The sequence below is a fragment of the Gilliamella bombicola genome, from assembly GCF_900094945.1.
GTDB lineage: Bacteria > Pseudomonadota > Gammaproteobacteria > Enterobacterales > Orbaceae > Gilliamella > Gilliamella bombicola.
In genome coordinates, this window is sequence record NZ_FMAQ01000006.1 from 57,672 (window position 1) to 115,342 (window position 57,671).

Consider the following 57,671-nt stretch of genomic DNA (forward strand, 5'->3'; position numbering starts at 1 on the left):
CGTTTGGTTTTGTGCCTAAAGAGTTGGAAATTTATCCAATTGTGAGTAAAATTGTACCAGATTCTGCTGCTGAGCGGGCAGGTTTACGTGTTGGCGATAAAATTATTGGTTATAATGAGCAATCGTATGTAGATTGGCGTGATTTTTCCAATACAATTAAAAAAGCTCAAGCTATCACTTTAAAGGTTAATCGAAAAAATAAAGATATTTATCTTAAACTCGTACCAACCGTTCAAAAGAACGGAGAAGGTGTTGCAGGTTTATATCCTACATCTGATGCGATAGTTGTTCAGTATGGTTTTTTCGATGGGTTGAATAAAGGTATTGCGCAAACATTGTTAACCACAAAGTTAACAATTCGTTCGCTTTATCAATTAGTAACAGGTGTTATTGGATTAAAACATTTATCAGGACCAATAACAATAGCAAAAAGCGCAGGGCAAACAGCAAGTTATGGTTTTACTCCTTATTTATATTTTCTAGCCTTTATCAGTATAAGTTTAGGGGTTATCAATCTTGTTCCATTACCTATGTTAGATGGCGGCCACCTTATTTTTTTATTATTTGAAAAAATAAACGGAAAAGCCTTATCAAATAAAGCCCAAGAGCGTTTTTTTCGTATTGGCTTTTTTTTATTAATGGTAATAATGGGAATTGCACTATTCAATGATATTTTACGATTGTGATGGAATGAGGTTATAAACATTTACGATGAAAATAAATAAATTACTTATAGCATCTTTGCTGTTCAGTACGACAGCCGTATATAGTTCCAATGCATTTTGTGTTGATGATTTTGTGGTGAAAGATATCAAATTTGAAGGTTTGCAGCGTGTGACAGTTGGTGCTGCATTACTTGAAATGCCAATTCAAATTGGTGATTATGTTAATGAAGCTGATTTAGGCCGTATCATCAAATCACTTTATGCCAGTGGTAACTTTGATAATATTACTGTTTCTCGTGATGGTGATCAGCTAATTATTCATGTTGAAGAACGTCCTACTATTGCAAGCATCACTTTTTCCGGTAATAAATCAGTAAAAGATGACATGCTTAAGAAAAATCTAGATAGTTCGGGTATCCGTGAAGGCGAAGCGTTAGATCGTACTATGCTTTCAGGTATAGAAAAGGGCTTAGAAGATTTTTATTACAGTGTTGGTAAGTACAATGCTCAAGTTAAAGCTGTTGTAACTCCTTTATCTCGTAATCGTGTTGATTTAAAGTTAGTTGTTGCTGAAGGTAAATCGGCGTTAATCGATCAGATCAATATTGTTGGAGCTAAGGCTTTTTCATCAGAAGAACTTATTGCGCGCTTTACTTTGCGTGATGAGGTGCCTTGGTGGAATATGCTTGGCAATCGTAAATATCAAAAACAAAAATTATCTTCAGATTTAGATGAGTTGCAGAGCTTTTATTTAAATCGAGGTTACGCTCGTTTTAATATAGAGTCAACGCAAGTTAGTTTAACGCCAGATAAAAAAGGCATTTACGTTACAATTAATATTCATGAAGGTGAACAATATAAAGTATCTCAACTTGAATTTATGGGTAATTTTGCAAATCATAAAGATGCGATTGCTAAAATTGCTAATGAAAAAGTAGAGATTGGTGAACTTTATAATGGCAAAAAAATAACCGAAATTGAAGATAATGTTAAACGTCTACTTGCTAATTTTGGTTATGCATACCCTAGGGTTTCGATTCAACCAGAAATGGACGATGCCGCACATACAGTTAAATTAGTTGTTCTTGTCGATGTAGGTCAACGTTTTTATGTTCGCAATATTAAAATAGTCGGTAATACCATCACAAGTGAAAGTGTAATTCGCCGCGAACTTCGACAAATGGAGGGCGCGTGGTTAAGTAATGGATTAGTTGAATTAGGTAAAGAACGTTTAAGTCGACTTGGTTTTTTTGATACTGTTGAAGCAAATACTGAACGAGTACCAGGCGTAGATGATCAGGTTGATATCATTTATAAAGTTGCTGAACGTAATACAGGTAGTATTAAATTTGGTGTCGGTATCGGTTCTGATAGCGGTCTCAGTTTCAACGCTGGTATTTCTCAAGATAACTGGTTAGGTACAGGGAATAGTGTTTCATTTGATGTTAATACTACTGATACAGATAAAACAGCATCTATTTCTCTTGTTGATCCTTATTTTACAGTTGATGGAGTAAGTTTAGGCGGTAGTATTTACTATAATACCTATAAAAATGACGATAAAGATGATGAGTCAGAATACTCAAGTAAAACATGGGGTGCATCGGCAAATTTAGGATTCCCTATTAGTGAAAATAATTTTGTTCGATTTGGTACAGAATTTGCTAATCATAAATTATCGGATATGCAACCACAGTATAGTATGTGGCGTTATTTTGATTCTATGGGTAAAAAAGCAAAAGATGAGCATTCATTTACGTATGATACAAATGATCTATTGTTGAATGCTTATTGGACATACAACTCTTTAGATCGTGGATTCTTTCCTACTGATGGTTTAAAAATGACTGCTAATGCTAAAATCACCGCACCTGTATTTGATAATCGATTCTATAAACTGATATCGGATGCATCTTACTATTATCCAATTGACAATGACCATAATTGGATATTCTTAACTCGTGCTCGATTTGGTTATGGTGGTGGTTTAGGTGGTAAAGAGTTGCCATTTTATGAAAACTTCTATGCTGGTGGGGCATCAGTATTGAGAGGGTTTAAATCAAATACTGTTGGTCCTAAAGCAGTATATCTTAATAAAGCTGGCGTTTGTGATAGTTTAGAACGTACATCTGGATGCACAAAATCAAAAGATGCCGTAGGTGGTAATGCTATCGCTTTTGTTAGTACAGAGCTAATTGTTCCAACTCCATTTGCTGGAGAAAAATACGCTGATAATCTTAGAACATCTCTATTTTTTGATGCAGGTACAGTATGGGATACTGAATGGAACTTAAAGGGGAAAGATATTCCCGATTATAGCTCTCCATCTGATATTAGAATGTCAGCTGGTCTTGCTGTTCAGTGGATGTCACCATTAGGTCCTTTGGTATTTTCTTATGCTCAACCATTTAAGAAATATGATGGTGACTCATCACAACAATTCCAGTTTAATATAGGTTCTACATGGTAATTCATGTTATAAATAAAAATACATAGGTGATTAAAGTGAAAAAAATTATAGCTGTTTTAGGCATTAGTGCCGCATTACTTTTTGCTGGATTTGCAAATGCTGAAGTTAAATTGGGTGTGATTAATGTTGAATCAGTATTAGAACGGATGCCTCAACGTGAATCAGTAAGAAAAATGTTGAAAAATGAATTTGAAGCAAGAGCCAACTCATTGCAAGAAGAAGAAAAAAAATCTAAAGAAGCTATCGCTCGTCTAAAGAAAGATGGTTTAACATTATCTTCTTCTGAAAAAGCTAAATTAAATAAGGTAATTTCCGATTTTGAAAGTAAGGCTGATGCGTTTTCAGTAGATTATCAAAAACGTCAAAAAGAAGAGGCTGAAAAATTATTTACTAAAATCCAAGAGGCAGTTAAAGATATTGTTGCAACAGAAGGATACGATGTTATTTTAAGCGCTGGAGCTACATTGTTCGCATCAGATGCAGTTGATATTTCAGATAAAGTGTTGGAAAAGGTTAAGAACTAATGTTTTCCATTCGTTTAGAGCAATTAGCTAAGCAACTTGATGCCGAGTTACATGGTGATGGTAATGTAATCATCACCGGTATAGCATCAATGAAAAGTGCGGTATCTGGGCAAATTACTTTTTTGTCTGATAAAAAATTACAAAGTAATTTATCAACATGTAAAGCTTCTGCTGTCGTAATGACTAGAGAGAGTGTTGAACATTGGGGTGGGGCTGCTCTTATTGTTAAAAATCCTTATCTTGCATATGCAAAATTAGCGCAAATCCTTGATACTACGCCAACACCAGCAAAAGATATCGCACCGACAGCAGTAATTGATTCAACTGCTCAGCTAGGTTGCAATATTTCGATTGGCGCTAATGCTGTCATCGAAAGCGGTGTTGTATTAGGTGATAATTGTGTTATTGGTGCAGGTTGTTTTATTGGTAAGAATACAACAATCGGTGCTGGTACAAAATTATGGGCTAATATTTCTATTTATCATAATTGTATTATTGGTGAAAATTGCTTAATTCAGTCTGGAACTGTAATTGGCGCAGATGGATTTGGTTATGCTAATGATAAAGGTAAATGGATTAAAATTCCCCAACTAGGTCGTGTTGTTATTGGTAATAATGTTGAAATTGGCGCCTCAACAACAATCGATCGTGGTGCGTTAGATGATACTGTTATAGGTAATGGTGTGATTATTGATAATCAATGCCAAATAGCTCATAACGATATTATCGGTGATCATACAGCGGTTGCTGGTGGTGTTATTATGGCTGGTAGTTTGACTATTGGTCGCCATTGCTTAATTGGTGGAGCTAGCGTGATTAATGGACATATGGAAATATGTGATCAAGTTACCGTAACTGGTATGGGGATGGTAATGCGCCCAATTACACAGCCAGGTGTTTACTCATCAGGTATTCCATTGCAAGAAAATAAAGTATGGCGTAAAACCGCGTCGTTAGTTTTACATATTGACGAAATGAATAAACGCTTGAAAGCACTTGAGAAGAAACAATTAAATGTCTCGACGTAGACGATTACGGTCGGTATAATGCATGCCTATTTTTAATATTTTTTTAGCTCAGTTATCGTTTTTATATAATTATGGACGGATAACATTCAATAATTTCGAGGTATAAAGATGCAAGTTTCGGTAGAAACAACAAAAGGTTTAGGTCGACGTTTATCAATTACAATTAAATCAGAAGACATCAAAAAAGCGGTTGATAAAGAACTAATTAATACTGCAAAAAAAGTACGTATTGACGGTTTTCGTAAAGGAAAAGTACCTTTAAAGATTGTTGAACAACGTTATGGGGCTTCTATTTTACAGGACGCATTAGGTGATTTGATGCAACGAAATTTTGTTGAAGCAATTATTCAAGAAAAATTAAATCCAGCAGGCGCTCCAACTTATACTCCACAAGAATATAAAAATGGTGAAGATTATACCTTTACTGTTGAATTTGAAGTATATCCAGAAATTAAAGTTGAAAATTTAGATAAAATTGAAGTTGAAAAACCGATAGCAGAAGTTGTAGATGCTGATATAGAGACGATGATCGAAACTTTACGCAAACAACAAGGTGCTTGGAAAGAGGTTAAAAAAGCAGCTCAAGATCAATATCGTGTTACTTTGGATTTTGTTGGTCAGGTTGACGGTGCGGAGTTCGAAGGTGGTAAAGCAAATGATTTTGCATTGGTTTTAGGTCAAGGTCGCATGATTCCTGGGTTTGAAGATGCAATTATTGGTCATAAAGAAGGTGACCAGTTTGATATTAATGTGACTTTCCCAGAAGATTATCATGCCGAAAACCTAAAAGGTAAACCCGCTATATTTGCGGCAACACTTAAAAAGGTTGAAGAGCTTGAGTTACCAGAGCTTACAAAAGATGTTATTAAACGCTTTGGTATCGCTGATGGTACTGTTGAAAGCTTACGAGCTGAAGTTTGTAAGAACATGACTAGAGAGCTCAATGCAACAATTCGTAATAAAGTCAAAACGCAAGCTATTGATGGTTTAGTTAAAAATAATGAAATTGATATACCTGTGGCATTAATCGACCGCGAAGTTGATGTGTTACGTAAGCAGGCTTTATCTCGTTTCGGTGGTAATGTAAAACCAGGTATGGAGTTACCTAAAGAACTATTTGAAGCTGAGGCAAGAAAACGAGTGGCTACTGGTTTATTATTTAGTGAAATCATTGAAAGTAATAAACTAACTGCGGATGAAGCGCGTGTTCAAGCGTTAATTGATGAAATCGCAACTGCATATGAAGATCCAAAAGAAGTTTTAGAATATTATCGTAAAGATAAAAAAGCGATGGAGAATATTCGAGCTGTTGCATTAGAAGATCAAGTCGTTGATCTATTATTAGCTAGCGCAAAAGTAACGGAAAAGAATTACTCGTTTTCTGAATTAATGAATCAGCAAATAGCTTAATCTATTTGCTTTTTCATTTAGTCCAAAAAGAGCACTTTAAAGCCCAAATAAGGAATATCTGTTTGGGCTATTTTGTTTAATTAGGAGATAAAAATGCCTTTAGAATCATATATGGGTGTTATTCCAATGGTTGTTGAGCAAAGTTCTCGAGGCGAAAGAGCTTACGATATTTACTCACGATTATTAAAAGAACGAATTATATTTTTGACAGGTCAAGTTGAAGATAATATGGCAAATCTTATTATCGCTCAAATGTTATTTCTAGAAGCGGAAAATCCTGATAAAGATATTCATTTGTATATTAATTCACCGGGTGGCGTGGTTACAGCTGGTATGGCAATCTATGATACTATGCAGTTTATAAAACCAGATGTTAGTACAATCTGTTTGGGGCAAGCATGCTCAATGGGTTCATTGCTTTTAACGGCAGGAACTAAAGGTAAACGTTATTGCTTACCTAATGCTCGTGTAATGATTCATCAGCCATTAGGTGGTTTTCAAGGGCAAGCTTCTGATATTCAAATACATGCACAAGAGATTTTACAAGTAAAGAGTCGTTTAAATAACATTTTAGCAATGCACACAGGTCAAGATATAAGTGTAATTGAAAAAGATACCGATCGTGATAATTTTATGTCTGCCGAAAAAGCAGTTGAATATGGTTTAGTTGATGCCATATACAATAAACGATCTTAATATTAGATAGGTGATAGAAGTGAATAACGAAAATTCAGAAAAATTACTCTATTGTACTTTTTGTGGTAAAAGTGAGCATGAAGTCCGTAAACTTATTGCAGGGCCATCATCTATTTATATCTGTAACGAATGTATAGGATTGTGTAATGATATCTTAAAAGAAGAAACAAAAAGTTTTCTTTCTCATGAAGAGTTTATAAGTAAGCCATTACCAACACCACATGAAATTAGAGAGCATCTTGATGAGTATGTAATTGGTCAAGAACGTGCAAAAAAAGTTTTATCCGTTGCTGTTTATAATCATTATAAACGATTACGTAATTATGCAAGTCGAAGTGATGTTGAATTGGGCAAAAGTAATATTTTGCTTATAGGACCTACAGGAAGTGGTAAAACGTTATTAGCTGAAACATTAGCTCGTTTTTTAGATGTGCCTTTTGCAATGGCAGATGCAACAACATTAACGGAAGCTGGTTATGTAGGTGAAGATGTAGAAAACATTATTCAAAAGCTATTACAAAATTGTGATTATGATGTTGAAAAAGCTCAACGTGGTATTATTTACGTTGATGAAATTGATAAGATTTCACGAAAATCGGATAATCCATCTATTACGAGAGATGTTTCTGGTGAAGGTGTTCAACAAGCTTTACTGAAAATTATTGAGGGAACAATTGCTTCAGTTCCACCAAAAGGAGGGCGTAAGCATCCTCAGCAGGAGTTTTTACAAGTTGATACTTCAAAAATTTTATTTATTTGTGGTGGTGCATTTAGTGGTTTAGATAAAGTTATCGAAAACCGCGTATCAACTAATACAGGAATAGGTTTTGGTGCTGATGTAAAAAGTACTAAGAATAAAATTTCTGAGTCAGAATTATTAGCACAAATCGAAGCTGAAGATTTAGTTAAGTTTGGCTTAATTCCAGAATTTATTGGAAGATTGCCTGTTATTGGTACTTTATCGGAGTTAGATAAAAATGCTTTAATTAATATTCTAACTGAACCTAAAAATGCTTTAACTAAACAATTTCAGACTTTGATTGAATTAGATGGCGTTGAACTTGAGTTTACAAAAGAAGCTCTGGACGCTATTGCTGTAAAAGCAATGCAACGTAAAACAGGGGCAAGGGGATTGCGTTCAATTGTTGAAAATATATTGTTAGATACAATGTATGATTTACCGTCAATGAACTCTATTAAAAAAGTGATTGTAGAAAAAGAAACGGTCGAAAAATATCAAGCACCGAAGTTAGTATACCGAGAAAATGCTGAACTATCTGCTTGAAATATAAACTTGCCATCATAAAAATATGATGGCAAGAACTATAGCCTCAAATTAATACTAAAATAAAGTGCCTTTGAAAACTGTCAATATGTCCCAAAAATAGGCTTGAATGTCTAAAAACGACCCCCATATTTATCTAATGGGTTTGTACTACTAGAGAGAAGAAAATGAAAATAAAACGAACTAAACACATGATTATGCCTATTTTACCATTGCGTGATGTTGTTGTATTTCCACATATGGTAATTCCTCTCTTTGTCGGTCGAAGTAAATCAATACGTTGCCTAGAAAGTGCAATGGAAATGGATAAGCAAGTTTTTCTTGTAACCCAAAAAAATCCTTCCCAAGATGATCCTGATGTAGATGATTTATATGAAGTCGGAACTGTTGCTAATGTCGTACAATTACTTCAATTGCCTGATGGAACTGTAAAAGTTCTTGTTGAAGGTGTTGAACGTGCCAAAATGATGGATATTGCTGTGCATGAAAATAATGAATTTTTTATTGCAAAAGTTAAGCCATTAAGCGAAGTCAAAAAGGCAGAAGATATAAGTGAAGCAATGATCCGCTTAACTTTATCTAACTTTGATGAATATTCAAAGCTTAATAAAAAAATAACTCAGGAAGTTGTTGATTCTATCCGTTTGGTAAAAGAACCATCGCGTTTAGCTGATTCTATTGCTGCTACGCTCTTTTTAAGAGTAGAACAGAAACAAGAGATTCTAGTTGCTGCTAATCTTGTAAAGCGTTTTGAGTTGCTTATTTCATTAATGGAATCAGAAATTGATTTATTACAAGTCGAAAAAAATATTCGACAACGTGTTAAACAGCAAATGGAAAAGGCTCAAAAAGAGTATTATCTGAATGAGCAAATTAAAGCTATTCATAAAGAGTTAGGTGATATAGACAATAAACCTGATGAATATGAAGAGTTAAAAGAAAAAATTACTAAAGCTAAGATGCCGAAAGAGGCTACAGATAAAGCATTAGCTGAACTTAATAAATTAAAAATGATGCCGGCAATGTCTGCTGAAGCGACGGTGGTTCGAAGTTATATCGATTGGATGATTCAAGTTCCTTGGTATAAACGTAGCAAAGTTAAAAAAGATATTGAAGGTGCACAAAAAGTTTTAGATAAAGATCATTATGGACTTGAACGTGTAAAAGATAGAATTTTAGAATATTTAGCGGTTCAAGGCCGTGTTAATAAAGTTAAAGGTCCTATTTTGTGTTTGGTCGGGCCTCCTGGTGTGGGTAAAACCTCGCTAGGTCAATCGATAGCTAAAGCAACAGGTCGTCAGTATATTCGCATGGCGTTAGGTGGCGTGCGCGATGAGGCGGAGATTCGTGGACATAGACGTACTTACATTGGTTCAATGCCGGGCAAATTAATTCAGCGTATGGCAAAAGTAGGTGTTAAGAACCCATTATTTTTATTAGATGAAATTGATAAGATGGCATCGGATATGCGTGGTGATCCTGCCTCAGCATTATTAGAAGTACTTGATCCAGAGCAAAATAATGCTTTTAGCGACCATTATTTAGAAGTTGATTACGATTTATCTGATGTAATGTTTGTTGCAACGGCTAACTCTATGAATATTCCTGCCCCCTTGTTGGATAGAATGGAGGTTATTCGTCTTTCTGGTTATACAGAAGATGAAAAGTTGAATATAGCTAAGCAACATTTAATTACCAAGCAGATAGAAGATAATGGCTTAAAGTCAAAAGAAATTAGCATTGATGATTCAGCCATCATCGGCATTATCCGCTATTATACTCGTGAAGCGGGTGTTCGAAGTTTGGAAAGAGAGATTGCAAAAATTTGCCGTAAAGTTATTAAACAGTTAGCATTAGACAGTAAATTGAAAAAGGTAACTGTGACACAAGATAACTTAAAAGATTTCTTGGGAATACAACGTTTTGATTACGGTAAAACGGATAATGAAAACCGCATCGGCCAAGTTGTTGGTCTTGCATGGACCGAAGTCGGAGGCGATTTGCTTACTATTGAATCGGTAAGTGTACCTGGGAAAGGGAAATTAACTTATACAGGTTCATTAGGTGATGTTATGCAAGAGTCAATACAAACGGCATTGACAGTTGTTCGGTCTCGTGCAGAAAAATTGGGTATTAATAATGATTTTTATGAAAAACGCGATATCCATGTGCATGTACCTGATGGCGCAACGCCAAAAGATGGGCCAAGTGCCGGTATTGCTATGTGCACTTCATTAATTTCAACATTAACTGGTAATCCAGTTCGCTCAGATGTTGCTATGACGGGAGAAATAACATTACGTGGTGAAGTTTTACCCATCGGTGGACTAAAAGAGAAGCTATTAGCTGCGCATCGAGGTGGAATTAAAACTGTATTAATCCCAATCGATAATGTTAAAGACTTAGAAGAAATCCCTGAGAATGTGAAAGCGGAAATTGATATACATCCTGTAAAATGGATTGATGAAGTATTAACAATTGCATTACAAAATAATCCATTAGGTATAGAGTTCGTAGCTAAAAAAACGACATTAAAGCAACCTGTAAAAAAAACTATTAAAAAAATAAAAAGTAGTGTTGGCCGTTCAGCTAGCTTAAATTAATTATTTTTTAATTTGAAAAAGATCAACTTGGTGTTGATCTTTTTTTTTGGACTTAATATTCGGACAATAGCCAATTTAGTTAAATATGCTATACTTTCAAAAATAAACATTAGGTATACGGAGAATCGCAAGAAATGATGGAAACAATCCGAACAGCAGCAAATAATCTTGTTGTTAAGATTATTTTTGCAATAATTATTTTATGTTTCATTTTCACTGGCGTCGGATTTTTAGGTTTTGGCGGTGGTAATAATAGTGCACGTGATCAGCAACAATACATCGCCAAAGTTGATGGTGACGGTATCAGCCGCACTGAATTTGAAGCCCAAGCTAGACGAGCAACAGCGAATACTGGAGGGGATAGTTCTTTTATCAAACAGATACGTCGGGGTGTATTATCAGATCAAATTGATAATTATTTAGCTTATAAATTTTCAGCAAAGATAGGTGTAACTATTAGTAATGAACAGATTAAAAATTACATTAAGAAACAAAGAGATTTTTTTAAAAATGGTAAATTTGATACTCAAAAATATTTAAACCTTCTAGCTGAAAATAATATTACTCCAGATGCTTATGCCGAAATTATAAGAACTGTATTGCAGCAACAACAGGTGATTAATGCTTTGACAAATAGCAGTTTTGTTTTGCCAATCGATTCTGAAATATCTTCACTCAAAAATCAAACTAGAAGTGTATATGCTACTTCAGTTAATACTTCAATAAGTGATATTGATGAAACACATATTACGATAGATGATGAACAAAAATACTATAACGAAAATTTAAAAGAGTTTTTTAGGAAAGAGAGAGTAAAAGTTAAATATATTTTTGTATCAGAAGATGCTATAAGAAAAACAATTGATGTTACTGAAGACGAGATTAAGAATGAGTATAATAAAAATATTAAAACTTATTCTTATCCAGCTAAGAAAGCCTATAGTGTAATTTTTGTTATTGATGAACAGCAAGCTAATCAAATTGCGAAGGATCTTTCTTCTGGAGCTGATTTTGATAATATTGCTAAAACTTTCAATCAAAATCATGATATTTCTCCATATGGTAAAAATGGGTCATTAGGGTGGTTTGCTGATGATGACTCTTTACCTCAAGTTTTTAAAAATGCTCAGTTGAAAAAAGTAGGGAAAATTTCATCACCAATTAAAGTTGACGGCGGTTATGCAATCGTGAAATTAGATGATATACAGCCCTCTAAGGTTATGGATTTTGATTTTGCGAAGTATGAAATTGATTCAAAACTGACTCAACAAAAAATACAGCAGACTTTGGAAAATGACGAAAATAAAATTAAAATTGCATTACATGACTCTCCTAAAAGTATTGAAGAACTTGCTAAGAAAGTTGGACTAGAAGTAAAGACCTCTGATTGGATATTTTTCAACGATAAATTTGGAATAACAACTCATCCTGAAGTTAGTGACGTAGTTTTTAGTGAAGAAATGATAGCCGATGGTAAAGCAACAGGGAAAATTTCTGATTTAATAATTGCTGAAAGGAATTATGGTAGATATGATTTTGTTGTACAAACAATTGATTATCGTCCTGAAGGTGTTGCGCCATTTGATGAGGTGAAAAACGAAATTCATAAAAAACTCTATGCAAAAATGGCTCAAAACCAGTTTAAATCTAGTGTCGATAATATATTGACTCAATTAAATGAAACAGGAGAAGCTAAAAATGTTCAGTTTGCACAAAAATACACCTTGAAACGGAATTCAACCGAACTCGACCCAAAAGTTGTTAATATGGTATTTAATTTAAATCCATCAGCATCAGGAAAGAGGATTTTTGGTGCGGAATTTATCGATGATAAAAGTGCTTATATTGTTGTACTAACTAAGGTAGATACCCCAACAAAATATGAAGATCTTTCTTCTGAGCTGTTACCTTTATTCATTAGTGAAATGCATTATTATCTTGCTGCTGACATACGCTCTAAAGCTAAGATAGAAATTATGCCAGATGCTAATCTGTGATTTAGTTCTCAAAATAGTAGCAATTATCGAAAAAAAGAAAAGTCACTTAGGTGGCTTTTCTCATTCTTGCCATTCATGAAATTTATTTTATTTGATTAAGTGAGATAGTTATAAAGCAAATTTATTTGCCTAACTATTTTGGGAGATTAATCAAATGAAATTATTTTCACTATTATGTATTTTATTATCAAGTTTTGTTTTTTCTAACATAAGCTTTGCCGATTCAACTCCAACGACATCGGCTAAAGTTAAACAAGAACAAAAACAAGTTGTTCAAGTAAATATTAATACTGCAACGGCAGAAGAATTATCAAAAGTATTGACGGGGATTGGGCCAAGTAAAGCCCATAAAATTATCGAATATCGAGAAAAATTTGGCCCTTTTGTTTCGGTTGAGCAGTTAAAAGAAGTTTCTGGTATTGGTCAAGCAACACTAGATAAGAATGCCGGTAAAATAATTTTATAATTTATTATTTCCACCAATTAATATTGGTGGAAATAATATCAATCTAATTATCAATTGGATCGACATCAATACTCCATCTCACTTTCGATGTTTCACTCCATTGACCTATTTCTATTAATAGTTGATTTAATATTTGCTGCAAATGTTGCCTATTTGTATGTTGGAGCAGTAATTGCCAACGATGATAGCCCGCTTTTTTTGGTTGACTTGCAGGCATTGGCCCAAGTTGCCATAACGTATGATTATAATGTGCTTTTAACCAATCATAAATGTGTTGTAAAAGTGTTGGTGCGTAATAATTATTGCGATCTGCTGCACGAATCAATGCTTGATAACTAAATGGAGGTAGTTGGGTTTGTTTTCTTTCTTGTAATGTCAGCTTGGCAAATTTTTGATAGCCTTCAGTTAGTAATACATTAAGTAATGGATGATCAGGATGATACGTTTGTAAAATGACCTGACCAGCTTTTGCTGCACGGCCAGCTCTTCCTGATACTTGTGTATAAATTTGAGCAAATCGTTCAGTTGCTCGAAAATCACTTGAAAATAAAGCTCCATCAACATCTACAATTCCAACCAAAGTTACATCAGGGAAGTGATGTCCTTTTGCCAAAATTTGTGTGCCAACTAAAATGTGTGCACCACCTTGTTGAATACTGTGTAAATAGTTATCTAATGCACCTTTTTTACTAACTGTATCTCGATCAATACGACTAATTTTGATATTAGGAAAAAGAATCTCAAGTTGCTGTTCAAGTTGTTCTGTTCCAAATCCAATCGGCATTAAATGAGTAGAGCCACATTTTGGGCATTGTTTGGGTACTGCTCTTGGTGTATCACAATAATGACAAATCAGCTTGTGTTGTTTCTGATGAAATGTATAGGGCCTATCACAACGAGGACACTCAGCAATCCAGCCACAATCATGACATATTAATAATGGTGAAAAGCCTCGACGGTTTAAAAATAACATTACCTGATTATTATTAGATAAATGTTTTTTTATTTGCTCAATTAATGGTTGTGATAAACCAGCAGTAAGTACTAACCCACGCAAATCTAAAATTGACTGTTTGGCTAACGTTGCATTACCTGCTCTTTCTGTTAATTGTAATAAGTGGTACTTATCGTTTTGTGCATTATTGAGTGTTTCAAGCGATGGTGTTGCAGAGCCTAAAATAATCGGAATATTATTAAATTTAGCTCGTATAATTGCTAAATCTCGCGCATGATAGCGCCAACCCTCTTGTTGTTTATAGGAGCTATCATGTTCTTCATCAATAATAATTACCCCTAAGTCTTTAAATGGGGTAAAAAGTGATGAGCGAGTACCTACAACAATAGCATTTTCTCCATTTTTACTTCTTAACCAAACTGCTAGTCTTTGTTTATCTGTTAATCCTGAATGAAGAATATCAATTGGAGCATTAAAACGTTGTTTAAAACGTTTAATTGTTTGTGGTGTTAAACCAATCTCAGGAACAAGTACTAATGCTTGTTTTCCTGCAGTTAAAATATTAGAGAGTATATTCAAATAGACCTCAGTTTTACCTGAGCCAGTTACGCCTTCTAGTAAAAATACCTCAAATTGTTGATTTTGTTTATTGACTGTTTCTATCGCATAACTCTGCTCTTTATTTAACTGAATTGAACTAGCATTAGCTGAAAAATTTGTTTGCCATTGAATGTGATCTGGCTGGTGGCTTACTTGCTCTATAAGCTGTTTTTTCTGTAATTCGTGATAGACTGTGTTACTTATGTTAGTGTTAGAAATAGTATTATTTCTAAATGATGATAGTAATAATTGTTGTTTTGGGGCTCGTGATAGCGATTCTAAATCAATCTGCTTCCCCAATTGGGTTAATTGCCATTGTTTTATTTCTTCTTTGAACGCATGGCGCCCTTGTCTTAGCAAAATAGGCATAGCATGAAACAGAACCTCGCCGATAGGGTAGTGGTAATAACTAGCAGCCCAGTTTAATAGCTGCCAAATAGAAGGTGTAAAAACTGGTTCACTATCAATAACTGCTTTAATGGTTTTTAGTTTTTTTACATTAAATTCTGTTTTTTCATCAATGTTAACAATAATGCCTATTGTATCTCTTTTACCAAAAGGAACTTTAACCCGCATTCCAACTTGAGCAGGCATCGCTAAGCTATAATCATAAAGTTGATAGAGTGGCACAGGTAAGGCTACATGAGCAATAGGCATTGAAAAGTCACAATTATAATTCATCAAAAGTTATATTGTACGCAGTTTTCGTTTAACTCGCAAAATCTAACCTGATTTATTCTATTTTAATAAATTTAGTGTGTTATTGATCTAGTCAAATGTGGTGGTATCTATTTATAAAATTTGCTATCTTGGCAATACAATATAGTTTTACTTTTTTAAGGAATATATAGCGGATGTCTGAATCCTTTTCACACATTAATCGCCAAGGCGATGCCCACATGGTTGATATATCAAATAAACCAATCACTACTCGGGAAGCAAGAGCTGAGTCCTTTATTATGATGAATGCCAAAACATTAAATAGCATTATTGAGGGAAAACACCATAAAGGTGATGTTTTTGCAACGGCAAGAATTGCGGGCATCCAAGCTGCAAAAAAGACGTGGGAACTTATTCCTTTATGTCATCCCCTTTTATTGAGTAAAATTGAAATTAATATTGAAGCTGATTTAGTGAATTGTTGTGTCAAAATTGAATCTATTTGTCGATTGAGTGGTCAAACGGGTGTCGAAATGGAAGCATTGGTAGCCGCCTCTGTTGCTGCGTTAACTATATATGACATGTGTAAATCTGTTCAAAAAGATATGGTGATTACTCAAGTAAGACTATTGACAAAAAAGGGTGGTAAATCTGGCGATTTTGTAGCTAAATCATAAGAACAGTGAGTAGTATGAATAAAATTATTTTTTTTGCCCAAATTAGAGAGTTAATTGGTGTAGAGAGTTTGATGTTAGATGCAGAACAACTTTCAATTTTTCGTCTTATTGAACAATTAAGTGATCGTGGTGATCAATGGTTATTGGCTTTCAAAGAGCGTTCTGTTTTATGTGCTGTAAATCAAACATTGGTTGATTTTGATTATATTGTTCAAGCTGGCGATGAAATTGCGTTCTTTCCTCCTGTGACAGGAGGTTAGTATTATGGATCTTATTAAAGTTAGCCAAGAACCTATTGATGTTAATAAGCTAACCGATTGGCTTTCACAATTACCACAAGATGGTGCCATTGTTACCTTTATGGGCAAAGTTCGTAGTATTGAAAAATATACAATAAGCTTATTTTTAGAGCATTATGCAGGAATGACTGAAAAGGTTTTGGTTAATATTATTGCTCAAGCTAGAGAACGATGGCAATTAAGCCGAGTAGCTATTATTCATCGTGTTGGTAAAATTAATGTCAACGAACAAATTGTATTTGTAGGTGTGAGTAGTGCACATCGAGCTGATTCATTTGCAGCAACTGAATTTATTATGGATATATTAAAAAATGAAGCCCCGTTCTGGAAAAAAGAGAGAACTACTGATGGCGATATATGGGTTGATGCAAAAAAATCCGATGCTGACGCATTGAAAAAATGGTATTAGTGGTTATTTAGGTTATAATAGTATTAAGCTATATCATGTATTTTATTCGAGGTGATTAATGGAAAATTATTTACCTAACGGCTCAAATTTTGAATAGGAAGGTAGTCGCCTTCAATTTTGTTTAAATTAAATAAAAGGGCTCTGAATTGAGCCTTTTTTGTATATAAAATTCTTATCATTAAGTCATTACTCAATAGCGAATACTATGAAAAAATTATACTATTTTGTTCTAATTAATATCTTTATTTCATCAATACTAGCAATTCGATTTTTTATTGTACCAGGTGCGTCTTTTAATTGGGCTGGAGTGACATTTTCAGTATTTGCTGTGTTGGGGCATTTTTTCTCTGCTTATTTATTACTTTTTATTGTTTGTATTCCTTTTATTTGGCTTAAACAGTCTATTCGTAATATTATTCTTGCTGCAATATTCAGCTTTATCCAAATTGGATTATATATTGATACTATTGTTTTTCAACAGTACCGATTTCATGTAAATCAATCTGTTTTAGCAATGGTTTTATCGGGGCAGGTTGTTGATTTTTCAATAATTACTTATTTATTGATGTTAGCTGTTATTATTGTTTCATTCTGTGCTGAATATTTTATTCTTTATCTTGTTAATAAAAAATTCACTGTACAGCATAATAAATCAAAAATTCTTTTGATATCAACAATATTTCTTTTTAGCTCATTTTTAGTGAACCATGTAGTACATATGGTTGCCTTTTATTACGCTTATTCACCTATTATGGTTGTAAAAGAATATATTCCATTGTATAAGCCATTTACGTCGAAAAAGATTATGAGCTTTTTTGATGCAAATGGGCAAAGAAAAGTCGTATATAATAAGAATAATGACAACACTGGTGTTGATTATCCCAAAAAAGAATTGGTGATTAATCCTGAAAATAATAAGCCACAAAATATTATGTTTATTGTCTTAGATTCTTGGCGATATGATACCTTTAGTGAGGCTATTTCTCCTAATACATTCCGTTTTGTTAAGCAGAATAATGGTGTGATTTTTGATAACCATTACTCAACAGGGAATGCAACTCGTACAGGTATTTTTGGGCTATTTTATGGTATTCCTGGTACGTATTGGGATTCATTTTTACGAAATAGTATTCCTTCACTGTTTATCACAACGTTACAAAAAGAAAACTATAATATCGGCATCTTTACTTCAGCTAAAGTTTCTGCTCCAGAATTTGATCGAACTGCATTTGTCACCATCAAAAATTTAAGAATCAGTAGTAAAGATGGTTCGGCATCTAGTCGTGATAAACAAATCACAGAGGATTGGCTTGCATGGTATAAAGCTCGCGATACTTCTCGACCGACATTTTCTTTTTTATTTTATGATGCTCCTCATGCTTACGATTTTCCTGCCGATTTTTCGGTCAAGTTTAAACCTATTGGTGATCTAAATTATATGACATTGAATAATGATACAGATCCTTTGCCAATTTTTAATCGTTACAAACAAAGTGTTTATTATGATGATTATTTATTACAAAATGTCTATGATGAGCTTGCTGCATCAGGTTCTTTAGATAACACAATATTGATTATTACTGGTGATCATGCTCAAGAAATGAATGATAATAAACTTGGATTTTGGGGGCATAATGGTAATTATACTGATGCACAAACAAAGGTTCCTTTTATTATTATTGGCGCGAAAGAGTTAGAAAATCTTAAAAATAATAGTAAAAAATTAACTAGCCATGAAGATGTCGTTCCTACCTTAATGAAACATTATTTATATGTAAAAAATGATATAAGCGATTATTCGACAGGTTATGACTTATTTAGTCCTATAACTGATCGTAATTGGCTTTTGATGTCAAATTATAGTTCTTATGCAGTTAGAACGTCTGATCATATTTATTTCGTGAATCGATTAGGTATTAATCATTATATGGATTTACATAATCGTGAAACAGATGAAACACCAAATTATCAATACATTCAAGAAGCGATGAATCATATGCGTTATTTTTCCCAATCAGGGCTAAATAGCTTAAAAGATAAAAACAATTAGGTATAAATTGGCGAATCATTATCTACCACGAGCATGGTAGATAATGATTTGTGTATTAGCGCACGTCGGCACAATTTAGACAATAAATATAGCGATTTTGTGGGTCTTGAAACTTATTCCATAAAGAAACATGTTCTTTAAGTTGTTTCGCTGCTGGTAGTTGTTCAAAAAATATTTCTGCAGTGGATTTAGGTAACATAGCTATCATATCCGAATAAAATGCATTAAACCAATTTCCTTTTGGTTTTTGCCAGTCAATTTCATAATCAGTTACATTCGCTAATGTTGCAGCAGTTTCAATGGCATCATCAATATCGCCTAACTTATCAACAAGTCCAATTTTGCTTGCTTCTGACCCTAACCAGACTTGGCCTTGTCCAATTTGATCTACTTGTTCGGTTGTCATATTTCTTGCATCTGCTACTAACGAAATAAATGTTTGATAACCATTATCAATATTCATTTGAATTAATTGGCTCATTTCTTTAGGCAGATTTTGTGTTGAGGTATTACTTGCTAATGGTGATGTAGTTATACCATCACTATAAACACCAATATGAGATAAAGAGTTTTCGAATGTTGGAATAATACCGAAAATACCAATAGAGCCAGTAATCGTATTTGGGCTAGCAACTATGTAATCAGATGCGGTAGATATCCAGTATCCACCTGATGCAGCCATTCCTCCCATAGATACAACGATAGGAATCTGGTAATCACGTAGCGCTTCTAGTTCACTACGAATTGCTTCCGATGCATCTACACTACCCCCAGGGCTATTTACACGTAATACTATTGCTTGTATGTTATGTTTGTTTAAGTTTTTACGAATCTTTCTCAGCTGTTCAACAATGTCTTGGCTACCAGCAATATTACTACTATTTTCGCCATTGGTGATAGTACCATTGACAAATACAACTGCTATCAGTGGTTTTTTCCCCTTGGAGTCACTGTCTGATTTTTCATTTTTTGATTTGAGTTGATAATCATAAATGCTAACCTCATGTTGGTTATTGAAATCAAGTTCATATTGATAGTTAGAGGCAATAGCATCAACTAATCCATTAGATATAGCATATTGAGCCATGTTACCATTAGCTTCTTTTAACGCTGTTAACATAATATTTGGGGCGGGAACCAATTGTGTATCGGCTTTTTTTCGTTGTGTAGAAATGTCATTAAGATAGTTATTCCACATAAGTGTTAACCAGCGTGTTGTATTGCTTTTTGCTTCTTCAGACATGTCATTGCGAATAAATGGTTCAATGGCTGATTTATAAGTACCTACTCTAAAAACATGTGTATTGATTTTTAAATTATCAAGTAAGGTTTTATAGTATAGATTATTAGCGGATAGCCCATATACATTAACAGAACCAAGTGGTGCTAAGTATATTTTATTAGCATAGCTAGCTAAATAATATTGGCTTTGATTGAAATTTGAACCAAAAGCATAAATAGGTTTATTTGCTTCGCTAAATTTGGTTAAATATTTCCCAATATATTGTAGCGAACTTATATCGGCACCAGTAAAATTATCTAATTTAAGTACTATACTTGTAATTTTTGGATCAGTAGTAGCTTGAGCTATTTTTTGAGTTAATTCAAATAAACTATTCTCACGAGAAGTATTGACTTTTTTGCCATAGATTTTGTTTTGTAAAGCATAGATTTCATCACTGTAAAGTGTGTTGTCAACAATAATTCCTTCAATATCCAGAACTAATGAACCATATTGTGGAACAATTTCTTGTTTTTGTGCTTCTTTGATTAATGCAATAGAGCTAAAGATCAAAATAATAATAATTAGAAAAATTAAGTTAAGAAATATTTCTCTAATAAAGTTAATCATTTTCCATATTGATTTAATGGCAGATAAAGCAGACATAATAATTGATCCTTTTATAGTGGTTTATCTAGTTTTTATTTCGATGTTTTTCTTTTTAAAATATTTTCTATCTTCAAAGCGCAAGCATGTCAGTTTTCCACCCCAACAACATCCTGTATCAAGTGCATAAATGTTTTCTGGTGTCCCTTTGCCATTTAATGCCGCCCAATGTCCAAAAGCGATACTATATTCGTTTGAAATTTTACTAGGTAATAAAAACCAAGGTTTAAGTTTTGATGGTGCTTGTTCGGGTGATTTTTTATAGTAGAAATCTAGCCGACCATCCTCATAGCAAAAACGCATACGGGTTAATGCATTAGCAATATAACGTAGCCTATCTAAGCCTTGTAATTCTGGTTGCCATTCATCAGGAAAATTGCCATACATTTTATCAAGGAATAAAATATAAGAATCGCTTGATAACATAGCATTCAAATCATTGGCACATTTTTTTAGTGTTTCAAGATCCCATTGTGGTGAAATACCTGCGTGAGTCATAATTAGTTTTAATGATTCGTCGATTTGAACTAATGGTTGTTTACGTAGCCAATTCATTAATTCATCAAGATCTGTCGCACGGATGAGCTCTTCAAGATTATCTTTCTTTTTGGCCTGCGTAATATTGGCATAAATCGATAGTAAATGTAGATCATGATTACCTAATACCAATCTAATTTGATTGGCATTATGTTTAACAAATCTTAGAACGTCTAGTGATTTTGGACCTCTAGCAACAAGATCTCCAGTTAGCCACAGAGTGTCAGATGATGAGAATTTTGCTTTTTCAAGTAACCGCATAAATTCATCATAACAGCCATGAATATCACCAATAAGTAGATTTGCCATAATATTATTTCCATGCATTTGCTAGTTGACAGTATTGTTGTACTGTTAAGTTTTCAGCACGTAAATTTGGGTCAATATTCAATTCAACTAACTGTTCAACAGTAAACATATTACTTAAACTGTTACGAATAGTTTTACGTCGTTGGTTAAATGCCTCTGTAGTTACACGAGAAAGTGTTTTTATATCATTAACAAGATAAGGTTTTTCTTTATAGGGTACTAATCTAACTACTGCTGAATCAACTTTTGGTGCAGGTTTAAATGATGTTGGTGGGACTTCAAGAACTGGAATGATTTGACAATAATATTGAGCCATTACGCTCAATCTACCATAATCTTTACTATTAGGTGCTGCAACTAAGCGAGTTACTACCTCTTTTTGTAGCATAAAATGCATATCGGTGATGATATTTGCATGTTCAAATAAATGGAACATCAAAGGGGTTGAGATATTATATGGTAAGTTACCAAATACTCTTAATGGTTTATCTAATTGCTCGGCCAATAGATTAAAGTCAAAGGTCAGTGCATCTTGTTCAATAACGGTTAGTTTATTATGTAAAAATGGATTTTCGATCAATCTACTGGCTAAATCTCTGTCGATCTCTATAACGGTTAAATGATCAACATATTTACTTACAGGTACTGTTAATGCTGCAAGTCCTGGTCCGATTTCCACTAGCGCTTGATCTGCTTTTGGTTGAATCGCTGCAACAATACTTTCGATGATATAGTCATCATGTAAAAAGTTTTGTCCGAATCTTTTACGGGCAAAATGCCCTTGGTGAACACGATTATTCATGCTTATCTTCACCTGTAATTTTGATGTAAGCGTCACCTTTTATTTCTTGAACCCATACTTGGGCTTCTTCTGAAAATTTACGATTAAAAATAAGTCGATAGGCCTGATCTTTTTTCATCGCATTTGTACCATCAATCTGTCTTGTATCAATTAATTGGATTAAATGCCATCCGTAAGATGATTTTATTGGCTGACTAATTTCTCCTTTTTTTAGCTGAGATAAGCCGTCTCTAAACCCGTTATCATAAATTTCAGGACGATTCCAACCTAAATTGCCTCCTTTTTCGGCTGTACCTGTATCTTCAGAATTCGCCTTAGCTGCAGCTTCAAAGGTTATTGTGCCATTAGTAATTGATTTGCGAATATCGGCTAGTTTTTGTTGGGCAATTTTATCGTTAACTAATACGTTTGTTTTAATCAAGATATGACGAGCATTGACTTCTTGAAGTGTAATAGTTTTTGGTGCTTCTGAACGAGTATCATCAACTTTTATAATGTGCAGACCAACACCTGAACGAATAGGACCAATAATACTACCTTTTGCTGCACGTACTAAACGTTCTTCAAAGAGGGTCGGTAATTCATTTAGTTTATGCCAACCCATACTGCCGCCTTTTAAAGCAAGGTCGTCATTTGAATAAGAGGTAGCTAATTTAGCAAAGTTTTCCCCTTTTTGTGCCCGATTGATAATATCTTGTGCTTTATTTACAGCATTGTCTATTTGTTGTTTAGATGCTTTTTCTGGTATAGAAATCAAAATATGACTGATTTTTACATCAATATTATTAGCTGGTTGGCGAGTAATATTTTTTGCTAAGTTTTCTACTTCTTTTTCTGAAATTTTGATCCTAGGTCTTACTTCATGCATTCGAGTTTCATCAATCAACATATCATTGTGGATCCTTTCTCGATAGGAGCTATAGCTGATCCCCATTGTTGAGAGTTTGCTTCGAAGTTGATCAATGGTCATATCATTTTCAGACGCAATTTTATCAATTGCATTGGTTACTTCGTCATCACTAACAGTGATTTTAGCCTTAGCTGCTTTTTGTAAAATTAAGTTTTCAATAACTAAACGATCAATAATTTGTTGTCTGAGTATTTTATCATTAGGTAGATTTTGGGAATCAGTGCTTGCTTTAATTGTTTTTAGCATATCATTAACATCACTTTCTAAAATGACATTGTTATTAACAACGGCAGCAACCTGTTCTACCACTTTTGGTGCGGCATTCGCAGATAATGGAGTTATAATTCCTAAGCTTATGCTTAGGTTTAAGGTGATAAATAGTTTTAATAATTTCATATTCACTCAACTCATTTTGTTGTTGAGGCATTGGTAGCCTACAATAAATTTATCGGTAATCTATATTTGCAAAAGTATTTTATTCAAATGTTGTTGTATATGGTAGCTTACCGAAATTTAGCATTTTAGCTTTGGTATCTCGGTTGTTGCCTAAACCTTGTAATTCGAAGTTAATAGACAGTTTATTTTCGTATTTACTTTTTCGAGAAATATTGTCCCAATCTGTTAGTTTTCTGCCATACTGTACCGTCATTCCCCAACAACAATCGCTATAATGCAAACCAACAAAGCTATCTGCAGTTTGTTTTAATTTAACGTCATAATAATAGGAACCAACAGCACTAACTGTTTGTGATAATGGCCAAGCAGTCATTATTCCAGCTTGAGAAATATTTTGCTTATAACCTCTATAAGAAGGGTTTTTATCTACAACGTCAATATAGTTACGGTTTGCATATCGATAAGATAATTGCATTAACTTATCACCGGATGGTCGGTACTCAAATATTGTATTAGCTAATGAAATCGTATCAATCCGAGTATCATATTGAACACCACTTCGAAAGATTATATCATCACTTATGCGCCAAAAATTATCAGATGCCCAAGTAATGCTACCTGTATCAGAGTTTTCATCTAAATCATTATTATGTTCACTAGTTTTTGATTTAGTAAAATAAGTAATTTGTCCAATGGATAAGTTAAATTTTTCAACCTTGTTATTATCATAAAACCGAGTTGTTACACCAGTTGATATTTTATTGGTTGAGGCAATTCTATCTAGACCACTGTAAGGTTGATCTCTAAATAGACCTATATAATCTGATTGTAATATAGTGGAATCATAGGCGCCAATATTGGATTGATTTCGGTATGGAATATAAATGTATTTTACTCTTGGTTCCAATGTTTGGGTATAACCATCAATAAAACTTATATCACGTTCGAAGATGACTTTACCATCAATGCTGAATTTAGGTAAAAAACGATTTACAGTTTTATCTAAGTCTTTATATATATCTTTATCAATGCGATCTTGATTATAATGTGTTGCCATAAAACCAGCTTCGGTGATTAATGATGACCAAGAATTGGTTAAAGTATAATTTAGCGTTGGTTCAACGTGAGCTCGCCATGCTTTAGGTTTATCTTCCCCTGATGTCAAAAAATGAGATATTTGAGAAAATGTCCTAAATTTGAATGGTCCCAAGTCATTATTATAATAACTCATATCCAATTGTGGTTCGGTTTGGTAAAGCGAGTTTTTTAGTTCTGAATGAAATGGCTGAAAGTGCCTATAGCCTAAAGTAATATCCCAATTTTCATCATTATAAGCGATTTTATAAAACTGTGTTAAATATCCAGCAGTTTGAGAAGCGTATTTAGAATTTAGATTGGTGAGATACTGATTGTCACTAACTCGAGTTGTATCGGCATAAAAACGCCAATTATAGTTAATTAGTTCTTCATTTTTCCAATGGAACAACCAACGATGGTTATTATCATCATAATTGTTACCATTAACATGATTGCTTCTATCTTCATTATATTTACTATCATGTTGTAGCCAGTCAAATGCAAGTGTACCTAATCCTAGTTCATTTAAATAGCGAAATTCTGTTTGTAATTGTACACCACGGTTTTGTAAAGCTCTTGGTGTAAAAGTAGCATCATAATTTGGTGCAATATTCCAATAAATTGGCATTGAAAAATCAATACCATCAATACTGTCATAGCCTAAATTAGGCATCAATAAACCCGAACGGCGTTTATCTCCAGTTGGTAGTTGTAAATACGGTGAATACAGGACTGGGACTTTGCCAATACTAAATACGGCATTCCAAACTTCTAGTAATTGTTCTTCATTGTCATGGATAACCGTTGTGCCCTTAATGTTCCATGTACTGTCATTAACAGGACAAGATGTGTAGCTACCATTTTTTAAAATAACATATCGGTTTTTTTCAAGTTTCATCTGATCCGCATTGCCACGACCAAGTCTATTGACAAGTTGATACTGACTAGGGCTCATATTTGCATCATTGTTATTTAAATTCATTGATGCATTATCGCCTTTCAGTTGTATTAAATTATCTTGATAAGTAATATCACCTTCTAGTGTTACAGCTCGATTATTGTTATCTTGAGTGTCGATTGTTACTTTGTCTGCTTGGACGGTGCGATTACCTTGTTCTATTAATACATCACCTTTATATACGGCTATATTTGGATAGAATACTTCCAATTGGTCAGCTTCAGCATTTACAGGTAAGCTGTTTATGTCTCCATTGACTAAAGGGCGATCAAACCTAGGAACGCCTATAAGACATTGAGGGTTATTGCTAATAGCGGCTTTAGGTAAATCTATAGCATAACTAGAGTTGTTATACAAAGAAAGAGTAACAGCTATTGCAATAAGAGAAGGCGCTAATTTTTTCATCAATGATTAAAAAGTTATTATGATTATTCTAATTGAAGCATTATAGCTGTTATTTATAAAAGTGCGAATTAAAAATTAACGTTTCCCCTTGCGTTTATTCATTTTGTTTAGCTGTTTTACCATCACTATTCTTTTTTCGAGTGAAGTGTATTGAAACTCATCCCACCATTTAGCTAACTCCAAGAGTTCACCTTTTTCGATTGATGCTCGTATTTCTAAAAGATCGTAGGCCGCTCGAAACTTAGGGTGCTCTAAAATAGCAAATGCACGTTTCCCATCTCGTTTTTTCATCCGTAGCTGCAAACGCCAAATGTCTCCCATTATGGTGGTTAAGCGTCTAGGTATGGCAATATTTTTACATTGTTCACTAAGCACTTCATTAATTGCCATCGAAAACGAATCATAAAATGGCAAACCGCTTTCAACACTTGTTTCTTTTGCTTGTTCAATAATTGGATACCAAAAAAAAGCAGCAAATAGGAATGCAGGATTAACTCGTTTATTGTTAGCGATACGATAATCAGTATTTTTTAAAACTTGCTCAATGATTTTTTCTAAATGACTATTTTGGTTATTAGCCAATAAACGCTCAATAGTCGGAAATAGCTGTTCGAAAAGACAATATTCTCTTAGTAACAGGTAAGTTTTATAACCGTATCCTGCTTGTAAAAGTTTAAGGGACTCGTCAAAAAGTCGAGCAGAGGGAATATTTTTCAATAATGGTGCAAGATCTTTAATTGGTCCAGCGGTAGCTGGCTCAATTTTCATATTCAGTTTTGCTGCGAAACGGATGGCTCTTAGCATTCTCACGGGATCTTCTCGATAACGTGTTTGTGGATCGCCAATTAATTGAATAATGCCTTTTTGTAAATCTTTCAACCCTCCACAGTAATCGCGTAAAGTGAAATCATTTGCACTATAATAAAGTGCATTCATAGTAAAATCGCGACGAATTGCATCTTGTTCAACGGTTCCGTAAACATTATCGCGTAACAACATACCAGACTGTGAACGTTTAGAAATATTGTTTTGCCCATTCTGAGAATCATGATCTCCACGAAAAGTCGCTACTTCAATAATTTCTTTACCAAACATAATATGGGCAAGACGAAATCGTCTTCCTACCAAGCGACAGTTGCGGAAAATTTTTTGGATTTGTTCTGGTGTTGCATTAGTTGTGATATCAAAGTCCTTTGGCATTTTGCCTAATATGAGATCTCTTATGCATCCTCCAACCAAATAAGCTTCGTATCCTTGTTTGTTTAATCGATGGAGGACTTTTAATGCATTCGCACTAATGTCTTTACGGGATATATTATGCTCATTACGTGCAATAGACACATAACCAATTTTTTGTCGTTTGTTGTTTTTTTCTTCATGGCGAAAAAACTTTTGATAAAAACGTGAAACTTGTTTAAAAATAGCGCACCTCAAAAAGTGTTTTTGGCTTAATAACAACTATAGCGCGCGATTATATCGTAACTGTCAATAATTTTCCATGTTTCTTAGCATCGGTATTTATGAGTACAATAAAATTGTAATTTTACTAAATAGTTTAAATATTATATTTGATTTTTTTAATATAATTATCAACAATAGTAACATTGGCAGTATTTAATTAAAAGCGACAAATTTTGTTTTGCTCTTGTTAGAGTATTTTAATTAGCTGAATAAAGACTAAATAAAACCATACTCAACATTTCTTTTTATTTATTTGTTTTACAGAATATAATTTATAAAGCATTATAGTTTAAGAAATTATGAAGAATGTTATTTGTTATAACTTTACATATGGAAGTTGTTTGAGTATATACTATTAACTAATAACTTATTGGGGACATTATGAATATTCGTGATTTGGAATATTTTGTTTCATTAGCTGAATTTCGTCATTTTCGTAAAGCTGCTGATGCTTGCAATGTGAGTCAACCAACTCTTAGTGGTCAAATTAGGAAATTAGAAGATGAACTAGGCGTAATGTTATTAGAGCGTACTAGTCGCAAAGTATTATTTACTCAAACAGGCATGATGCTGGTTGAGCAAGCTAAAGAGATTTTGCGTAACATTCAAATTCTAAAAGAAATGGCAAGTCGTCAAGGTGAAGAAATGTCAGGACCAATGCATATCGGCTTGATTCCTACGATAGCACCTTATCTTTTACCACATGTGATTACTGTGTTACATGAGTCTTTCCCTCAGTTAGAGCTGTATTTACACGAAGCTCAAACCGCTAGCATTGTTGCTCAGCTTGAAAGTGGAAAACTTGATTGTGCCATTGTTGCTCAAGTTAAAGAAACCTCGCAGTTTATTGAGCTACCATTATTTGACGAGCCGATGTTTTTAGCTGTTCCTGCAAGTAGTGAAATGGCTAGTAAAAAAGTCGTTAAACTATCTCAGTTAAAAGGACAAAAATTCTTAATGCTAGAAGATGGTCACTGTTTACGAGATCATGCAATGGGATATTGTTTCCAAGTTGGTATTGATGAGGATAAACAGTTTAAAGCAACCAGTCTGGAAACGCTTCGTAGTATGATTTCTGCTGGCCGTGGAATCACTTTATTTCCAGAGCTTGCGGCACCTAATGAGCGTGTTCGAGATAATATTTGCTATATTCCTTGTGCAGAGCCAGTACCATCACGCAGTATTACTTTGATTTATCGTCCTGGCTCGCCATTACGTTCTCGCTATGAAACTATAGCTAAAACTATCCGTGAGCATATGCCGAAAGTGTTTGCTGAAAAAGAGCGATTATTAAAATCAGCAAATTAATATTAGGTTAAATATAAACAACTAGGATTGAGCTATAAAATGAAAAATATCAAGACCAGCGGCGGTGTTCGAGCTCAACAGAAAGAAAGAACCCGCCGTACGTTAATTGATGCGGCATTTAATCAACTTAATGCCGAGCAAGGTTTTGCTAGTTTAAGTTTAAGAGAGGTTGCCCGCGAAGCAGGTATTGCTGCAACTTCGTTTTATCGCCATTTTCGAGATATGGATGAATTAGGTTTGGCCATGGTTGATGAAAGTGGTTTGACTCTTCGTCAATTATTGCGACAAGCGCGTAAGCGTATTGAAAAAGGTGGTAGTGTACTACGGACATCTGTTACCACATTTATTGAGTTTATTGATAAAAATCCTAAAGTCTTTTTATTACTTCTCCGCGAAAAAGCTGGAACATCAGCAGCTTTTCGTTCTGCTATTGCTCGAGAAATCCAACACTTTATTGTAGAGCTTGTTGATTATCTTGATAATGCCAACCAGATGCCTCACCATTACAATGAAGCTCAAGCAGAAGCAATGGTAACTATTGCTTTTAATGCGGGAGCTGAAGCAATTGATTTTGATACAGTACAAAGACAAAAATTAATTGAAGATCTTATTTTTCAACTAAGAATGGTGTCTCGTGGAGCTTATTATTTATATCATAAAGAACAAATCAAAAAAGATAGTCATTAATCGTTATACCACCCCAAATCCAATCTCAAAATTCTAGTTTGGTCGTAATATTAAAGTTTCATGCTGTTAGGTAATTGATTATTTTCAATAAAAATATCTACTAATTACTGATTTTTACTATTACTATTTATTGTGTTTTTGTTATTCATACTATAGCATTAAAAAAAGAGAAACATTGTTAAATGGAAATTAATTTAATGACTAAACTATACTTTTTGCTTTATTCGCTTATTTTGTCCTTTCCCTTTTTCAACTATGCTTATTCAAATGTGGGATTTAAGGAAATCTATTATAACAAAGAAGACAGTAGACCTTTAAATATTGCAATATGGTATCCGACCAATGATCAACAAATAGCAGTAACTATTGGTGATAATGCCATTTTTTATGGTTCTAAAGTTATTCCTGATGCTGCACCTATTTCAAATTATCGTAAACATCCTTTGATTGTTATTTCGCATGGTTATGGAGGAAGTTGGCAAAGTTTAAATTGGCTTGCTTATGAACTGGCAGATAGGGGATATATTGTTGCTGCACCAAATCATCCGGGAACTACTTATTTTAATAAAGATATTACTCAATCTACTAAATTGTGGTTACGTCCTCAAGATCTAAGTAAAACTATTGATGCGTTACAAATAGATGAGATTTTGGCAAACTATATTGATATGAATAAAATTTCATCTATTGGGCATTCTCTTGGCGGTTGGACAGTAGCTGCACTTGCCGGAGCAAGGTTTGATACAAACCTTTTTAAACAAGATTGCACTATACATTCACATTTAAAAGCTTGCCAGTTAGTAAATGAACTTGGACTAGATAACCCACAATTAAATAAAAACATGTCAGATCCGAGAATAAAGTCATTTATTTCTTTAGATGCTGGATTAGTTAGAGGATTTACTGCAGATAGTTTGAAAAATATTACTGTTCCTTCTTTAATCATTGGTGCTGGTATTGATGTTGGTGATACGAATGTAGAGCTAGAATCTGGTTATTTACAACAGTTTCTTTCAAAATCATTATCAACTTATATTGTTATCCCTGATGCAATGCATTTTAGTTTCATGCAAATTTGTAAATCAGGCGCTATAGATATTTTAGAGCAAGATGCTAAAGGAGAAGCAATTATTTGTAAAGATGGTGGGAATCGCACAAGGACAGAGATACACCGTGAAATAACGGATCAAATAATCGATTTTTTAGCTAAAGCGAATTTAAATTAAGTTCCTATTTTAGAAATATACTGCGGCGGAAGCCGCAGTATATTAATGAATTAATCATTAAAGGTTTTGTAATACTTTTTCAACACTATCTTTAGCATCACCAAATAACATATAGCTATTTTCTTTAAAGAATAGTGGGTTTTGTACACCTGCATAACCAGTATTCATTGAGCGTTTAGAAATAACAACCGTTTTTGCTTTCCAAACTTCAAGAACAGGCATGCCAGCAATTGGACTATTTGGATCTTCTTCTGCCGCTGGGTTAACAGTATCGTTTGCACCAATAACCCAAACAACATCAGTATCTGGGAAGTCATCATTGATTTCGTCCATTTCAAGAACGATATCATATGGCACTTTCGCTTCAGCTAATAATACGTTCATATGACCTGGTAAACGTCCGGCAACAGGGTGAATACCAAATCTCACTTCAATATCCATTGCACGTAGTTTTTCTGTAATATTACTTACTGCACCTTGTGCTTGTGCAACAGCCATACCATAGCCAGGAACGATGATAACAGAACGCGCTTCTTTTAATGTTTGTGCAACTTCAGCAGGTTGCATTTCACGGTATTCACCTTGTTCTTCATCTGATGAACTTGTTGAACTGCTATCACTACCGAAACCACCAGCAATAACACTAATAAATGAGCGGTTCATCGCTTTACACATAATGTATGAAAGAATTGCACCTGATGAACCAACTAATGCGCCTGTTACAATTAATAGATCGTTACCTAACATAAAGCCCGCTGCTGCTGCTGCCCAACCAGAATAAGAGTTTAGCATTGAGATTACCACTGGCATATCAGCACCACCAATTGAGGCAACAAGATGGAAGCCAAATACAAATGCAATTATTGCCATAATTAATAGACTAATGAGTGCACCTGTTCCATTTTCTACTTCAATGAAGGTATACATTAATATGATCGAAACAACAATCGCAGCTAAATTCCAATAATGTTTATTTGGAATAGAAAGTGGTTTAGAGCTAATACGGCCATTTAATTTACCGAATGCAACAACAGAACCTGAGAAAGTTACAGCCCCAATGAATACACCCACAAAAATTTCGACTAAATGTACAGTAAGCTCATTACCATGAAATAGTTGTGAATGACTGTTTAAGTCTAAAAAGCTATTTAAACCAACAAGTACAGCTGCCATACCAACAAAGCTATGTAGTAGCGCAACAAGTTCTGGCATTTGCGTCATTTCAACTTTCTTAGCAAGGTATAACCCAATTGTTGCACCAATAATCATTGAGATTACGATCCAGTGTAATCCACCCTTGATACTAGCTACTGCTGCAATAAGTGCAATAGCCATACCAATCATACCGTAGATATTTCCTGATTTGGCTGATTCTTGGTTAGAAAGACCACGTAAACTAAAGATAAAAAGTAATGCAGCAATAACATAGGCTGCTTGAATGATTCCATTACTCATGGTTTATTCCCTCCCTTACTTGCCACGTTGAAACATTTTCAGCATTCTTTGCGTAACAAAGAATCCGCCAAAAATATTAATACTAGCGATTAAAATAGCAACAAAGGCAATTGCTGTACTTAGACCGTTGTCATCACCGATTTGCAATATTGCTCCGACTAAAATAATACCAGAAATTGCATTAGTTACTGACATCAGTGGAGTATGTAGAGAGTGCGTAACATTCCATACAACGTAATAACCAACCACGCAAGATAAAGCAAAAACAGTGAAATGCCCTAAGAAGCTTTCGGGTACAGAATTCGCAAGCCAGAAATAGGCTAGAATGGCTAATGCAAAAATTCCATATTTTTTACGTGGATCCATTGGTTTTGGTTCAGGTTTAGCAATTGGCTCAGAAGTTTTTTTCTGAGGTTGTGCTGATACTTGAATTGGTGGTGCTGGCCACGTTATTTCTTTTTCTTTAACCACTGTTACACCACGGATAACAACATCTTCAAAGTTAATATTAATATTGCCATCTTTTTCTTTAGCTAGCAGTTTTAATAAGTTAACAATGTTTGTACCATAAAGTTGTGATGCTTGAGCTGGCATACGATTAGCTAAATCGGTATAGCCAACAATTTTTACATTATTTTCAGTCTCGAAAACTTCGCCCGGTTTAGTTAATTCACAGTTACCGCCAGTTAATGCTGCTAAATCAACAATAACACTACCTGGTTTCATGGATTCAACCATATCTTTAGAAATAAGTTTTGGTGCCGGTTTTCCCGGAATTAACGCTGTGGTAATAATGATATCTACATCTTTAGCTTGTTCAGCAAATAGCGCCATTTCGGCTTCAATAAAGGCTGCTGACATTTGTTTAGCATAGCCATCGCCAGATCCTGCTTCTTCTTCAAAATCAAGCTCTAAAAAGTCAGCTCCCATACTGTTAATTTGTTCAGCCACTTCAGGGCGAGTGTCAAAAGCACGAACAATCGCACCTAAACTTACTGCAGCACCAATTGCTGCAAGGCCAGCAACACCAGCACCAATAACTAATACTTTGGCAGGAGGGACTTTACCTGCAGCGGTAACTTGACCAGTAAAGAAACGGCCAAATTGGTTTGCAGCTTCAATAACTGAACGATAACCAGCAATATTAGACATTGAACTGAGGGCATCTAAAGATTGTGCACGTGAAATACGAGGCACACAGTCCATTGCCATAACAGTAATATTTTTAGCTGCTAGTTTTTCTAATAATTCTTTGTGTTGCGCTGGGTAAATATAACTGATGAGAGTTAACCCTTCTTTCATTAACACGATTTCATCATCAGTTGGTGCATGAAATTTCAAAATTAAATCATTTTGCCAAATGTCTTGTGTATTTTGGATTGTGGCTCCAGCATCAATAAAAGCTTGGTCTTCAAAATGAGCAGCATGCCCAGCACCTTGTTCTACAGAAACTGTAAAACCAAGTTTTAACAGTTGTCCAACAGTTTGGGGAGTTGCTGCAACTCTAGCTTCATTGGCTAACCGCTCTTTAGGTATACCGATATGCATTTTGTTACATCCTTACGTTAGTTTATATAGAGTATATTAATTTTAGCATAAATAGGTATCAGTGCGAGTAGGGAATCTATTTTTTATGCAAGAAATAAGATTTTAATTTATTTTGATGATATTTATTAATTAATATTATTATAAGTTTATATTTAAGTAGCCAGAATTTTAATAATACAGTTTTAATTCTTTCATCGAATTCCATTACAAATTTACTCTATATTGTTATATAATTGACGATATTTCTGTTTATACCGTAAACAATGGAAGCTCTACGGTATGTTTCGATTTTGTTCTCGTTGAATTGAGGAACTTTTATGATTGATTTTTCCCAATCAGTGCCGGAACTGGTCTCTTGGGCAAAAAAGAATGATTTTTCGATCACTTTGCCAGTTGAAAGGTTAGCTTTTTTATTGGCTATTGCCGTATTAAATAGTGAACGTTTTGATGGCGAAATGACAGAATCTGAATTGATTGATGCTTTTAGGCATGTTTCACAAATTTTTGAACAAAGTGAAGATACCATCACTATACGAGCCAATAATGCAATTAACGATTTAGTGCGTCAGCGTTTTATTACGCGGTTTGCAAGTGAAATGACTGATGGTTTTTCAATTTATCGTTTAACACCATTAGGGATAGGCATTTCTGATTATTATATTCGCCAGCGCGAATTTTCAACATTGCGCTTATCCATTCAATTATCTATTGTTGCGCAAGAATTAAAACGTGCCGCAGATGCAGCAGTCGAAGGTGGTGATGATTTACATTGGCACCGAAATGTCTTTGCTCCGTTAAAATATTCGGTCGCAGAAATTTTTGATAGTATTGATATCACCCAACGTGTCATGGATGAACAGCAAACCGATGTGAAGCAAAATATCTCGGCGTTATTAAGTCAAGATTGGCAGGCCGCAATTACCAGTTGTGAAGGATTACTTACCGAAACATCGCAAACATTGCGCGAGTTACAAGATACTTTAGCCGCTGCTGGCGATAAATTACAAGCCAGTTTACTTTTGATACAAGATGCAACGCTTGATAAACCTGAACTAGATAAAATTAACAACGTAGTCATGGATCTACAAGGTAAGCTTGACCGCATTATTGGTTGGGGACAAAAAGCCATAGATCTTTGGATAGGTTACGATCGACACGTTCATAAATTTATTCGTACAGCTATCGACTTAGATAAAAACCGTGTATTTTCACAACGTTTACGCAAATCGATTCAAGGATATTTTGATTTACCTTGGTCACTGACTTTTGCTAATGCTGAACGCTTACTTGATATGCGTGATGAAGAGTTAGCGTTACATGATGCCGAAGTGACGGGGGAATTACCATCAGAGCTTGAATTTGAAATGATTGAAGAAATTCAAGAACATATTATTGCGCATATTGAACAAAATTTATTGGTTTTTAAACAAGAGAATAAACCACTTGATATGGGTATTGCCATTCGCAGTTATTTAGCTCAGTTCCCACGTGAGCAGCATTTTGATATTGCAAGGTTATTCATTGATCAAGCTATTCGTCTCGGTATTGCCGAAGATGATCTGCTTGGTATTCCTGCTGAATGGAAACTTATTAACGATTATGGAGCTAAGGTGCAAGCACATGTCATCGACAGATACTAAAGATTTAGAAATAGAACAAACGGCTCATCATCTTGATGATGTCATGGGGCGCATTGCGGCAAGTTCTCAGGCGTCCATAGATAAATATATGCCTGTAAAATTGGCGCAAGCGATTGCTAATCCTATTTTTCCAGAATTGGATAGTTTATTACGTTCAGGCCGTCATGTTGGTATTGATGAACTTGATCATCACGCATTTTTAATGGATTTTCAACTTGAGCTTGAACAATTCTACCAACGTTATAATGTTGAATTAATTCGAGCTCCTGAAGGTTTTTTCTATCTTCGACCTCGTTCAACAACATTAATTCCAAGATCTGTTTTATCTGAACTTGATATGCTTGTTGGTAAGGTTCTTTGTTATTTGTATCTAAGCCCTGAACGATTAGCGCACGAAGGTATTTTTACCCTACAAGAGCTATTTGATGAGCTAGTTTCGTTAGCTGACGAAAGTAAACTACTTAAATTAGTGAATCAACGCTCAACGGGGTCAGATTTAGATCGTCAAAAATTATTTGATAAAGTAAAAACGGCGTTAAATCGATTACGACGGCTTGGTATGATTTTTTTTATTGTTGGAAACGACAGCTCACGTTTTCGTATTAACGAAGCTATTTTTCGATTTGGGGCTGATGTTCGTAGTGGTGATGATGCGCAAGAAGCCCAATTACGTTTAATCCGAGATGGCGAAGCAATTAAAATTGAATCGACCTTAATCTTAGATAATGATAACAATGAAGAACAAGATGATGATGTTAATGAGGAGATAGAATAAACATGATTGGACACGGCAAATTTCACTCATTAACTCTGATAAACTGGAATGGTTTTTTTGCTCGAACGTTTGAGCTTGATCAGCTAGTTACAACCTTATCTGGTGGTAATGGTGCAGGTAAATCGACCACGATGGCGGCTTTTGTTACAGCATTGATACCGGATTTAACCTTATTACATTTTAGAAACACCACCGAAGCGGGGGCAACATCTGGCTCACGTGATAAAGGTTTGCATGGTAAGTTAAAACCGGGTGTTTGTTATTCAATGCTGGATGTAATTAATTCTCGTAACCAACGAATTATCTGTGGTGTACGTTTACAGCAAGTTGCTGGGCGTGACAAAAAAGTGGATATTAAACCATTTTTACTGCAAGGTTTACCTGTCGTTATTAGTCCTACAGAATTAGTTACTGAACGTTTAAATGATAAACAAGCACGCATTTTATCGTTGCCAGAGTTAAAAGATAAAGTCGAATCAATGGACGGCATTATTTTCAAACAATTTAACTCGATTACTGATTATCACTCAGTTATGTTTGACTTTGGTATATTACCTAAACGTTTACGTTCTTCATCTGATCGTAGTAAATATTATCGCTTAATTGAAGCCTCGCTGTATGGTGGGATTTCAAGTGCGATTACTCGTTCACTACGCGACTATTTATTACCTGAAAATGGTGGTGTACGTAAAGCTTTCCAAGATATGGAAGCGGCACTTCGTGAAAATCGAATGACATTAGAAGCGATTCGAGTTACACAATCCGATCGTGATTTATTTAAACATCTTATTACCGAATCGACCAATTATGTTGCTGCTGATTATATGCGTCATGCTAACGAACGTCGAGTGCATATTGAATCTGTACTTGGCTTGCGTCGTGATATGTTTAAAACGCAAGATCAGCTTATCAGCAATCAATACCGCCAAATAGAAATGGCGAAAGAACTTAAAGAATATCAAGAATCGCAAAGCGATTTGGAAACTGATTTACAAGCCGCTAATGATCACCTCAACTTAGCACAAACAGCGCTACGTCAACAAGAAAAAATTGACCGCTATCAAGCAGATTTAGATGACTTAAATTTAAAACTTGAAGAACAAAACGAAGTGGTGCTTGAAGCGAATGAACAGTACCAAGTTTACCGTGATCAGGTCAACGAAACAGAGCAAGAAGTTGATGAAATCAAAACACAGTTAGCGGATTATCAGCAAGCACTTGATGTTCAACAAACACGAGCAATTCAATATCAACAGGCTTTACAGGCATTAAAGAATGCTCAGTCATTATGTCAGTTACCAAAACTAGGTATTAGCAATATCGAAGATCACTTTGCCGTGTTTGATGAAAAGCAAAAAGAGATCACCGAACAAGTTCTTGAACTTGAACAAAAATTAAGTATATCTGATGCCGCCATTAATCAATTTGATCGAGCTTATCAATTGGTCGTTAAATTGGTTGGTGATGTAACTCGTAGTGATTCCTTTGTAGCTGCAAAAGAAGCATTAAGACAGTGGCCATCACAATGTTATCAAGCTGAACAAGCGGAACATTTACAGCTGCAACTTGATGAACTAGAACAACGTTTTTTTGAACAAAAAGAAGCGGAATCATTATTAACACAATTTTGTAAACGTATTGGGCGACAAATTAATTATGATGAGCTTGACGAATTAAAACAAGAGATCGAAACCCAGCTAGATGAGAATGCTGAACGGGCTAACGAATCAAGCGAAAAACGTATTGAATTTAGGCAAGAACTTGAGCAAATTCAATCGAAAATTTCCGATTATCGACAAAAAGCACCACTATGGTTAAAAGCTCAAGATGCTCTAATTGCTTTGCAAGAACAAACAGGTGACACATTTACTCACAGCCAAGCTGTAACACAACATATGCAACAGCTGCTTGAACAAGAACGTGTTCTTGTAACTGAACGCGACCAAATCAATTTTAGGCGTAGCCAGCTTGATGTCCAAATCGAACAACTTAATCAACCAAGTGGTGTGGACGATGGGCGTTTAACTTCGTTAGCTGAACGATTTAATGGTGTGCTACTCTCTGAAATCTATGAAGATGTAACCATTGATGATGCACCTTATTTTTCAGCACTCTATGGCCCTGCAAGGCAAGCTATTGTTGTGCCTGATTTATCATTAGTGAAACAGCAATTAGAAACCCTAACGGAAAGTGATGAAGATTATCCTGAAGATATATACTTTATCGAAGGTGATCCTTCATCATTTGATGATAGTGTTTTTGACTGTGAGGAAATGAATAAATCGGTACTAGTCAAAACAGGCGATCGTCAATGGCGATTTTCGAGTTTTCCAAGTGTACCACTATTTGGTCGTGCCGCGCGTGAAGTTCATCTTGAAAAACTATCTGCTGAACGTGATGAATTACATGAACGTTTTGCAACGCTCTCATTTGATTTACAAAAATTACAACGTATTGAGCAAAATGTTGGACAATTTATAGGACAATATCTTGCTGTTGCTTTTGATATCGATCCTGAAGCGGAAGCACAAAAATTAGCGATAAGACGCACCGAAATTGAGCGTCAATTATCATCTCAAGAAAGCATTGATCAGCAAAACCAACAACAAGTTATTAATTGCAAAGAGCAACTAGTTACCGTCAATAAGCTTATTGCTCAGATGCACTTACTTGCAGATGATGATTTAGCGGATCGGGTTGATGAATTACGTGAGCAATTGGTTGCAGCGCAAGAATCTGCGCAATATGTTAATCGTAATCGTAACACTGTTTCAGAACTTGAACCTTTAGTGGCAGTTTTACAAAGTGATCCCGAACAAAATGAATCGCTTCGTGAACATTACAACACTGTTAAAGCACAACAACAAACGATTCGTCAACAAGTCTTCGCGTTAACTGAAGTCATGCAACGCCGAGCTCATTTTAGTTATGAAGATTCGGCTGGCATGTTGGGCGAAAATAGTGATTTAAATGAAAAATTACGGTCTCGATTAGAAGTAGTTGAAGTCCAAAGAGCTGAAGCGCGTAGCCAGATGCAACAGTATCAAGATAAATACAACCAATATAACCAAACGCTGGCTTCGCTTAAAAGTGCATTTGATACTAAACGCGATATGCTGCAAGAACTACAAAAAGAGATCGAACAAATTGGCGTAAAAGCTGATGCGATCACTGAAGAACGAGCTCGAATTCGCCGTGATGAAATTCATCAAAAATTAAATAATAATCGCCTGCATTGCACATCGCTTGAAAAACAACTAATTATGTGCGAAAGCGAAATGACACAAATGCAAAAACGCCTTACACAAACACTGCGTGATTATAAGCAACTACGTAAGCAAGTTGTTGAAGCCAAAGCAGGGTGGTGTTTAGTATTACGTTTAGTCAAAGAAAACAGTGTTGAACGGCGTTTACACCGTCGGGAGCTAGCTTATTTAAGTGCTGATGAGTTGCGTTCAATGTCGGATAAGGCATTAGGTTCGTTACGTCTGGCTGTTAATGATAATGAACATTTGCGAGATGTATTAAGACTATCAGAAGATCCAAAACGGCCTGAACGTAAAATTCAATTTTACATTGCAGTTTACGCTCACCTACGCGAGCGAATTCGTCAAGATATTGTCAAAACTGATGACCCTATTGAAGCAATTGAACAGATGGAAATAGAATTATCACGTTTGACCGAAGAGCTAACATCCCGTGAGCAACAATTAGCGATTAGCTCAAAAAGTGTGTCTAATATTATTCGTAAAACGATTCAACGTGAGCAAAATCGTATCCGCTTACTTAACCAAGGTTTACAAGCAGTGGCCTTTGGGCAAGTTAACGGTGTACGTTTAAATGTCAATGTTCGTGAAGCCCACTCTTCACTGCTAGTCGCATTGTCTGATGAAAAAAATGAGCATCAAGATCTGTTTAGTAATAATCGCATAACGTTCTCTGAAGCGTTAGCTAAACTCTATCAACGCTTAAATCCACATATTGATATGGGACAACGTACTGCGCAAAATATTGGTGAAGAGCTACTTGATTACCGAAATTACTTAGAAATGGATGTTGAGGTCAATCGAGGTGCTGATGGTTGGTTACGAGCTGAAAGTGGCGCACTATCAACAGGTGAAGCAATTGGTACAGGGATGTCGATTTTACTAATGGTGATTCAAAGTTGGGAAGACGAATCTAAGCGTCTGCGCAACAAAGATATTTCACCGTGTCGTTTATTATTCTTGGACGAAGCTGCTCGACTAGATGCCAAATCTATTGCAACGTTATTTGAGCTTTGTGAACGGCTAGAAATGCAATTAATCATTGCAGCTCCAGAAAACATCAGTCCAGAAAAAGGCACAACCTACAAATTGGTTCGTAAAGTGATCAATAATCATGAGCATGTTCATGTGGTTGGTTTGAAAGGTTTTGCGTAATTTTCTATTATGTTGTAACGTTTTCGCCGACAAATTGTCGGCGAAATTTTATTTTTAACTGCAAGTAGCCTATTAGTATCTTCTTTTACTAAATTATATAAATAAAACGTTATGATAGCCTAAATAAAAGTGACTACTTGGCTAATCTTGCTGATTGGTTTCTTCTCTCTTGTGCCTTTAGGTTCTTTTAATGTTTTTGACATTTTCAGTTGCTATAGACGCCATTTTACTCATAGTATTCCTTAAGATTTTGCCATCATCAGTTTTAAATGATGCAAGTTGTTCTAGTCCATTTTGATCTACTTCAAAATAGATTGCTTCGACATACGAGCTATACATAAAAGGTATTATTACAAGAATTACAAGCTGCTTTAAGTTGCTGAAATAGCCTTCAAGGCTTGTTATTACTGGATTTGATGTGCTTTGTTGGATTTAAAAGAATGTTACTGTTTATTGATTTGGTGCGTGGGCGGGACTTGAAAATACCTTATTAAAGCCTTTTTGAAAAAGGATTTTATTTTTTTCTTATTAGATAAATAGTCCCAAACATAGTCCCAAAATAAAAAGTGACCTCCAAAATTAGGTATTTTAATCTAGCCACATTGAAAGGTTAAAAAAATTGGTTTTAGAATTTTGACGGTGTAAAAATTTATCTAGGTGAGCGGTATCCGTTAATTATGTTTTAGATTTTTTATACCTCCCCCATAAAAATAAAATTTAATAAAAAAGTATGCACGGTGTTCACTACTTGCTTGAAGCCTTATTCTAAAAGGGTTTGAGTGGTGTATACTTAAATGTTTACTATTCACAAGTGTACACTTTAGGTATTCACTCAATAAAAAACCGCCAATTAGGGCGGTCTTATTTTAGTGGCTCAATTTGAGCTACTAGTTAGGATCTTCGGCTTTAGGTAGCCAATCTTTACACCTATCTGGGTTTATTTCTAAATTAGTTTTTACCCCTATATTAGTTCGTTTTTTAATGTACGCCTTTCTATTTTCTTTTATGGCGTAATTTAATGATAAACCGAACCCACTCAAGGACAATGGATTATTAAGCCCTGTATTGCGCACATACTCAATATAAGCATGATATAAATATTTTTTAGGGTTAAACGGTATTATGCCTAAATTACCCATAAGCATACCATTGGAATGATCCAGCACATCAAGATAACTACAAAAATCCACTAAGTGGTCAGATTCGCGTTTAATCACCGTCGCTTCGTCTGATTGTTGTTGCTGGTGTAGTCTTTCTTTAGCTTCTGCTGGACTGGTAAACTCATTTAATAGCAACCTCACAATTGAGGGGAGTTCTTGCTCTATTTTGTTAACCAAGTTTAAATCTCGCTCTTTTTCAGGGATGACCTCGCCGAAGTGAAAGATAACTCTACGCCGTGATATACCGCCGTTACGCTCGTTAAATCTCATTGCCTCGTTATTGATAACCAAAACTACCGCAGGGATTTTACAAGAATAGGGTTGCTTGTGTTTTGGGTCTATTGCGACTTCATCACCGCCAGTAATCGCTTTTAATCCTGCACCACTCCCCATATAACGCGGTTGGTCGGGTAATATGACTAATGAGTAACCCACGATTAAGGCTCTGTCCCTTGCCTTTTCTAATGCGTCCATAGTGCCTATTACAGTATTGTTTTTACCTGATAACATCGTCGCAATTTCAGCAAAAACACTTTTACCGCTACCGCCTGCGCCTGTAACCTCTAAGAATAATTGCCAGTCATGACGATTAGCCAATATCATATATAGCGCAGCTAAGATATTTTTAGCCTTATCTTGATTGCCTGATGCTCTTTTAGCCATTTAGCGAAGTTTGGCGCGTGAGTATCAAAAGATTCATTTTCTTTGGCAGGGTAGTAATCAATATCATTACTGACTAATAGCCAATCTTGCTTATTGTGAGGTCTAAAGGTTTGGCTTTTTAGCTCATACACCCCATTTCTAAAGCAGATTAAATCCTTTTGAGGTATTCCCATTATAGGCAGTGATAGCCTGAGCGATTCAACAGCCGAGCTTATCCTTAAGGGGTTAAATAGTTCACCTGATTGGGTAAATAAATCGGCTAACGTTCGCATTAAGACTTTATCGCTGATAGGTTGCCATACATTATCTTGATAGTGATAGATTTCATCTGTTCTTAGGTTAATCGCGAGGTTATTACCGTAATATTGGTTTAACAGGTCAGCGCGTTGACTGGATGCCATTTGCGATAAATTCATGCCTGATAATTCTTTTTTAACCTTAACATTTATTAACAGGTCACTATTTTGTAGCTCAGGTTTTATAAGGTTTGCATTAAATGAAGCTAAGGTCTTCTCAAGTCCAAATTGTTGCCTGTAATCGTCCCAATCAGCTTTAAAATCGGTATCAGGTATTGAGTAATAGCCATTGACGGCTTGTGCTGTTTCTATCGCTTTTTCTTTTCCTGTGTTTTTGTCATTACCTATATCATTATCACCTGCAATGATGATTTTAGCTGCAGGATTTAGTTCGCGAACAGCCTTAGCTACATGAATAAGATTCCCCGCATCAACCGCCGCGATAATTATCGCATCGCGATGGCGGAATTCCGCTATCGATATCCCTGTGGCTAAGCCCTCACAGATTATAATCTCATTATGTGAGCGCAATTTTGCACATACTTCCGCAGGTCTACTCATAATTGAGCTGACTAAAATAAAAGCCCCTTTTTTATTTGAGCCTTTCATTAAGTGCTTACTGCCGTCTGATTCGATAAACTGTGCGCCTGCGTATTCATTATGAAGATTCAGCATAGGCGCAAAAATGCGCCCGTTATCCAGTAAAGGTAAATCAAAGGTTAACCCTTTCTTGGTGAGGTATTCAGATTGCCCTAATGATGTTTTATAGAGTAAATATTCGACCTTTTTACATACGTGATTTTCTGGTATGTTGTTATTATGCAACTGTTCAGAATCTATCTTTTTAAATACGGTTTTTTCTCGTATTTGGTCACTCTGATTAGGCAGATTCAGATATTCCGCTACTTTGATTGATGCTTCTTTAGCATCACAATGGTAATAGTGTTTAATCAGCTCTAAGCCGTCACCACTACCACATTGATTACAAATATAAGTACCTCGTCCATTTTGATTATCAAATCTAAATCTATCTTTACCACCACATATAGGGCATGGGCAATGCTTACCGTTGCCGACTTCAATACCTAATGAATGAAAGATATAATCCCATTTACCTACCGCTTGGGCTGTAATATCACTTATTTTCATCACATGCTCCTCCAATAAGTTATTGAGCCTGATTCAGCTTGATTTATTGCTACTTGTCGCGAAAAACTAGCTGAATCAAATAAGAAATAGTCTTTTAATTTAATACCACTGATTGGTGGTATTTGTTTTATTCTCGCTTCAGGTTCTTTTTTTATTGTTCCCTTAAATTCCTTATTTTCTCTTTTTATGGACTCAAGAAACCTAGTTTTTAAATTCAACCCCATGTAATGAATTTTAAAGGACATCCGCGCGCTCGTAGTGACCACCGAAAAATCTTGCCTAACGTGTCGGAAAATTAAAAAAGTTACGAAAAAGTAGCTATTTGGCTGGCTATTGATATCAATAAAATCTTTATTGCTGACCAAGAAGAAAGATTTCATCTTTGGGATAGCCTTAATCTTACCGTAGTGATCTACTAAGCGATTATTTAGGGTTTGGATATACTGCCCTATTACTAGGGCTTTAAAATGGTTTAAATTGGCTTGTAAGATCATTATGCTACCTCACCCAATAACCGAATCATATAGCTTTGTGATAGTTTGATAAGTTCCGCTTTTCGTTTTTCGTAATTCCAACCCATATCAATTAGAGTAATATTTGATTTTTCTAAGTAGGCTAGGTGATTAAGCTGTTGTTCATTAAGATAGTCACGAATATCACCAGTAAGATTATGTGATTTTCTGAAAGCCTTTGCGGACATACCAAGCACAATACTATTAATCATATTAAATTCATTAGTGTAGTGATGTGGTTTAGTCTCTTTACTTTGTGATAGCCTTTGTATAGTTAATGCGTCACACATAGGACGGCTATAATCCGCTACCTCGATGCGTGCTTTTAACCGATTAAGCTCTTTTTTCTAGATTGCTGGTGCAATTTCCTTAAGGTGCTGTTCACAACGGATAAAGTACTTTCTTATTGCTCTACCTTTCTCATTGTTTTCAATCATTGCTAATTCTTTAGTGGTTCCGATTGTCAGTATGTAATCTATACTTTTACGGTCTCCACCTCGCTTAGTTGTCCATTTTATTTGTTGCTCATTATTTGTACTTTGATTCCTGAATTCTGATGAATCAAAGATTAAAAAAACATCATTTTTAATAAGCCCATATTCTTTTATTCTTCCCTTTATCCATGTTGAAAAATCATTTCCTACTTTCAAGTAATTATGCAAAGCCTTTGCGCTAACTGTTTGCTGTAGTTTACCGTTTAATTGCGTTTCTGTTACTGGTACTAAATTATTAAAATTTGTCATTTCTATAACTCCTAACGTGTCAGAAAATTCCCCATTTAGCTAAATTTAGGCAAGGGGATACCGTCAGCGCAAAATGCGCTTTGTTCTTAAATAATTGACTAAATGGTTATCTTTTTATGTAGACACTTATAGCAAGATTGGCTATGATTGGAGGCGTCTAAGTTCCAATCTAAGCCCTTTACTACTTCGTTATATAAAGGGTTTTGCTTTATTACCATTATGCGACCTCACGACGTTCTACTTTGCGAGATTCAAGCCAAGAATAAATCTCATCAGCTCGATAGCCAACACGGCGCAAGCCTATTCTGATTCTTTGGGGAAAAGTTTCGTCTTTCTGTTCTAACGTATAAAGGCTAGTGTCAGATTTGAAGTGAAGTAAGGCTTTTACTTCTTTTTTGGATAGGATTTGATTTGTCATTTGTTACCTCGTCTAAAAGTTTATAAAACAAGGTTACTGTAACAAGATGACACAATTAAAATAGATGGGTTAATTGTTTGTTGTGGTCACCAATATTATAAAAGTGTCCCTACCTATCTATGTTAGAAATTTAGTTAATAGGTTACCCCCTTTTTTTCTTCTCCCAACTTTTCTTAATTCGAATGGACGCAACACCATATCAACAGCTTCGGCAAGGTTTTTAGATACTCCTTTACTTGTTAAATAAGTAATGATTTCGTCTTTTGTTGGTGCTGTTTGTTTATTTTCTTCGTCATAGGTTACCCAAAATTGATCTATAATTTCTTGTGTTAGATCTAGTCCTTCAGAATGATGAATATGAGGGGAGAGCATTTTTATTATTGATTGATCATTGCAAGAATTATCTTTTTTTATAATCGGAGGATCTATTTTTCTCGCGCTAGTAGGAAGTACTAATATAATATTTTCGTTGCTCACCTATTGATTTAATGAGTTTCTTGTTATTACAGTATGTTCACATGAAATATTATGAGATCTATCACTTGGTTCTATTTTTTGTACTATCCAGTTACTATTATATTCATCATAAAAGTAAGTATTGCATACAACAGGGGTAAGAATACCTCTTCTGATTGCCGTTTCGATTGCGAGCGCATAACCATATACTAATTTCCATCTAGGATGATTAGTAATTTTAGCCGATTCTAATCCTTGTTCAAAATCGAAGGGATCTATCCCAGCTAACAATAATGCCGCTTGTTCAAGAGTAAATTCCGATACCGCTTTCCAATGAAAAACATTAGGGTAATCATCACAATATATTGCTGTCATACGTCCCTCACTTTCCTAATCGATATTTGCGCTAGTTCGCTAGCATTTCGAATGTTCGGGGGATCAGCCTAGACACAAATAATACAGTTATATGCTTTTAGGTACATTATATAACTGTTTTTATATACAGTTAATTGTTGTTAAAATTAATTTATAACCGTTGTAATTAACGATGAGGTAGCAGGGAATAGAAAGCGTTACTCAAATAACGCCTTTTAAAATAATGTAAAATGAATATAGCTATTAAATTAATGAGGTATCTTCTAATGGCTCTCCATCATATAGTTTACTTGTAAAATCATTGATAAATATGTCGCGTTGACTATCAGCAAAAAATTTAATTCCAATGAGACGTATATCTTCGTCAGCATCTAATAAAATAATATTCTCTGGATTAATCACTTCAAGCATATCTTGTTTCCATTTATCAACAAGTAATCTATCATCGCCTTTTGGCTCTAAGAATACTTGATAATATGCGCCATCATTTTTACTTTTCATCAGTAAGATAAAATCTGGCATAAAACCTCTTACTCCATTAAATTCTGTGAGCTTAAATCGTGTTGATTTTTCATCATTACGGATAAGATAAATATCATCATACTTCACCTTTAATTTACTCATGAACTTATCGAGCAACTTAATTAAACGATGCTCTAATTGATTTACAATCATTTTATCAAACACATACCACGTTTTACCGGTTGAACTTTCAGTTGTAATACGTTGATTAACAATAATTGTAGGGTCAATATATAAACTGTAATCAGTGATGACATCTTTTAATGGTTGACTAATAAACTCATAAGTACCTTTATATTTACGGTAGTTACGACGAATATTATCCGCAATTTTACTTAATACATTTTCTAAGAAATTAAGTTTTTCTTTGCTGGTAAGGTTATCAATGTTTAATGACTGCGGTAGTTTAATATCAATCTTAATTTTCCCTAAATAATTATTGCTTGAGATAAATTCATCCATACTGGTAAGTTTTGGAAAATAATGTTGAAGATTGTTAAAGGTATAAAAATTCTGTCTTGCCATCGCTTTAAAGAAAAAACGTTTATTAAGTTGTAATGATTCCAGTTTATAAAGTACACTCGAATCATCATCATTTAATGCGGTGAGAGATGTCTCATTAACGATTTTGTACTCTTCTTCAAAATGCGTTTCTAATGAATACGATTGCCATGAACGTTTTTCGCCTGTAATTTCTTCTACTTTGTTATAATAAAGCTTACCATATCGATAAGTATTCGATTCTTTAAATTTTTCTTTCAGTTTTGCGTGCTCAATAATACCGTTACCATCTGACTGCGCAATAATATCCGCTTGTTCAAGTGAAGCGTGTAAAACTCTAATGTACGATGGCTCATTAATCGTATGGTAATGAAGCTGTTCAAGTATAGATAAATCATGGTTACTTATATCAAAACGCCGTGTATAACTTCTCTCATCTTGGTAGATAAAAGGAAAATATCGTGCCCCACGACCGATTAATTGTGCTTCACTATCGGTATTCGTTTTTGTTGATGAGGCTTTTTCACTAATTCGCACGATATCATAAAGATTTAATACGTCCCATCCTTCATTGACTTTTGCAACAGCAAATACAGCACGGATAGGATTATCAATTTGTTCAAGCGTATTAAGCAATACAGGCTGTTCTTCCATTAAATCAGTTTTATTGACATTAAGAAGATTCATTTCATTAAAATCATCTTTTATCATATCAATAATAGTGATTAAATCATCCTTAGTATAACGCGCAATGACTTTATGCCATATGCTTGTAGCTGAGATTAATTGTGTTCGTTTATTGGCTAGATAATGAGTAATTTTCTCAGGCGTTAAACTATCAATTATTTGTATAAATTCCTCTTGTTTTGCTTTTGAAGTAGCAATTTGGTTAGATTTAAATAAAACAACGGGCTTAAATCCTGCAATATTATTATCTATCGCAATCAATTTACGATATTGGCTAAGTAATACCGCATCGAGCATTTTGTCATTATCGTTTTGATTTGCTTCAAGTAGCATCACACGTTTTGAATAGCCATCATTCATAAACTGTTTCAAATCATATTGATAAATGATTTTATCTTTATACTTCTGGTATATCTCTTTATTATCTAAGTTAATTGTTGCAGTAAATTCAAATAAGCGATTTTTAGGTTGTAACGCAAGTAGTTTATCAATTGTTCTCTCCCACGTTAATTCCTCATTCTCAGGTGAGTTTTTAGCTTTACCTTTTGCTTTTGTCTCAGCATTAAAATGATGCGCTTCATCACCCAATAATACTAGAGGAATCTCTTTTAAATCATCATAGGTAACACTATTTTCTTTGTAATGATTTAATTCGTCATGAATTTTATGAATAGTTGATAATTTTAGATAAATAGTATTTTTGTTCGGTATACTTGGAAAAGTATCAACTGCTTCAATATGAATTTTCTCGCCCAATATTTCAATAGATGAGTTAAAAAGGTATTTAGATGATAAACCGTTGAGTAAATTTTCTTTAGTTTTTTGAATAATCGCATCAGTGTGCACAAAAAAAATGAAATTTTGATAGCCATACTCTTTGTACATATAGAGTATCGTTGCTGCCATCACCATGGTTTTACCTGCGCCCGTTGCCATATTAAACAGTAAATGCTTATAAAGGCTATTCGCATTAGGATTATGCTGTGCATAATGTAAGTAACGCAGTGATTCTTCTTGGTATGCTCTCAGCGTGTCTTTTAAGTTATTCTTAATGTAACTCGGCACTTGATAGGTTTCAGTGAATAACCCTAATTTATCAATATTTTTAAATTTATGAAAAAGCAATTCGCCTTTCTGTTTAGCTGCTTTTGCCATTATTCACCCTTCCCATAAAAACTACGTATAAAGGCTTTGTCTTGTTCAGATACTTTTAAATTAGTGTCATTCATATCATCGGCATTAACATATAATTGGTTTTTATCCAGTAATTCAATTAATAGGCGTTTTTGTTCATCAAATGTTAAATCTTTAAATGTCACTAATTCATCAATACCATTAACTTCATAGGTATCATTTAAAATCTTATCAAGTTCAACTTGATAATTTAAATGAGCCGTTTGTTTCATGACTTCAAATAACTTAGCTAATTCATCATAGCTTTTAGCTGATTGTATCTGATGGATATAAGTGTAATTTAACTCTTTTAGCTCCGTATAAACAAAGCTACCGCCACCCTGCCAATTAACATCTTTGGATATTCCACCTTGTTCGCCTTCAATCACTTTTTGTAATCTAGGCACAGTAATATCATTAATATAATCCATCTGCTCAATACCAATATAACGTCTTCCCATTTTATGTGCTACTGCCGCGGTAGTGCCACTACCTAGATGGAAGTCTAAAACAATATCTTTTTTGCTCGAAGATATTTCTATTATTCTCTTCAATAACCGCTCTGGTTTTTTTCCTTGATTTAATATTACCTGCCCTTCATTTGCTATCCCTTCCCACGCAATATCAGTCCAAATATTTGTAAGCGGTGAAGATGCTGTTAACTCATTATCGATTTGAACGATATTTTTTGAATAAAATATTATTTGTTGTCCATTTAAAATATACACATCATCCATTCCATTACGACTCAGATGAAAAATTTGATCTTTATTTTTTAAAGATTCTTTTTTTAAAGCTACAATATCAGAACCAGCTTTTTTATCGTTAATACTCGCAAGTCTTGTAATTCTATGAGCATTTTTTATGATAAATTTATTAAATGTTTCCAGAGTTTTGTCCGGTCTGATATTTATTTTATTAGAAGAGCTTTGGTCATAAGCTTCGTATAAAGAACTAAATTTCCAATTTGTAAAATGATCATTTGGATTAATTATCCAACGGTTATATGCGTAATCAGGATTTCGTTTAACTCTAACTCTATTTTCAGTAAAGTTTTTTTTGTTTTTTGCATACCACAAAATATACTCAGATGCTTTAAATACACCTGGATTAATAGTACTAAACGCTGACGGAGATCTTGCTTCTATCGTTATTCTATTAATAAAATTTTCTGCTATAAATAAATTATCTAAGATGATTTTTAAATAATCACTTTCATTGTCATCACAATGCACAAAAATAGCACCATCTTCACTCAATAATTCCCTTGCTACTTCTAACCTATTTTTCATAAAAGTAAGCCATGTAGAATGATTAAAGCGATCATTATATTTGAAACTATCATTACCTGTATTATAAGGCGGATCGATATAAATTAGTTTTACTTTACCTGCATAACGTTCTTTTAGTGAATGTAAGGCGATTAAGTTATTACCTTTTATTATCAAATTATCTTCATTGCTAAAATCTGTAATATTTTCTTCTACACCGTCTTTGCTGTAACGTTTAGTGTTAGTGAGTACTTTTGGTGAAAATAATCTATCTATTTCATCACGTGCGATAATTTCATTGTAGCAGACTTCATCTTTTCCTTGTTCTTCCTTTGTCATACCACCTTCAAGTACACAGTCTTTAAATGGAAAATCAAGTACTACATCACTATTATAATTAAGGTATTTCCCTTCACTGGTAAGCCCAACACTATTACGATATTTAGTAAAACTATCTGCCCAATACTCTTTATATTGAAGTAAATTAGTCAAAGCATGAAAATCAAAAACAAATACACTATCAATTTCTGTGCCATACAAAGATTTTATTTTAGAATTATTAATTAATGCCTTTATTAAATCTGGTTTTCTTTCTTTAATGTCATTAATAACCTTTGATCTTTGTAGTCTTTCGTTATCCCAATACTCAGGAAAAGCGTTTAATACTTGATTGAGTTGTCTAATAAGTTCTGTTTGCATTGTGTTTAATTACCATTAATGAGCGTAGATAGATTTTATTGTAAGATAAAAAACTATTATTGTTAATTACTGCCTTAGTATTATTAATGTATTTTAAGCACATTGCTCATTAAAGAAAAATATTACTTAACAGCACTAACGTGTCCTTAAATTCTTCAAGCCAAGTAGGGAGGGGGCAGTAAATTTCTATAACTCTAATCTTTCTACACCTCCCACCCTTATTTTTGTGCAAAACCGCGAATTGAAATAATTTTTTTTAGATTTTATTTATTCATTACCACCATATTAATAAGTATTTAATCGTCCTTTGTAATATTAAGATCGCCTTTAAATTTAACTTATTGATTAATAACAATAGTAATTTTATAGTATTTAATAATATTTATATAAATCAATTTAATAACTATAGGATCAAGATTATATTTAAATGTGAATAGTAGTGAACACTTTTAATGACAAGTTTAGAATAATGGGGGGGGTAAGTATAAAAAAACCAGTTTAATAACTGGTATATGTAAAGGGTGATATTTGAAAAGCACCCCTCACATTTGAGGAGTGGATCTAATTAATAATTGAAAGCGTAACCCAAATATGGGGCACGATATTTATAGCGCGGTATAGTTAATGATTAACTAGCTTTAAATTGCGGTTACCTGATAGTGAGACATTCCCTTTACTGGCTTGCTCTACAAAGTCACCCCACCAGTCAAGCATAATGCGTTTTTGTTGCTCATACTCAGCCTTGTTGTAAGCTCGTCTTACTGCATTTTTATCTACGTGCGATAACGCGCTTTCAATAACATCATAATTAAAGCCTTGCTCATTTAGTGTTGTACTTGCTAAAGCTCTTAATCCATGCGCTACTAACTTGTCTTTGTATCCCATGCGCTTAATTGCCATGTTAGCGGTTTGGCTACTCATTGGCTTGTTATAAGGTGGTCTTGCTGTTGGGAAAATGAATTCACTTTTATTGTTAATAGATTTCATTATCTCAAGAATTTTCATTGCTTGTGGTGATAAAGGTATATTGTGGGGTCTATCCATTTTCATGCGTTCAGTAGGAATGCTCCATATCTTCTTATTAAAATTTATTTCGTCCCACCGCGCCCCTACAGCTTCGCTAGGTCGCGTTAATGTGAGTAATTGCCATTCAATAACGCATCGTTTTTGTAACTCAATACTAGCCATAGATAAGGCTTGCATAAACTGCGGTAACTCAGTAGGGGATATGGTAGGCTGATTTTTTACTTTCGGGCTGTTAAATACGTCGGTAATTTTAGCAAGAGGGTTATTATCGATGATTCCCATATTGACAGCGTAATACATTATTTCATTGATTCGCCTACAAACTCTTTTTATTGTCTCGTATTTATTATTGTTATTTAATGATTGTAAAGCATTGATTGCCTTAATAGCGGTTACTTGGCTTATGGGAATGTCGTTAATGTAAGGAAATACATGATTTTCTAATGAACGCCAAGCCTTTTTTAAAGTTTGTTCTTCTAGTCCTTGTTCTGTTTTGAATTTAAGCCACCGCTCAGCCATGGAGTAGAATGTATTGCCGATTGTTTCTTGCTTAAGTTGTTCTTGTTCCGCTTTATGTTCTTGGGGGTCTATCCCTTGCTTAATTAACTCGCGTGCTTCGTCGCGTTGTTTTCGCGCTTGTTGAAGCGAAACTTCTGGATAACTACCAAAACTGATTAATGCCCCTTTTTTGGTATATGGGCGTGTATATTTAAAACGCCATATTTTTGATCCATTAGATTTAACTAACAAATACATACCTCCACCGTCGAACAATGAGTAGTCTTTATCACTAGGTTTGCTTGCTTTGATTTGTGTATCTGTAAGAGGGGTGGTAGTTCTAGCCATAATTATTGCCTTTTAGGTATACGGTAAATAGATATATTTGAAACGTATACCTAATCGTATACCTAAAAATATGGTTGTAAATGTGTATTACTGATGCTTACGGAATAGCAAAATAGGCTTTAAGCCTTATTTATACTGGGTTTTGTGTGCTTTAAAGGATTTTAAAGAATATTACTGAATATTGAATTGGTGCCGTGGGCGGGACTTGAACCCGCATGCCCTTAGAGCACTACCCCCTCAAGATAGCGTGTCTACCAATTTCACCACCACGGCGCCGTTTTTATTCTGGAATATCTGATGTCGAATTTTGTTGTACAGGCTGAACAAGTGGCGCTGTTACAGGTACTGTATTGTCTTCGTTTGATTGTGTTGTTGCCGGTACAACATCATCAATGAAGTTAAATTCATTGCTTGAAGTTACACTAGGTTTGCTACCTAAGTTTGACAGTAAGATGCTTATCACAAAAAACAAAATGCCTAATATTGTTGTAGCACGGGTTAAAAAATTCCCACTTCCTGAAGAGCCGAATAAAGTTGCCGACGCGCCTGCACCAAAAGATGAGCCCATATCTGCACCTTTGCCTCGTTGTATTAGAACTAATCCAATAATAACAATTGCAATAATTAAATAGCTTATAATTAAAAATTCGTACATTTCAACCTGTCAATTTTATGTGTTATACAACAGAATTTATTGATGCGAAATATTAGCGAAAGACAGACCAACAAGCAAGTAAAATTTAAGATATAATTGATATGTTTTGAGCATTTATCCCTTTAAATAAGTAAAAACACACTGTTTATAGCTCAAAAATTATCTTTTTATATAATGTATTATTGGTTTATAAAAAAATAAACTTATTGATACTTTCTTCATTTTATAATTTTGCTATTTTCCATAATCAATTGTATGTTTTGGAGGAAAACCAGTATAATGGTGCTAAATTTATATAGTTCGCATTGATTTTATGAAATTTATTGTTAAGCTCTTTCCTGAAATTACCATTAAAAGTGATTCTGTCCGTTTACGTTTTATTAAAATATTAACGAGTAATATTCGCAACATTTTAAAGCATCACATTGAAGATGTTGCTGTGGTTCGTCATTGGGATTTTATTGAAGTTCGCCCGAAAGTTGAAAATAGTGAAGCTCAGATCCTTGAGCTATTAACACGTATTCCAGGTATTCATCATATTCTAGCTGTTGACGAGCTTACCTTTGTTGACGTTCATGACATCTTCGAAAAAGCATTAAATTATTATGCACCACTAATTGAGAATAAAACCTTTTGTGTGCGAGTCAAACGCCGAGGAAAACATGACTTTACTTCAATTGATGTTGAACGTTATGTTGGCGGTGGGCTTAATCAACACGTTGTATCGGCTAAAGTGAAATTAACTCAACCAGACATCACCGTTAACCTTGAAATCGACAATGACAAATTACTACTAGTCAAAGGGCGACATGCTGGAATTGGTGGTTTTCCAACAGGTACACAGGAAGATGTGTTGTCGCTTATATCGGGTGGTTTTGATTCTGGTGTATCAAGTTACATGTTAATGCGTCGTGGTAGCAGGGTGCATTATTGTTTTTTTAATCTAGGAGGGAAAACTCACGAAATCGGTGTTAAACAGATGGCTCATTATTTATGGGAGCGATTTGGAAGTTCGCATAAAGTACGTTTTATAGCCATTGACTTTTCTGATGTTGTGGGTGAAATACTTGAAAAGATTGATGATGGGCAAATGGGGGTTATTTTAAAAAGAATGATGATCCGTGCCGCATCGAAAATTGCTCAACGTTATAATGTCGAAGCACTTGTCACAGGCGAAGCATTGGGGCAAGTATCGAGCCAAACACTAACTAATTTACGATTAATTGACAATGTAAGTGACACATTAATTTTACGTCCACTTATCACGCACGATAAAGAAACAATTATCAACCTTGCACGTCAAATAGGCACCGAAGACATTGCTAAAACAATGCCAGAATTTTGTGGTGTCATATCCAAAAGCCCAACGGTTAAAGCTATCAAAGAAAAAATTGAAGCTGAAGAGTTGAATTTTGATTTTGCTGTTTTAGATAAAGCGGTTGAAAATGCTGAAAATATTGATATCCGCGAAATAAAAAAACAAACAGACACCACAATAACATCTGTCGAAACAGTCACCATGCTTAATGCAGATCATGTTGTTATCGACATTCGCTCTCCAGAAGAGCAAGAGGATAATCCACTCATATTGAACGACATTGATATCAAACTTATTCCATTTTATAAGTTAGCAACGCAATTTGGTGATTTGGATCAATCAAAACAATATTTGTTATATTGTGAACGAGGCGTTATGAGTAAATTACAAGCACTTTATCTAATTGACCAAGGTTTTAATAACGTAAAAATATTTCGCACATAAAACTTAACAATAATTTACTATATTATTGGTATTTTTTACATATATAATGGGACGTTATATATGAGTTGTATTGGTTATTAAGGTAAAAAAGTAGCAAAAATGTATTATATAAAGAGGCCTGTAATGAGTAGTAAATTACTTGTAGTTGATGATGATCCAGAAATTGCTTTATTATTACGCGAATTACTTGAATTAGAGGGATATCAAGTTGAAGTAGCTAATAATGGTATTGAAGCTTTAGAAAAGTTTGACAGCACAATAGATCTCATCTTACTTGATATTATGATGCCTGAAATGAATGGACTTAGTGTATTATCTCAACTTAGAAGTAGGTTTACAGTCCCTGTTATATTTTTGACGGCTAAAGATAATGAGTATGATAAAGTTATTGGGCTTGAACTTGGTGCTGATGATTACATCTTAAAACCATTTAATGATAGAGAGCTTATTGCTCGGATCAATGCGCTTTTACGTAGAACCCATTGGGATAATATCGTTGATGATGACTTAGACAAGCAAAATCAATATACTATTGATAAACTGAATGTAAATCGGAAACAACAATCAGTCTATTTTGATAACAAATATATCGAATTAACGGGCACGGAGTTTCAAGTGTTGCTTAAACTACTTGAAAATGCAGGTAAAATAATATCGCGCGATACATTAAGTGAAACCGTTTTAGGCAAAGAGTTTATTCCACTTGCTCGATCGATTGATGTTCATGTTTCTAATTTACGAAAAAAACTTCCGCCTAGGAGCGATGGTTTGCCTTGGATTAAAACATTGCGTTCTAAAGGCTATTTATTTGTCATTGATCAAACTGATGATTTGTTGCAAGGATAAGATAATATTTAAATGAAGGTCAGCTAAAATGTGGCTTTTTGATCGCCTAACAATCAGAATTTTTACTATATTTTTGCTGACTATAGTTTTCTTTCTTATGTTAATTATGGTGTTACCGAGTCTTGATTCTCGAAATTTGACTTATTTAGCAAATAAAGATAAAGAAAGCGGTAACCTATTAGCCAACCAAATTGAACGTGATCTTGTTAAAATACCTAAAGATAGCTTTCGGTGGTGGATGCGTTTCATTGTTGTCATGGATAGTCATCAAAAACCAGGGCAATCTTTATTTATTGTTACACCTAATGAACAAATCATTACGGCTGAAACTAAAAACATTGATTTAATTAAAAATTTCAGTGAAAAATCGCATAATGTTGCCGATCCAGCAAGAAAAATCTATGATTCCCAAGAAATTATAGGGCCTTTTTTACTTCATTATGCTAATGCAGAATATCAACTATATATTTTGCAACAAGCTGCAGATACGCAATCTCAATTTGTTAACTTCATTTTTGATCACCCTTTGCTATTATTAACCTTGACTATGCTTGCAAGTTCTCCGTTTTTGCTTTGGTTATCTTGGAGTATAGCTAAACCAGCAAGGCGTTTAAAACAAGTAGCAGATCAAGTAGCAAAAGGGAATTTACAAGAAAGGCCAGAGCTTGAACAAATCGGATCGTCTGAATATAAAGCAACGGGTGCTAGTTTTAACCACATGTTAAGGGAACTAAAGCGAATGCAAGATGTGCAACAGCGCTTGTTTTCTGACATTTCTCACGAATTACGTACTCCTTTAACTCGCCTACAACTTGCGACCTCATTATTGCGACGTAAACAAGGTGAAAGTAGCGAAGTTGTACGAATTAATAATGAAGCATTAAAACTTGATTCAATGATTGGGGATTTGCTCTTATTGGCAAGACAGCAATATGACAATAACGAAATTAGAGAATTTAATAAAATTAATGTACTATTTAAACAAGTGCTTGATAACGCCGCTTTTGAAGCAGAACAAATAGGAAAAACATTTCTAGTCGCAACCCCGCCGACCAACCAAACCATATTATGCTACCCCATTGCCCTATGTAGCGCGCTTGAAAACGTGATTCGTAATGCATTTCGTTATTCAAATAAAGAAGTTATTATCAATTTTACGGTACAACAACAAAAAATAACCATAACCATCGATGACGACGGCCCTGGTGTTTCAGAAAGTGAACTAGATCAGATTTTTAGACCATTTTATCGCACAAGCGAAGCTCGCGACCGCGAATCAGGCGGAACAGGGCTAGGGCTTGCTATTGTCGCTAA

Annotated in this window: 44 protein-coding genes, 1 tRNA gene and 1 pseudogene (2 of these 46 cut by a window edge); 23 read left to right on the top strand and 23 right to left on the bottom strand. The window is 34.5% G+C overall.

Translation table 11 applies throughout. From position 1 onward, the window contains the following. The 10 genes and pseudogenes from rseP to GA0061081_RS06765 form a co-directional block, all read left to right on the top strand. On the top strand, nucleotides 1-686 hold the 3' portion of the coding sequence (gene rseP / locus GA0061081_RS06720; RefSeq protein ID WP_167349324.1) for an RIP metalloprotease RseP. 634 nt of this gene lie to the left of the window's left edge; only the last 686 of its 1,320 coding nucleotides appear in the window; its start codon lies beyond the left edge, outside the window; it ends in the stop codon at nucleotides 684-686. 25 nt (nucleotides 687-711) lie between these two features. Next, nucleotides 712-3,135, top strand: coding sequence for an outer membrane protein assembly factor BamA (bamA, locus tag GA0061081_RS06725; RefSeq protein WP_091348637.1), 2,424 nt, complete (start codon nucleotides 712-714; stop codon nucleotides 3,133-3,135). Nucleotides 3,136-3,170: 35 nt separating this feature from the next. Then, nucleotides 3,171-3,659 carry an OmpH/Skp family outer membrane protein gene (locus GA0061081_RS06730; protein ID WP_160402096.1) on the top strand — a complete coding sequence of 163 codons (489 nt, stop codon included), beginning with the start codon at nucleotides 3,171-3,173 and terminating at the stop codon, nucleotides 3,657-3,659. After that, on the top strand, nucleotides 3,659-4,687 hold the full coding sequence (lpxD, locus tag GA0061081_RS06735; RefSeq protein ID WP_091348644.1) for a UDP-3-O-(3-hydroxymyristoyl)glucosamine N-acyltransferase: 1,029 nt from the start codon (nucleotides 3,659-3,661) through the stop codon (nucleotides 4,685-4,687). Before GA0061081_RS06730 ends, lpxD begins: the two co-directional genes overlap by 1 nt. Before the next feature lie 108 nt (nucleotides 4,688-4,795). Continuing rightward, nucleotides 4,796-6,097: a trigger factor gene (tig, locus tag GA0061081_RS06740; protein ID WP_091348647.1), complete on the top strand. Its 1,302-nt coding sequence runs from the start codon at nucleotides 4,796-4,798 to the stop codon at nucleotides 6,095-6,097. A 93-nt stretch (nucleotides 6,098-6,190) separates the two neighbouring features. Then, the gene (clpP, locus tag GA0061081_RS06745; RefSeq protein ID WP_091348650.1) at nucleotides 6,191-6,793 is read left to right on the top strand and encodes an ATP-dependent Clp endopeptidase proteolytic subunit ClpP; all 603 of its coding nucleotides are present in this window, start codon (nucleotides 6,191-6,193) and stop codon (nucleotides 6,791-6,793) included. A 10-nt stretch (nucleotides 6,794-6,803) separates the two neighbouring features. Then, nucleotides 6,804-8,078 carry an ATP-dependent protease ATP-binding subunit ClpX gene (gene clpX, locus GA0061081_RS06750; RefSeq protein ID WP_091348653.1) on the top strand — a complete coding sequence of 425 codons (1,275 nt, stop codon included), beginning with the start codon at nucleotides 6,804-6,806 and terminating at the stop codon, nucleotides 8,076-8,078. Between the two features lie 167 nt (nucleotides 8,079-8,245). After that, nucleotides 8,246-10,603, top strand: a pseudogene (gene lon, locus GA0061081_RS06755) (endopeptidase La); the annotation flags it as partial. 212 nt (nucleotides 10,604-10,815) lie between these two features. After that, the gene (locus GA0061081_RS06760) at nucleotides 10,816-12,678 is read left to right on the top strand and encodes a SurA N-terminal domain-containing protein (RefSeq protein ID WP_091348656.1); all 1,863 of its coding nucleotides are present in this window, start codon (nucleotides 10,816-10,818) and stop codon (nucleotides 12,676-12,678) included. A gap of 154 nt (nucleotides 12,679-12,832) precedes the next feature. Then, nucleotides 12,833-13,144 carry a ComEA family DNA-binding protein gene (locus GA0061081_RS06765; protein ID WP_091348659.1) on the top strand — a complete coding sequence of 104 codons (312 nt, stop codon included), beginning with the start codon at nucleotides 12,833-12,835 and terminating at the stop codon, nucleotides 13,142-13,144. Nucleotides 13,145-13,187: 43 nt separating this feature from the next. Here GA0061081_RS06765 and priA read toward each other — a convergent pair whose 3' ends face one another. After that, nucleotides 13,188-15,356: a primosomal protein N' gene (gene priA / locus GA0061081_RS06770; RefSeq protein ID WP_091348663.1), complete on the bottom strand. Its 2,169-nt coding sequence runs from the start codon at nucleotides 15,354-15,356 to the stop codon at nucleotides 13,188-13,190. Between the two features lie 197 nt (nucleotides 15,357-15,553). Between priA and moaC the strand changes: the two genes are divergently transcribed. The 4 genes from moaC to GA0061081_RS06790 all read left to right on the top strand — a co-directional run bounded on the left by moaC (nucleotide 15,554) and on the right by GA0061081_RS06790 (nucleotide 18,794). Next, entirely contained in the window at nucleotides 15,554-16,036 is a 483-nt protein-coding gene (moaC, locus tag GA0061081_RS06775) for a cyclic pyranopterin monophosphate synthase MoaC (RefSeq protein WP_091348666.1), read from the top strand. A 14-nt stretch (nucleotides 16,037-16,050) separates the two neighbouring features. Beyond that, complete coding sequence (moaD, locus tag GA0061081_RS06780) at nucleotides 16,051-16,296, top strand: molybdopterin synthase sulfur carrier subunit (protein WP_091348669.1); 246 nt, start codon at nucleotides 16,051-16,053, stop codon at nucleotides 16,294-16,296. A 4-nt stretch (nucleotides 16,297-16,300) separates the two neighbouring features. After that, entirely contained in the window at nucleotides 16,301-16,744 is a 444-nt protein-coding gene (gene moaE / locus GA0061081_RS06785) for a molybdopterin synthase catalytic subunit MoaE (RefSeq protein WP_091348671.1), read from the top strand. Nucleotides 16,745-16,949: 205 nt separating this feature from the next. After that, complete coding sequence (locus tag GA0061081_RS06790; RefSeq protein ID WP_091348674.1) at nucleotides 16,950-18,794, top strand: sulfatase-like hydrolase/transferase; 1,845 nt, start codon at nucleotides 16,950-16,952, stop codon at nucleotides 18,792-18,794. A 55-nt stretch (nucleotides 18,795-18,849) separates the two neighbouring features. Here the strand turns inward: GA0061081_RS06790 and sppA are convergent, their stop codons facing one another. From sppA to pcnB, 6 genes are all read right to left on the bottom strand, one after another. Further along, nucleotides 18,850-20,682, bottom strand: coding sequence for a signal peptide peptidase SppA (gene sppA, locus GA0061081_RS06795; protein ID WP_091348677.1), 1,833 nt, complete (start codon nucleotides 20,680-20,682; stop codon nucleotides 18,850-18,852). Between the two features lie 24 nt (nucleotides 20,683-20,706). Next, on the bottom strand, nucleotides 20,707-21,528 hold the full coding sequence (apaH, locus tag GA0061081_RS06800) for a bis(5'-nucleosyl)-tetraphosphatase (symmetrical) ApaH (RefSeq protein ID WP_091348680.1): 822 nt from the start codon (nucleotides 21,526-21,528) through the stop codon (nucleotides 20,707-20,709). 4 nt (nucleotides 21,529-21,532) lie between these two features. Next, the gene (rsmA, locus tag GA0061081_RS06805) at nucleotides 21,533-22,330 is read right to left on the bottom strand and encodes a 16S rRNA (adenine(1518)-N(6)/adenine(1519)-N(6))-dimethyltransferase RsmA (protein ID WP_091348684.1); all 798 of its coding nucleotides are present in this window, start codon (nucleotides 22,328-22,330) and stop codon (nucleotides 21,533-21,535) included. Continuing rightward, nucleotides 22,323-23,636, bottom strand: a complete 1,314-nt coding sequence (surA, locus tag GA0061081_RS06810) for a peptidylprolyl isomerase SurA (protein WP_091348686.1) — start codon at nucleotides 23,634-23,636, stop codon at nucleotides 22,323-22,325. The genes rsmA and surA overlap by 8 nt, the downstream gene beginning before the upstream one ends. Nucleotides 23,637-23,715: 79 nt before the next feature. Next, a complete protein-coding gene (gene lptD / locus GA0061081_RS06815; protein WP_091348688.1) occupies nucleotides 23,716-26,076 on the bottom strand; it encodes an LPS assembly protein LptD in 2,361 nt (786 codons plus the stop codon). 75 nt (nucleotides 26,077-26,151) lie between these two features. Then, complete coding sequence (gene pcnB, locus GA0061081_RS06820) at nucleotides 26,152-27,498, bottom strand: polynucleotide adenylyltransferase PcnB (protein WP_425337790.1); 1,347 nt, start codon at nucleotides 27,496-27,498, stop codon at nucleotides 26,152-26,154. Between the two features lie 420 nt (nucleotides 27,499-27,918). Between pcnB and oxyR the strand changes: the two genes are divergently transcribed. The 3 genes from oxyR (at nucleotide 27,919) to GA0061081_RS06835 (ending at nucleotide 30,758) form a co-directional block, all read left to right on the top strand. Continuing rightward, on the top strand, nucleotides 27,919-28,845 hold the full coding sequence (gene oxyR, locus GA0061081_RS06825; protein WP_091348691.1) for a DNA-binding transcriptional regulator OxyR: 927 nt from the start codon (nucleotides 27,919-27,921) through the stop codon (nucleotides 28,843-28,845). A 39-nt stretch (nucleotides 28,846-28,884) separates the two neighbouring features. After that, complete coding sequence (gene fabR / locus GA0061081_RS06830) at nucleotides 28,885-29,532, top strand: HTH-type transcriptional repressor FabR (RefSeq protein ID WP_091348694.1); 648 nt, start codon at nucleotides 28,885-28,887, stop codon at nucleotides 29,530-29,532. Nucleotides 29,533-29,729: 197 nt separating this feature from the next. Beyond that, a complete protein-coding gene (locus GA0061081_RS06835) occupies nucleotides 29,730-30,758 on the top strand; it encodes an alpha/beta hydrolase family protein (protein WP_209435385.1) in 1,029 nt (342 codons plus the stop codon). Nucleotides 30,759-30,815: 57 nt separating this feature from the next. Here GA0061081_RS06835 and pntB read toward each other — a convergent pair whose 3' ends face one another. Continuing rightward, a complete protein-coding gene (pntB, locus tag GA0061081_RS06840) occupies nucleotides 30,816-32,213 on the bottom strand; it encodes a Re/Si-specific NAD(P)(+) transhydrogenase subunit beta (protein WP_091348699.1) in 1,398 nt (465 codons plus the stop codon). A gap of 15 nt (nucleotides 32,214-32,228) precedes the next feature. Next, nucleotides 32,229-33,761: a Re/Si-specific NAD(P)(+) transhydrogenase subunit alpha gene (gene pntA / locus GA0061081_RS06845; protein ID WP_091348701.1), complete on the bottom strand. Its 1,533-nt coding sequence runs from the start codon at nucleotides 33,759-33,761 to the stop codon at nucleotides 32,229-32,231. Between the two features lie 317 nt (nucleotides 33,762-34,078). Here pntA and mukF point away from each other — a divergent pair, with 317 nt between their 5' ends. The 3 genes from mukF to mukB are packed head-to-tail and all read left to right on the top strand — an operon-like array spanning nucleotide 34,079 to nucleotide 40,597. Further along, a complete protein-coding gene (gene mukF / locus GA0061081_RS06850; RefSeq protein ID WP_091348704.1) occupies nucleotides 34,079-35,401 on the top strand; it encodes a chromosome partition protein MukF in 1,323 nt (440 codons plus the stop codon). A 43-nt stretch (nucleotides 35,402-35,444) separates the two neighbouring features. Further along, nucleotides 35,445-36,176, top strand: a complete 732-nt coding sequence (gene mukE, locus GA0061081_RS06855; RefSeq protein WP_091348788.1) for a chromosome partition protein MukE — start codon at nucleotides 35,445-35,447, stop codon at nucleotides 36,174-36,176. A gap of 2 nt (nucleotides 36,177-36,178) precedes the next feature. After that, nucleotides 36,179-40,597, top strand: a complete 4,419-nt coding sequence (mukB, locus tag GA0061081_RS06860) for a chromosome partition protein MukB (protein WP_091348707.1) — start codon at nucleotides 36,179-36,181, stop codon at nucleotides 40,595-40,597. Between the two features lie 177 nt (nucleotides 40,598-40,774). On the opposite strand, the gene GA0061081_RS11100 is transcribed toward mukB, so the two are convergent. The 14 genes from GA0061081_RS11100 to secG form a co-directional block, all read right to left on the bottom strand. After that, nucleotides 40,775-40,936: a hypothetical protein gene (locus GA0061081_RS11100; protein WP_167349325.1), complete on the bottom strand. Its 162-nt coding sequence runs from the start codon at nucleotides 40,934-40,936 to the stop codon at nucleotides 40,775-40,777. A gap of 548 nt (nucleotides 40,937-41,484) precedes the next feature. After that, nucleotides 41,485-42,420 carry a DNA primase family protein gene (locus GA0061081_RS06865; protein WP_091348710.1) on the bottom strand — a complete coding sequence of 312 codons (936 nt, stop codon included), beginning with the start codon at nucleotides 42,418-42,420 and terminating at the stop codon, nucleotides 41,485-41,487. Then, complete coding sequence (locus tag GA0061081_RS06870; RefSeq protein WP_091348713.1) at nucleotides 42,372-43,865, bottom strand: primase-helicase zinc-binding domain-containing protein; 1,494 nt, start codon at nucleotides 43,863-43,865, stop codon at nucleotides 42,372-42,374. Before GA0061081_RS06870 ends, GA0061081_RS06865 begins: the two co-directional genes overlap by 49 nt. Further along, nucleotides 43,865-44,359 carry a hypothetical protein gene (locus GA0061081_RS06875; RefSeq protein ID WP_091348717.1) on the bottom strand — a complete coding sequence of 165 codons (495 nt, stop codon included), beginning with the start codon at nucleotides 44,357-44,359 and terminating at the stop codon, nucleotides 43,865-43,867. The genes GA0061081_RS06870 and GA0061081_RS06875 overlap by 1 nt, the downstream gene beginning before the upstream one ends. Further along, nucleotides 44,359-44,589: a hypothetical protein gene (locus GA0061081_RS06880; protein WP_141683348.1), complete on the bottom strand. Its 231-nt coding sequence runs from the start codon at nucleotides 44,587-44,589 to the stop codon at nucleotides 44,359-44,361. Before GA0061081_RS06880 ends, GA0061081_RS06875 begins: the two co-directional genes overlap by 1 nt. Before the next feature lie 135 nt (nucleotides 44,590-44,724). Next, a complete protein-coding gene (locus tag GA0061081_RS06885) occupies nucleotides 44,725-45,120 on the bottom strand; it encodes an antA/AntB antirepressor family protein (protein WP_091348724.1) in 396 nt (131 codons plus the stop codon). Between the two features lie 217 nt (nucleotides 45,121-45,337). Continuing rightward, entirely contained in the window at nucleotides 45,338-45,538 is a 201-nt protein-coding gene (locus GA0061081_RS06890; RefSeq protein WP_091348728.1) for a helix-turn-helix transcriptional regulator, read from the bottom strand. A 117-nt stretch (nucleotides 45,539-45,655) separates the two neighbouring features. Continuing rightward, nucleotides 45,656-45,910 (bottom strand): hypothetical protein, encoded by a 255-nt coding sequence (locus tag GA0061081_RS06895; protein ID WP_091348791.1) that lies wholly within the window; start codon nucleotides 45,908-45,910, stop codon nucleotides 45,656-45,658. A gap of 105 nt (nucleotides 45,911-46,015) precedes the next feature. Then, nucleotides 46,016-46,369, bottom strand: a complete 354-nt coding sequence (locus tag GA0061081_RS06900) for a hypothetical protein (protein ID WP_091348731.1) — start codon at nucleotides 46,367-46,369, stop codon at nucleotides 46,016-46,018. A 243-nt stretch (nucleotides 46,370-46,612) separates the two neighbouring features. After that, nucleotides 46,613-49,234, bottom strand: a complete 2,622-nt coding sequence (locus GA0061081_RS06905) for a DEAD/DEAH box helicase family protein (RefSeq protein ID WP_091348735.1) — start codon at nucleotides 49,232-49,234, stop codon at nucleotides 46,613-46,615. Beyond that, nucleotides 49,234-51,222 carry a site-specific DNA-methyltransferase gene (locus GA0061081_RS06910; RefSeq protein ID WP_091348738.1) on the bottom strand — a complete coding sequence of 663 codons (1,989 nt, stop codon included), beginning with the start codon at nucleotides 51,220-51,222 and terminating at the stop codon, nucleotides 49,234-49,236. The genes GA0061081_RS06905 and GA0061081_RS06910 overlap by 1 nt, the downstream gene beginning before the upstream one ends. A 621-nt stretch (nucleotides 51,223-51,843) precedes the next feature. Continuing rightward, nucleotides 51,844-53,094 (bottom strand): integrase domain-containing protein, encoded by a 1,251-nt coding sequence (locus GA0061081_RS06915; RefSeq protein WP_091348742.1) that lies wholly within the window; start codon nucleotides 53,092-53,094, stop codon nucleotides 51,844-51,846. Nucleotides 53,095-53,281: 187 nt separating this feature from the next. Then, a tRNA-Leu gene (locus GA0061081_RS06920) sits at nucleotides 53,282-53,367 on the bottom strand. Nucleotides 53,368-53,374: 7 nt separating this feature from the next. Further along, nucleotides 53,375-53,749 carry a preprotein translocase subunit SecG gene (gene secG, locus GA0061081_RS11225; RefSeq protein ID WP_091348745.1) on the bottom strand — a complete coding sequence of 125 codons (375 nt, stop codon included), beginning with the start codon at nucleotides 53,747-53,749 and terminating at the stop codon, nucleotides 53,375-53,377. A 313-nt stretch (nucleotides 53,750-54,062) separates the two neighbouring features. On the opposite strand from secG, the gene thiI reads away from it, so the two are divergent. From thiI to cpxA, 3 genes are all read left to right on the top strand, one after another. Further along, nucleotides 54,063-55,511, top strand: a complete 1,449-nt coding sequence (gene thiI / locus GA0061081_RS06930) for a tRNA uracil 4-sulfurtransferase ThiI (protein ID WP_091348748.1) — start codon at nucleotides 54,063-54,065, stop codon at nucleotides 55,509-55,511. A gap of 123 nt (nucleotides 55,512-55,634) precedes the next feature. Continuing rightward, on the top strand, nucleotides 55,635-56,357 hold the full coding sequence (locus GA0061081_RS06935; protein ID WP_091348751.1) for a response regulator: 723 nt from the start codon (nucleotides 55,635-55,637) through the stop codon (nucleotides 56,355-56,357). A 28-nt stretch (nucleotides 56,358-56,385) separates the two neighbouring features. Next, nucleotides 56,386-57,671, top strand: partial view of an envelope stress sensor histidine kinase CpxA gene (gene cpxA, locus GA0061081_RS06940; RefSeq protein ID WP_091348754.1) — the 5' portion only. The gene runs 94 nt beyond the window's last position; 1,286 of the gene's 1,380 nt are visible here — the first part of the coding sequence; it begins with the start codon at nucleotides 56,386-56,388; the stop codon falls past the right edge of the window.

Coding starts and splice junctions, on each gene's coding strand:
- pntB (WP_091348699.1), bottom strand. CDS start 32,213: ATGAGTAATGGAATCATTCAAGCAGCCTATGTTATTGCTGCATTACTT.
- GA0061081_RS06865 (WP_091348710.1), bottom strand. CDS start 42,420: ATGGCTAAAAGAGCATCAGGCAATCAAGATAAGGCTAAAAATATCTTA.
- pntA (WP_091348701.1), bottom strand. CDS start 33,761: ATGCATATCGGTATACCTAAAGAGCGGTTAGCCAATGAAGCTAGAGTT.
- moaD (WP_091348669.1), top strand. CDS start 16,051: ATGAATAAAATTATTTTTTTTGCCCAAATTAGAGAGTTAATTGGTGTA.
- oxyR (WP_091348691.1), top strand. CDS start 27,919: ATGAATATTCGTGATTTGGAATATTTTGTTTCATTAGCTGAATTTCGT.
- GA0061081_RS06790 (WP_091348674.1), top strand. CDS start 16,950: ATGAAAAAATTATACTATTTTGTTCTAATTAATATCTTTATTTCATCA.
- GA0061081_RS06890 (WP_091348728.1), bottom strand. CDS start 45,538: ATGACAAATCAAATCCTATCCAAAAAAGAAGTAAAAGCCTTACTTCAC.
- GA0061081_RS06835 (WP_209435385.1), top strand. CDS start 29,730: ATGACTAAACTATACTTTTTGCTTTATTCGCTTATTTTGTCCTTTCCC.
- fabR (WP_091348694.1), top strand. CDS start 28,885: ATGAAAAATATCAAGACCAGCGGCGGTGTTCGAGCTCAACAGAAAGAA.
- priA (WP_091348663.1), bottom strand. CDS start 15,356: ATGCCTATTGCTCATGTAGCCTTACCTGTGCCACTCTATCAACTTTAT.
- thiI (WP_091348748.1), top strand. CDS start 54,063: ATGAAATTTATTGTTAAGCTCTTTCCTGAAATTACCATTAAAAGTGAT.
- GA0061081_RS06765 (WP_091348659.1), top strand. CDS start 12,833: ATGAAATTATTTTCACTATTATGTATTTTATTATCAAGTTTTGTTTTT.
- lpxD (WP_091348644.1), top strand. CDS start 3,659: ATGTTTTCCATTCGTTTAGAGCAATTAGCTAAGCAACTTGATGCCGAG.
- GA0061081_RS11100 (WP_167349325.1), bottom strand. CDS start 40,936: ATGTATAGCTCGTATGTCGAAGCAATCTATTTTGAAGTAGATCAAAAT.
- tig (WP_091348647.1), top strand. CDS start 4,796: ATGCAAGTTTCGGTAGAAACAACAAAAGGTTTAGGTCGACGTTTATCA.
- GA0061081_RS06905 (WP_091348735.1), bottom strand. CDS start 49,234: ATGGCAAAAGCAGCTAAACAGAAAGGCGAATTGCTTTTTCATAAATTT.
- GA0061081_RS06915 (WP_091348742.1), bottom strand. CDS start 53,094: ATGGCTAGAACTACCACCCCTCTTACAGATACACAAATCAAAGCAAGC.
- GA0061081_RS06910 (WP_091348738.1), bottom strand. CDS start 51,222: ATGCAAACAGAACTTATTAGACAACTCAATCAAGTATTAAACGCTTTT.
- sppA (WP_091348677.1), bottom strand. CDS start 20,682: ATGTCTGCTTTATCTGCCATTAAATCAATATGGAAAATGATTAACTTT.
- GA0061081_RS06935 (WP_091348751.1), top strand. CDS start 55,635: ATGAGTAGTAAATTACTTGTAGTTGATGATGATCCAGAAATTGCTTTA.
- apaH (WP_091348680.1), bottom strand. CDS start 21,528: ATGGCAAATCTACTTATTGGTGATATTCATGGCTGTTATGATGAATTT.
- surA (WP_091348686.1), bottom strand. CDS start 23,636: ATGAAATTATTAAAACTATTTATCACCTTAAACCTAAGCATAAGCTTA.
- clpP (WP_091348650.1), top strand. CDS start 6,191: ATGCCTTTAGAATCATATATGGGTGTTATTCCAATGGTTGTTGAGCAA.
- secG (WP_091348745.1), bottom strand. CDS start 53,749: ATGTACGAATTTTTAATTATAAGCTATTTAATTATTGCAATTGTTATT.
- GA0061081_RS06895 (WP_091348791.1), bottom strand. CDS start 45,910: ATGCTCTCCCCTCATATTCATCATTCTGAAGGACTAGATCTAACACAA.
- moaE (WP_091348671.1), top strand. CDS start 16,301: ATGGATCTTATTAAAGTTAGCCAAGAACCTATTGATGTTAATAAGCTA.
- mukE (WP_091348788.1), top strand. CDS start 35,445: ATGGGGCGCATTGCGGCAAGTTCTCAGGCGTCCATAGATAAATATATG.
- GA0061081_RS06760 (WP_091348656.1), top strand. CDS start 10,816: ATGATGGAAACAATCCGAACAGCAGCAAATAATCTTGTTGTTAAGATT.
- mukF (WP_091348704.1), top strand. CDS start 34,079: ATGATTGATTTTTCCCAATCAGTGCCGGAACTGGTCTCTTGGGCAAAA.
- GA0061081_RS06880 (WP_141683348.1), bottom strand. CDS start 44,589: ATGATTAATAGTATTGTGCTTGGTATGTCCGCAAAGGCTTTCAGAAAA.
- mukB (WP_091348707.1), top strand. CDS start 36,179: ATGATTGGACACGGCAAATTTCACTCATTAACTCTGATAAACTGGAAT.
- GA0061081_RS06870 (WP_091348713.1), bottom strand. CDS start 43,865: ATGAAAATAAGTGATATTACAGCCCAAGCGGTAGGTAAATGGGATTAT.
- bamA (WP_091348637.1), top strand. CDS start 712: ATGAAAATAAATAAATTACTTATAGCATCTTTGCTGTTCAGTACGACA.
- lptD (WP_091348688.1), bottom strand. CDS start 26,076: ATGAAAAAATTAGCGCCTTCTCTTATTGCAATAGCTGTTACTCTTTCT.
- GA0061081_RS06875 (WP_091348717.1), bottom strand. CDS start 44,359: ATGATCTTACAAGCCAATTTAAACCATTTTAAAGCCCTAGTAATAGGG.
- GA0061081_RS06885 (WP_091348724.1), bottom strand. CDS start 45,120: ATGACAAATTTTAATAATTTAGTACCAGTAACAGAAACGCAATTAAAC.
- moaC (WP_091348666.1), top strand. CDS start 15,554: ATGTCTGAATCCTTTTCACACATTAATCGCCAAGGCGATGCCCACATG.
- GA0061081_RS06900 (WP_091348731.1), bottom strand. CDS start 46,369: ATGACAGCAATATATTGTGATGATTACCCTAATGTTTTTCATTGGAAA.
- rsmA (WP_091348684.1), bottom strand. CDS start 22,330: ATGAATAATCGTGTTCACCAAGGGCATTTTGCCCGTAAAAGATTCGGA.